At 36.2% G+C, this 57671-nt stretch carries 52 protein-coding genes and 1 pseudogene (1 of these 53 running past the window's edge); 23 read left to right on the forward strand and 30 right to left on the reverse strand.

All coding sequences use genetic code 11. From position 1 onward, the window contains the following. Nucleotides 1-103: 103 nt before the first annotated feature. The gene (locus C9J40_RS15820; protein ID WP_107247391.1) at nt 104-1339 is read right to left on the reverse strand and encodes a recombinase family protein; all 1236 of its coding nucleotides are present in this window, start codon (nt 1337-1339) and stop codon (nt 104-106) included. A gap of 443 nt (nt 1340-1782) precedes the next feature. Here C9J40_RS15820 and vxrA point away from each other — a divergent pair, with 443 nt between their 5' ends. From vxrA to C9J40_RS15850, 6 genes are all read left to right on the forward strand, one after another. Further along, nucleotides 1783-3222 carry a sensor histidine kinase VxrA gene (gene vxrA / locus C9J40_RS15825; protein ID WP_107207165.1) on the forward strand — a complete coding sequence of 480 codons (1440 nt, stop codon included), beginning with the start codon at nt 1783-1785 and terminating at the stop codon, nt 3220-3222. Continuing rightward, nucleotides 3197-3856 (forward strand): response regulator transcription factor, encoded by a 660-nt coding sequence (locus tag C9J40_RS15830; protein ID WP_005365159.1) that lies wholly within the window; start codon nt 3197-3199, stop codon nt 3854-3856. The genes vxrA and C9J40_RS15830 overlap by 26 nt, the downstream gene beginning before the upstream one ends. Before the next feature lie 14 nt (nt 3857-3870). Next, nucleotides 3871-4743 carry a DUF2861 family protein gene (locus tag C9J40_RS15835; RefSeq protein ID WP_233217638.1) on the forward strand — a complete coding sequence of 291 codons (873 nt, stop codon included), beginning with the start codon at nt 3871-3873 and terminating at the stop codon, nt 4741-4743. A 79-nt stretch (nt 4744-4822) separates the two neighbouring features. Continuing rightward, on the forward strand, nt 4823-6022 hold the full coding sequence (locus C9J40_RS15840; RefSeq protein WP_107247392.1) for an NnrS family protein: 1200 nt from the start codon (nt 4823-4825) through the stop codon (nt 6020-6022). 100 nt (nt 6023-6122) lie between these two features. Then, nucleotides 6123-6308, forward strand: coding sequence for a YoaH family protein (locus C9J40_RS15845; RefSeq protein WP_005365166.1), 186 nt, complete (start codon nt 6123-6125; stop codon nt 6306-6308). Nucleotides 6309-6431: 123 nt separating this feature from the next. Next, on the forward strand, nt 6432-6956 hold the full coding sequence (locus C9J40_RS15850) for an HD domain-containing protein (protein ID WP_107207162.1): 525 nt from the start codon (nt 6432-6434) through the stop codon (nt 6954-6956). A 100-nt stretch (nt 6957-7056) separates the two neighbouring features. On the opposite strand, the gene nadE is transcribed toward C9J40_RS15850, so the two are convergent. Next, nucleotides 7057-7893: an ammonia-dependent NAD(+) synthetase gene (gene nadE, locus C9J40_RS15855; RefSeq protein ID WP_107207161.1), complete on the reverse strand. Its 837-nt coding sequence runs from the start codon at nt 7891-7893 to the stop codon at nt 7057-7059. Between the two features lie 246 nt (nt 7894-8139). Between nadE and C9J40_RS15860 the strand changes: the two genes are divergently transcribed. Both C9J40_RS15860 and C9J40_RS15865 read left to right on the forward strand, forming a co-directional pair. Beyond that, the gene (locus C9J40_RS15860) at nt 8140-8661 is read left to right on the forward strand and encodes a nicotinate-nicotinamide nucleotide adenylyltransferase (RefSeq protein ID WP_107247393.1); all 522 of its coding nucleotides are present in this window, start codon (nt 8140-8142) and stop codon (nt 8659-8661) included. A gap of 19 nt (nt 8662-8680) precedes the next feature. Continuing rightward, complete coding sequence (locus C9J40_RS15865) at nt 8681-9232, forward strand: hypothetical protein (protein WP_107207159.1); 552 nt, start codon at nt 8681-8683, stop codon at nt 9230-9232. Nucleotides 9233-9261: 29 nt separating this feature from the next. On the opposite strand, the gene C9J40_RS15870 is transcribed toward C9J40_RS15865, so the two are convergent. Continuing rightward, complete coding sequence (locus C9J40_RS15870) at nt 9262-9942, reverse strand: AraC family ligand binding domain-containing protein (RefSeq protein ID WP_107207158.1); 681 nt, start codon at nt 9940-9942, stop codon at nt 9262-9264. Nucleotides 9943-10202: 260 nt separating this feature from the next. Here C9J40_RS15870 and C9J40_RS15875 point away from each other — a divergent pair, with 260 nt between their 5' ends. Next, nucleotides 10203-11324 carry a 1-acyl-sn-glycerol-3-phosphate acyltransferase gene (locus C9J40_RS15875; protein WP_107247394.1) on the forward strand — a complete coding sequence of 374 codons (1122 nt, stop codon included), beginning with the start codon at nt 10203-10205 and terminating at the stop codon, nt 11322-11324. Nucleotides 11325-11376: 52 nt separating this feature from the next. On the opposite strand, the gene C9J40_RS15880 is transcribed toward C9J40_RS15875, so the two are convergent. Both C9J40_RS15880 and C9J40_RS15885 read right to left on the reverse strand, forming a co-directional pair. Continuing rightward, nucleotides 11377-11922: a hypothetical protein gene (locus tag C9J40_RS15880; protein ID WP_107247395.1), complete on the reverse strand. Its 546-nt coding sequence runs from the start codon at nt 11920-11922 to the stop codon at nt 11377-11379. A 78-nt stretch (nt 11923-12000) separates the two neighbouring features. After that, entirely contained in the window at nt 12001-12936 is a 936-nt protein-coding gene (locus tag C9J40_RS15885) for a LysR family transcriptional regulator (protein ID WP_107247396.1), read from the reverse strand. A 197-nt stretch (nt 12937-13133) separates the two neighbouring features. On the opposite strand from C9J40_RS15885, the gene chrA reads away from it, so the two are divergent. After that, the gene (gene chrA, locus C9J40_RS15890) at nt 13134-14285 is read left to right on the forward strand and encodes a chromate efflux transporter (protein WP_107207154.1); all 1152 of its coding nucleotides are present in this window, start codon (nt 13134-13136) and stop codon (nt 14283-14285) included. 141 nt (nt 14286-14426) lie between these two features. Here the strand turns inward: chrA and C9J40_RS15895 are convergent, their stop codons facing one another. Next, nucleotides 14427-14972 carry a DUF1439 domain-containing protein gene (locus tag C9J40_RS15895; protein WP_107207153.1) on the reverse strand — a complete coding sequence of 182 codons (546 nt, stop codon included), beginning with the start codon at nt 14970-14972 and terminating at the stop codon, nt 14427-14429. Nucleotides 14973-15067: 95 nt separating this feature from the next. Then, nucleotides 15068-15940 (reverse strand): RNA polymerase sigma factor RpoS, encoded by an 873-nt coding sequence (rpoS, locus tag C9J40_RS15900; protein ID WP_107207152.1) that lies wholly within the window; start codon nt 15938-15940, stop codon nt 15068-15070. 319 nt (nt 15941-16259) lie between these two features. Between rpoS and C9J40_RS15905 the strand changes: the two genes are divergently transcribed. Continuing rightward, nucleotides 16260-17501 (forward strand): Nramp family divalent metal transporter, encoded by a 1242-nt coding sequence (locus tag C9J40_RS15905; RefSeq protein WP_304589087.1) that lies wholly within the window; start codon nt 16260-16262, stop codon nt 17499-17501. Nucleotides 17502-17555: 54 nt separating this feature from the next. Here the strand turns inward: C9J40_RS15905 and C9J40_RS15910 are convergent, their stop codons facing one another. Next, nucleotides 17556-17807 carry a hypothetical protein gene (locus C9J40_RS15910; RefSeq protein ID WP_107207151.1) on the reverse strand — a complete coding sequence of 84 codons (252 nt, stop codon included), beginning with the start codon at nt 17805-17807 and terminating at the stop codon, nt 17556-17558. Between the two features lie 119 nt (nt 17808-17926). Continuing rightward, entirely contained in the window at nt 17927-19369 is a 1443-nt protein-coding gene (locus tag C9J40_RS15915) for a tyrosine-type recombinase/integrase (protein ID WP_107247397.1), read from the reverse strand. Between the two features lie 286 nt (nt 19370-19655). On the opposite strand from C9J40_RS15915, the gene C9J40_RS15920 reads away from it, so the two are divergent. Further along, complete coding sequence (locus C9J40_RS15920; RefSeq protein ID WP_107247398.1) at nt 19656-20396, forward strand: GIN domain-containing protein; 741 nt, start codon at nt 19656-19658, stop codon at nt 20394-20396. Between the two features lie 50 nt (nt 20397-20446). After that, on the forward strand, nt 20447-20797 hold the full coding sequence (locus tag C9J40_RS15925) for a hypothetical protein (protein WP_107247399.1): 351 nt from the start codon (nt 20447-20449) through the stop codon (nt 20795-20797). Between the two features lie 46 nt (nt 20798-20843). Here the strand turns inward: C9J40_RS15925 and C9J40_RS15930 are convergent, their stop codons facing one another. Both C9J40_RS15930 and C9J40_RS15935 read right to left on the reverse strand, forming a co-directional pair. Continuing rightward, the gene (locus C9J40_RS15930; protein WP_107207147.1) at nt 20844-21221 is read right to left on the reverse strand and encodes a cupin domain-containing protein; all 378 of its coding nucleotides are present in this window, start codon (nt 21219-21221) and stop codon (nt 20844-20846) included. Nucleotides 21222-21353: 132 nt separating this feature from the next. Further along, entirely contained in the window at nt 21354-21602 is a 249-nt protein-coding gene (locus tag C9J40_RS15935) for a DinI-like family protein (RefSeq protein WP_107207146.1), read from the reverse strand. A gap of 362 nt (nt 21603-21964) precedes the next feature. On the opposite strand from C9J40_RS15935, the gene C9J40_RS15940 reads away from it, so the two are divergent. Both C9J40_RS15940 and C9J40_RS15945 read left to right on the forward strand, forming a co-directional pair. Beyond that, on the forward strand, nt 21965-22444 hold the full coding sequence (locus C9J40_RS15940; protein WP_107207145.1) for a YbhB/YbcL family Raf kinase inhibitor-like protein: 480 nt from the start codon (nt 21965-21967) through the stop codon (nt 22442-22444). Nucleotides 22445-22536: 92 nt separating this feature from the next. Next, nucleotides 22537-23319 carry a helix-turn-helix transcriptional regulator gene (locus C9J40_RS15945; protein ID WP_107207144.1) on the forward strand — a complete coding sequence of 261 codons (783 nt, stop codon included), beginning with the start codon at nt 22537-22539 and terminating at the stop codon, nt 23317-23319. A gap of 66 nt (nt 23320-23385) precedes the next feature. Here the strand turns inward: C9J40_RS15945 and C9J40_RS15950 are convergent, their stop codons facing one another. Beyond that, nucleotides 23386-24318 carry a Gfo/Idh/MocA family protein gene (locus tag C9J40_RS15950; RefSeq protein WP_107247400.1) on the reverse strand — a complete coding sequence of 311 codons (933 nt, stop codon included), beginning with the start codon at nt 24316-24318 and terminating at the stop codon, nt 23386-23388. A 982-nt stretch (nt 24319-25300) separates the two neighbouring features. On the opposite strand from C9J40_RS15950, the gene lepB reads away from it, so the two are divergent. Then, a complete protein-coding gene (gene lepB / locus C9J40_RS15955) occupies nt 25301-26179 on the forward strand; it encodes a signal peptidase I (protein ID WP_107207142.1) in 879 nt (292 codons plus the stop codon). A 66-nt stretch (nt 26180-26245) separates the two neighbouring features. Here the strand turns inward: lepB and C9J40_RS15960 are convergent, their stop codons facing one another. Further along, nucleotides 26246-27358, reverse strand: coding sequence for an alpha/beta hydrolase (locus tag C9J40_RS15960; protein WP_107247401.1), 1113 nt, complete (start codon nt 27356-27358; stop codon nt 26246-26248). Between the two features lie 388 nt (nt 27359-27746). Beyond that, nucleotides 27747-28106, reverse strand: coding sequence for a hypothetical protein (locus C9J40_RS15965; protein WP_107247461.1), 360 nt, complete (start codon nt 28104-28106; stop codon nt 27747-27749). A gap of 333 nt (nt 28107-28439) precedes the next feature. On the opposite strand from C9J40_RS15965, the gene C9J40_RS15970 reads away from it, so the two are divergent. The 4 genes from C9J40_RS15970 to C9J40_RS15985 all read left to right on the forward strand — a co-directional run bounded on the left by C9J40_RS15970 (nt 28440) and on the right by C9J40_RS15985 (nt 31980). After that, nucleotides 28440-28766, forward strand: coding sequence for a hypothetical protein (locus C9J40_RS15970; RefSeq protein ID WP_107247402.1), 327 nt, complete (start codon nt 28440-28442; stop codon nt 28764-28766). Nucleotides 28767-29038: 272 nt separating this feature from the next. After that, on the forward strand, nt 29039-30022 hold the full coding sequence (locus C9J40_RS15975; protein ID WP_107247403.1) for a rhodanese-related sulfurtransferase: 984 nt from the start codon (nt 29039-29041) through the stop codon (nt 30020-30022). Nucleotides 30023-30418: 396 nt separating this feature from the next. Next, nucleotides 30419-30679 carry a helix-turn-helix domain-containing protein gene (locus C9J40_RS15980; protein WP_045151640.1) on the forward strand — a complete coding sequence of 87 codons (261 nt, stop codon included), beginning with the start codon at nt 30419-30421 and terminating at the stop codon, nt 30677-30679. A 2-nt stretch (nt 30680-30681) separates the two neighbouring features. Further along, nucleotides 30682-31980, forward strand: coding sequence for a type II toxin-antitoxin system HipA family toxin (locus tag C9J40_RS15985; protein ID WP_107247404.1), 1299 nt, complete (start codon nt 30682-30684; stop codon nt 31978-31980). A 102-nt stretch (nt 31981-32082) separates the two neighbouring features. On the opposite strand, the gene C9J40_RS15990 is transcribed toward C9J40_RS15985, so the two are convergent. Together C9J40_RS15990 and C9J40_RS15995 are read right to left on the reverse strand one after the other, a co-directional pair. Continuing rightward, nucleotides 32083-33174: an alkene reductase gene (locus tag C9J40_RS15990; RefSeq protein ID WP_107247405.1), complete on the reverse strand. Its 1092-nt coding sequence runs from the start codon at nt 33172-33174 to the stop codon at nt 32083-32085. Between the two features lie 10 nt (nt 33175-33184). Continuing rightward, nucleotides 33185-33814, reverse strand: coding sequence for a GrxB family glutaredoxin (locus C9J40_RS15995; RefSeq protein ID WP_107247406.1), 630 nt, complete (start codon nt 33812-33814; stop codon nt 33185-33187). A 126-nt stretch (nt 33815-33940) separates the two neighbouring features. On the opposite strand from C9J40_RS15995, the gene C9J40_RS16000 reads away from it, so the two are divergent. Next, on the forward strand, nt 33941-34861 hold the full coding sequence (locus C9J40_RS16000) for a LysR family transcriptional regulator (protein WP_107247407.1): 921 nt from the start codon (nt 33941-33943) through the stop codon (nt 34859-34861). 171 nt (nt 34862-35032) lie between these two features. Here the strand turns inward: C9J40_RS16000 and C9J40_RS16005 are convergent, their stop codons facing one another. The 14 genes from C9J40_RS16005 to C9J40_RS16070 all read right to left on the reverse strand — a co-directional run bounded on the left by C9J40_RS16005 (nt 35033) and on the right by C9J40_RS16070 (nt 55899). Further along, on the reverse strand, nt 35033-35704 hold the full coding sequence (locus C9J40_RS16005) for an MAE_28990/MAE_18760 family HEPN-like nuclease (protein WP_107247408.1): 672 nt from the start codon (nt 35702-35704) through the stop codon (nt 35033-35035). A gap of 6 nt (nt 35705-35710) precedes the next feature. Continuing rightward, the gene (locus C9J40_RS16010) at nt 35711-36745 is read right to left on the reverse strand and encodes a DUF262 domain-containing protein (protein WP_107247409.1); all 1035 of its coding nucleotides are present in this window, start codon (nt 36743-36745) and stop codon (nt 35711-35713) included. After that, nucleotides 36738-37742, reverse strand: coding sequence for a DNA cytosine methyltransferase (locus tag C9J40_RS16015; protein ID WP_158259559.1), 1005 nt, complete (start codon nt 37740-37742; stop codon nt 36738-36740). Before C9J40_RS16015 ends, C9J40_RS16010 begins: the two co-directional genes overlap by 8 nt. A 750-nt stretch (nt 37743-38492) precedes the next feature. Next, on the reverse strand, nt 38493-38633 hold the full coding sequence (locus tag C9J40_RS22170) for a hypothetical protein (protein WP_199188105.1): 141 nt from the start codon (nt 38631-38633) through the stop codon (nt 38493-38495). Nucleotides 38634-39362: 729 nt separating this feature from the next. Continuing rightward, nucleotides 39363-40286: a DUF4434 domain-containing protein gene (locus C9J40_RS16025; RefSeq protein WP_107247412.1), complete on the reverse strand. Its 924-nt coding sequence runs from the start codon at nt 40284-40286 to the stop codon at nt 39363-39365. Continuing rightward, on the reverse strand, nt 40208-43180 hold the full coding sequence (locus tag C9J40_RS16030) for a lipopolysaccharide assembly protein LapB (RefSeq protein ID WP_158259560.1): 2973 nt from the start codon (nt 43178-43180) through the stop codon (nt 40208-40210). The genes C9J40_RS16025 and C9J40_RS16030 overlap by 79 nt, the downstream gene beginning before the upstream one ends. A gap of 41 nt (nt 43181-43221) precedes the next feature. Next, nucleotides 43222-45420 carry a glycosyl transferase family protein gene (locus tag C9J40_RS16035; RefSeq protein ID WP_107247414.1) on the reverse strand — a complete coding sequence of 733 codons (2199 nt, stop codon included), beginning with the start codon at nt 45418-45420 and terminating at the stop codon, nt 43222-43224. Nucleotides 45421-45422: 2 nt separating this feature from the next. Continuing rightward, on the reverse strand, nt 45423-46484 hold the full coding sequence (gene wecB, locus C9J40_RS16040) for a non-hydrolyzing UDP-N-acetylglucosamine 2-epimerase (protein ID WP_107247415.1): 1062 nt from the start codon (nt 46482-46484) through the stop codon (nt 45423-45425). Between the two features lie 416 nt (nt 46485-46900). Further along, nucleotides 46901-47824, reverse strand: a complete 924-nt coding sequence (locus C9J40_RS16045; RefSeq protein ID WP_107247416.1) for a DUF4434 domain-containing protein — start codon at nt 47822-47824, stop codon at nt 46901-46903. After that, nucleotides 47746-50766 carry a hypothetical protein gene (locus C9J40_RS16050; RefSeq protein ID WP_107247417.1) on the reverse strand — a complete coding sequence of 1007 codons (3021 nt, stop codon included), beginning with the start codon at nt 50764-50766 and terminating at the stop codon, nt 47746-47748. Before C9J40_RS16050 ends, C9J40_RS16045 begins: the two co-directional genes overlap by 79 nt. Then, a complete protein-coding gene (locus tag C9J40_RS16055; RefSeq protein ID WP_107247418.1) occupies nt 50766-52961 on the reverse strand; it encodes a glycosyl transferase family protein in 2196 nt (731 codons plus the stop codon). The genes C9J40_RS16050 and C9J40_RS16055 overlap by 1 nt, the downstream gene beginning before the upstream one ends. A gap of 2 nt (nt 52962-52963) precedes the next feature. Next, nucleotides 52964-54031: a non-hydrolyzing UDP-N-acetylglucosamine 2-epimerase gene (wecB, locus tag C9J40_RS16060; RefSeq protein ID WP_107247419.1), complete on the reverse strand. Its 1068-nt coding sequence runs from the start codon at nt 54029-54031 to the stop codon at nt 52964-52966. 359 nt (nt 54032-54390) lie between these two features. Further along, a complete protein-coding gene (locus C9J40_RS16065) occupies nt 54391-55212 on the reverse strand; it encodes a C40 family peptidase (protein ID WP_107247420.1) in 822 nt (273 codons plus the stop codon). Between the two features lie 381 nt (nt 55213-55593). Beyond that, complete coding sequence (locus C9J40_RS16070) at nt 55594-55899, reverse strand: DUF6482 family protein (RefSeq protein ID WP_107247462.1); 306 nt, start codon at nt 55897-55899, stop codon at nt 55594-55596. 306 nt (nt 55900-56205) lie between these two features. On the opposite strand from C9J40_RS16070, the pseudogene C9J40_RS16075 reads away from it, so the two are divergent. Beyond that, a pseudogene (locus tag C9J40_RS16075) lies at nt 56206-56772 on the forward strand (FAD-binding domain-containing protein); the annotation flags it as partial. Between the two features lie 113 nt (nt 56773-56885). Continuing rightward, on the forward strand, nt 56886-57671 hold the 5' portion of the coding sequence (locus C9J40_RS16080) for a fructose bisphosphate aldolase (protein ID WP_107247421.1). It continues 105 nt past the right edge of the window; the window shows 786 of its 891 coding nt (coding positions 1-786); the start codon lies at nt 56886-56888; the stop codon falls past the right edge of the window.

The following is a 57671-nucleotide window of genomic DNA, read 5'->3' on the forward strand; positions in this document are numbered from 1 at the left end:
TATATTATTGGTTATTACAGCCAATTACGACCACATCAATATAATGGCGGATTAACACCGAATGAATCAGAACGATTATATTGGTTAACCTCTAAAACCGTGGCTAGTATTTGTTGACCACTACATTAGCAGATAAAAGGCTTTTCATTGTATCGTCGAACAGGTCTAGATTATCAAATAAAAACGTTTGTTGTTTTTGGTATTCCATGACCTTTGTTTCTAGTTCTAATTCAATCCCTTGTAACGTTTTGTCATGTCCGTTATCCATCAATTGACTAGATAGTACTTTTTCACCAATTGCGGTCAGTACAATACGATCTAGATATTCCTGTTTGATGTACGGGTAGCATTTAACTAGACGGTTAGCGCATCGGTAGTACTCAGTTTTTTGAGTGACGTTCCGAGCGATGCACATAACTGAACCACAACAGCCACAGTACAGTTTTTGAATCCCAGATAGGATAGAAACCTGTTTACGCTGGTTGTTTGATACCTTTGTTTGTGCGTCCTTTATAGCTCTTATCTGGTAATACTCAGATTCAGTACATAAAGTAGGGTAGTAATCTGTTAATACATGATCCTCGCCTTGGTGATTAACTTCTAGAACACCGTAGACGCTTTTTGTATTAAACATCTTTGTACATGCGGAATAGGACAATTCTAGACCTACAGAGTGAGCATAGCGCATGACCGTAGATACACCGTATCCGTCAAGGGCAAGAGTGATCATGTGTTTAGCGTGATCCCAGTTTACTGGATGTGGTCTAACGGTTTTAGTTGGTTTATCTATAGTGATCCAGAATGGATGACGACCGATACCAACATCAAAACTATGACCATCGAGTTTTTGACCGTCTTTAGCTTGTTGGATACGGTGCGATGCATAACGGTTTGTTAAGTGACTTTTCTTTGCTGATTCTTCATTAGCTGTTTTTAGTGCCAACGTAGCAAGGATTGAAGACATAGGATCATCCATCTTGTATAGATGGTTGTCTATTGTGGTGTGTATCATTACACCTGCTGAGATAATGCGATTGTATAGCACTTCACTTGCTGTTAGGTTCTGTCTAGATAGACGGTCTAACGCTCGCATAACGATGATGTCACCGCTAGAGATTAGACCACTCTTAATGTCGGCTAATAGCCGTGACAATTCACCTACAGAAGCGTTTTTACCTTTGTATGATGATACACCAGCATCCTGATAGAATAGATGTGAAACGGTCGTGCTGTACTGTAGGGCAAGCTGTTCGAGTAATGCATTATCGTTTTGAAGCGATAGACTCAACCCGTCTATCTGCTTTCCACTAGATACACGAGCATAGGGTATAAGAGCCATAAAAACCCACCGTTTTTAAAAGATGCGTGAGTATACATTGGTTTCGGTGATGCTAAAGACTCATGTTTGAAAATACTTGAGCACCTGTAAATCGTTAATAGTAAAGTAAACAATGCCACTCACATGAGTGGCATTTTTATTTCTAATCACTATTTAATAAATAACGCCAAAGCAATGTTTCGCTCGAATCGGGCAAATAACGTAGAGAGATCCGTCAACACAACATGCATAAAATTAATACTCTTTTGATTGAGTAAAAGAAGCCGAAGCAACGAAGGCTTCACATGTCACTTCTCTGGTGAGTATCTAATATAGATAATTTTTATCCTTTTTAAGTATAAAGTGTTTGCCTTATGGCATGAATTGACCGATATTTAATGTTTGCATTTTTTTACATGACATAACTTTGACAATTTAGTGAGAAATAATGTTAAAGTATATGAATGAAAACGTATGTACTTTTATTCTCACTCTTATTTACTACTGCTAGCCATGCTGAAGGTGTTTCATTACCTGAAAGATTGGCGGCTGTTCGAACAGATTTATTGGAAAGTGAACCTGTATCTACATACGACTTTCGTAAACTACAAAGTACCTATCCAGCACCTTTACTGTTGCCTTCTAGCTTATTACCTCAAACTAAAAAGTATCCTCTTTCAGCACTGAGGCAGCTATATCAAAACTCGTTAACATGTAAGGGCCCGTGGCCTTATTCACCATTGGTAACACAGCCTGTAGTTTTTACTCGAGCTATTTGTAATAAGACAACGTTACCAAAAGGGTGGTTTGTTCGTTCAGGATATATTCATCCCGGCGGTGGTAGTTATGCATATCGTTATTTAGCTGAACACCCAGGAAAGGTGTCAGAACTCAGTAAGTTTTTGCATATTAAAGAACACCCATTAGCGTCATCGACAACCTTACTTGGTCGTTTACAACGAATGAATAGCGATGAAATTAAAGTATTAATTTCTGGTGCTCGTTTCTTCATTGCGAACGGTGAACTATGGGTACGAAATGGTAATGTCTATAACCTTTATAACCAGTCAACATGGTTAAAGGTCTTAGCCCGTCATGGTTTGCATTTAAAACGCTTAAATCGTCATGATTTTTGTTTAGCTCAGAATGGAAATATATGTTGGCGTGAAGAGAATAAGTCACACTTAACGTATTACTTACTGGTATGTTTGTTGGTAAGTAATGCATTATTACTGGTAAGTTGGGGAGTTTATCGTTTCCGTATTCGTCGCCGAGATATGCAAGAACGCATGTTAGTTCTACAAATTTTGACGCATGAATTAAGAACGCCTATAGCAAGTTTAGCGATGACTGTTGAAGGATTTAGACGCCACTTTGATGAATTACCAGAAGGTCTGTATGATGAGTTTAGGCGTTTGACTGATGATTCAAGACGATTACGACAGTTAGCTGAAGCAAGTAAAGATTACTTACAAGCTAACCAACAACAATTAAGTACGCAAGAAGTTGAATCCGTCAATGAATGGTTAGGCTATCTTGCTGAAGAGTATGATGTAACTTTACATCTTGCTGAAGATAGAAGTGTTCACGTAAATATTTATTGGCTTGGTACATGTTTAGATAACTTATTTTCTAATGCTCATAAATATGGCGTAGCACCAATTACATTAACAACTTCATACTATGATGGAAAACTTAAAATTGTGGTTCAAGACCAAGGCCCATTAACTGCCAAAGATTGGTCTAAACTGCGTAAACCTTTTGTTAGTGAACAAGGTTTAGGTTTAGGTTTGACGATTGTAGAATCAATGATTAATAGAATGGGGGGGAAATTGAAATTAATAGGCCCACCAACCACCTTTATATTGGAGATACCGTGTGAATCAAACTCTGCTACTGGTTGAAGATGACCGCAACCTTGCTGATGGTTTACTCGATTGCTTAAAGCAAGCTGGTTATAACTGTTTATATGCAGATTGCGCTAGTAAGGTAGACGCTTTATGGAAAGAGGCCGATCTTGTTGTTCTAGATCGTCAATTGCCTGAAGGTGACTCATTAAATTATTTAGGCTCATGGCTTAAAAAGAAGCACGTTCCTGTTATTTTATTAACTGCAATGGTATCGATTAACGATAAAGTTGTTGGTTTAGATTCTGGTGCAAAAGACTATCTAACGAAGCCTTTTGCTGAAGAAGAATTACTTGCACGAGTACGCGTACATCTTCGTGGTGACGATGAAGATACTGCAGCAGCTAATATCATTAAAGTCGGCGATATCATTATCAATCAAGAAAGCCGTGAAGTCATTTTTGATAATGAAAATATTACGTTAACGCGTACTGAATTTGAACTTCTTGTATTCTTATCAAAAAATGCAGGTCGTGTATTTACACGTGACGAATTACTTGATCAAGTTTGGGGTTATAACCACTACCCAACTACACGTACGGTTGATACTCATATTCTGCAATTACGTCAAAAATTACCAGGTATTGATATCGAAACATTACGTGGTGTCGGCTACCGTATGAAGCCATAAGTACTGGTTATTAAATGAGAAGAATAACCTTTTTCTTGTGTCAGTTAGGTATTATTAACGCTTTGTTCTTAATACCTAACGCCAACGCAGCTTGGTTTGTAGATCAAAGCTCTTATGCGGCTGCCCATCGACATTTACTTGAAGGTCAAACTGATAAATCATTTGAATCGATTATAGAGGCTTGGCAGCAATCTCCGACAACAGATCAGAAAGCGAATCTTAATGGTTTGCTTGATCTTGCGATTACAGAGGACTGTGGCCATAGCCTTGATAATACAGTTTTACCTTCTTGGTTATCCAAGTTATCGATTGAGCGTTCTGTGGTTCAAAACATTAATCAGCAGTTACTTAAGTTATCGATTGTTGGTTCAACACGAGTTAACATTACGAAGATCAGTTTTTCTAAGTGGCCTAATGATAATTTAATTGATGCCAAACCTGTGGTTGATGATGGTGGTTACTTTACGGTTGATGCGAAAAAGCTCGATCATAAAGTAGAAGCAGGATTATATAAGTTGACGATTATCGCTGATGGTGAACCCGCTTGGAATAAATGGATTGTGCTTAATGAGCCGCCAGCCAAACAGAACTTAGGTTGGAAAGACAGCAATTCATGGCGTATTGATCATGTGGCTAAATTGAATTCATCATGTCCTGCACCGAGTTTGTCGATAAAACTGTATGACTTAAATGATACAGATTGGCGACCATTATGGAGCGAACAAACGGACATTTATCTGCCGACTAAGTTACCCAAACTTAATATCCCTGAAGGGCGATATTGGCTTGATGTTGGCTTAATTAAAAGTCGATGGCAAGGTGAGATATCTATTTTAGACATTCAAAGTATCACTCGACCCATTGATTACTCTGATGATACTCATTAAGTTTAAAACCACTTTATACGAGTGGTTTTTTATACTCTTAAACATGTATAATTAATGCATGTTTAAAGTGGTGAAAATTATGCAAATTATCGACAAAGCAAAAGAAGATAAAATACCTGCAATTTTACGATTAGGCTTTCGACCGTTTTTTCTTGGAGCAAGTGCTTTTTCAGTTATCGCAATGATAATGTGGGCATTGTTCTGGTCAGGTGAGTTTCAATTATCTAGTTTTATGTATTCAAATCCTATTTGGTGGCATAGCCATGAAATGCTATTTGGATTTTCAGGCGCAGTCATTATTGGTTTTTTATTGACGGCTGTACAAAACTGGACAGGGCAAACAAGTATTAAAGGCACTAAACTACTTCTGGTTTTCAGCCTTTGGTTGATTGCTCGTATCGGTTTAATGATGGGCTCAGTTAGCAGTCTTTGGCTGTTTATTGATACATTATGGATTGTCGTGGCTATCTACTATCTTGCAATACCAATCATAAAAGTTAAACAGTGGCGTAATCTTTTCTTTGTACCCGTTTTACTACTGTTTGCTTTTACCAATATTCAATTTCATTTCATTGCATTAGGCAAGAGTCATCAATCTATTGCTGATATTGCTTTACCTGTCGTGCTTGTTGTTACTGTGATTACCTTAGTTGTTGGTGGTCGGGTTATCCCATTTTTTACTTCACGCGGAACAAATACTGAAGTTATTAAACGAATTAAAACGATTGAATATCTTGCACTTATACCTGCTTGGTTGTTGCTGCTGGCGACATTCTTTATAAATAACGCAACAATAAATGGGGTTATTGCTCCGTTGTCGATCGTTGCGGCTACAACTAACTTTGTTCGTCTTTATCGCTGGCGCACAATCTCAACACTCCGTATTCCACTGTTGTGGTCTTTGCATCTTGCTTACTTGTCTTTAATTATTGGTTTATTTTTGCTTGGTTGCAGCTTTTACACAACAGCGATCAGTGAGTCTATTGCTATTCATATTATTACCATCGGCGGACTAGGGGGAATGATACTAGCAATGATCTCGCGTGTATCTTTAGGACACACTGGTCGTAAATTGCAAGTTGGGCGTTTTATGCAGGTTGCGTTTATTGCGTTATTTTTGTCATTACTAGCACGAGTATTACTGACTACTGTCGCGCCTGCTTTGTTACTTGATGGCTATGTGATTTCTGCAAGTTTGTGGGCTGTTGCTTTTGGGATTTTCACCATCGTCTATTTTCCAGTACTCACAAAGCCGCGTGTTGACGGTCATCCAGGGTAAGTGACTAAAGTGAGAGTCTGTATTGATAAGCTTGATAATCAGTGACATTATCGGCTATTCACTCTAAAATAATGCTTCGTTCATCAACAAGAAGATAGTTATGTACAATCACACTCCAACGCTCAATCATGAACAACAACAAGAAGCTGCTGAGCGTATCCATGAGCTGATGGCGCAAGGTATTAGTAGTGGTGAAGCGATAATGATTGTTGCTCACCAGATCCGAGAAGCGGATATAAAGCGTCGTGAAGCGGCTGGTGAAACCTTCAGTGATGAAGAAGAGTAATAAAAATAAGAGCTTAACGGCTCTTTTTTTATAATTGGATACTTTTATTTCAAATAAAAGCTTGTTCAATTGTATGCTTTTATTATACAAATAATAAAAACATAATTTTATTAGGGTAATTATATGAATGACCGATATTTACAGGCTCAAGCTTTTGCTAAAAGTCGACATGGCGAGCAAAAATACGGAGATTATCCTTACTACGTACATTTAGATACAGTTGCTGAATTTGCACGACCATATGGTATTGATGCAATGATTGTAGCTCAACTACATGATGTGATTGAAGATACTGATACCAGCTTTGACGAGTTGGCAGACTTATTTGGTTTTACCATTGCTGATGCAGTGAATTACGTCACTGATGTGAAGTTAGAAGATCGAGCGAAACGAAAATTAGAGATAAATCAACGGTTACTATCACTTGATCCAGCTGAAGATGCAGCACGCTTAGCATTAATTGTTAAAACCTGCGATCGCTTAGCTAACGTTCAATCAAGCAGTAATAATTCACGCCGCCATTTCTTAATGTATCAAGCTGAGCATGACGCTTTTAAGCATGCTGTTTATCGTGCTGGTCTCTGTGATCCTTTATGGCAACAATTAGACGCGCTTATTCATTCAAAAGATTGTGTTAACTGTGCTTAATGCATGAAATTTTGTGGTTAGTTAATAAAAAAGCCCGTGTATTTGATAAATACACGGGCTTTTTTATAAGTTGTTTATGACGACATATAGCTGTCAGTCATTATTCCTCATCGTAAATCGTCGGAATAGGTTGGCGCTTATGTTGGGTTGCTTTATAAATAGAGATTAAGCGATCGCGGACAAAATCGGTAACGGGTTTGCCTTCTAAGAAGTCATCAATCTGATCGTAAGAAACTTGTAAAGCATCCTCGTCAGCTTTTTGTGGCGCTAATTCTTCTAGGTCAGCTGTAGGTACTTTATAAACTAATTGTTCTGGCGCACCAAGTTTTGCTGCTAGAGCACGAACTTGACGTTTATTTAAACCAAATAGAGGTGCCAAATCACAAGCACCATCACCAAACTTTGTATAAAAACCGGTAATGTTTTCAGCTGAATGATCGGTACCAATAACTAAACCGCCGACAAGCCCTGCAATCTCGTATTGAGCAATCATACGTGTGCGAGCTTTTACATTGCCTTTCACGAAATCGACTTTTGCGTTGTCGCTAGGAATAAGCCCAGTATTTTCTAATGCAAAAAGGGTGCTTGCATGAGTGCCATCAACACCATTTTTAATATTAACGCTGACAGAGTGACTAGGCTGGATGAAGCTTAATGCGAGTTGTGCTTCGTCTTCATCTTGTTGTTCACCATAGGGGAGACGAACGGCAATAAACTGGTACTCGTTGCTGTTAGACACTTGGTTTAAACCATCAACAGCAAGTTGAGCAAGGCGACCACATGTTGTTGAATCCACGCCACCACTAATGCCTAGTACAAGTGATTTACAGCCTGATTGTTTAAGTTTTTTTTGAATAAATTCAACTCGGCGTTGGATTTCAAAATCAACGTCAATGACTGGTAGCACGCGCATTTCAGTGCGGATAAGCTGTTCCATGGTATATGAATCCTTAAGAGAGTTAGCCCAAATATTAATCATTTGAAGCGATATAATGGATAAATGAGAGATAAACCATTACACCTTTGGCAAAATCATGCGATAACTCGTTATTATGATCAATGCTAAAGATAGATATTACTAAAATTAAGGGGCATTTTCCTATTAAATGCTTAAATAATAGTTACATCATTAGAAATCTCTAGTGTGAATATAAGTAAATTGATAGAACAAAAGGTTTGATGGATGAAACAAACACTTGCTATATTCGGTAGCGCTTTTAATCCGCCTAGTTTAGGGCATCGTTCGGTTTTAGAACGATTAACGCATTATGACGAAGTGCTTTTACTTCCAAGTTACAATCATGCTTGGGGTAAGAATATGTTGGATTATTCATTACGTTGTGAGTTAGTTTCTGCTTTTATCGATGACATTTCCCAAGATAATCTCGTGCTGTCCACGTTAGAGCAAGATATCGCAGTAGGTGATGAGGCGATAACAACCTATGCGGTACTTGTTGAATTACAAAAGCGTTACCCAAACCATCAAATTACATTTGTTATTGGCCCTGATAATTTCTTGAATTTTGGAAAATTTTTCATGTCAAATGAAATACTTAGTCAATGGCAAGTGCTTGCATGTCCTGAAACGGTGCCGATTAGAAGTACGCTAATTCGAGAAGCATTAGCTAAAAATCAAAATATCAGTGATTTAACAACGGCAAGTGTTAGCCAGTTATTAATGACAGACGAGCGTTATCATTTTTAACTTTAGGGGATATGGCGAAGTGTTTAAACAAATCTCATTTGGTGTTTTTTGTTGCTTATTATTTATGTTTTCTTCGTCAACTTACGCTTTCAAATGCAAAAATTATTATTCTTTAGATACTGTTTCTCAGCCTTTTAGTATCGATTATCTAAATAATACCAAAGACTGCTCAGCACCTATTTATAGCATTGATCGCAACAATAATATAAACCATTCGCTAATGTTTTCACGCCACGATAACGCTATACCATGGAAAATTGATTCTAATAGTTATGGTGATAAATTCTGGCTACACTGGGATGATAAATTTGCAGACTCACCTGTTTTAATGGATCACAATTCATCGACGTTTTATGGTTTAGGTTTTTGGATGCCGACTAACGATGATGATGAAGCATTCACAAGTGCAGCGGGGGCTGAAGATTGGATATTAAACCATGGACTGCAAATGAGTTTAGGCTTTGGTGATATTAGTGGTCAAAAACCACGCGTGAGGTTTGATTATCGTTGGCATAATAATAGCCATGTTGAAGATGGCGTATCTATGCAAGTTCATATCCCTCTGAATTAAAAAACGCCCATGTTAAGGGCGTATTTCATTTAGCGTAAGCTTTCACCTAAAATTGGCAAAGAAAGTGCGTCTACCATTTGTTCTGTCGTATTCAATTGAGCCGCAATTTGTGGGAGCTTTCGTCCTGAACGACTTAGCTTAAGTACTTCTCGCATTAGAATGCAGGCTTCACACTCTTTTACTGTCATATTCATTACAGATTCAAGGCTTGATATGGCTGTTTTTTCAGTTATTTTATTGCCTTTTAGCATTAATGCTAATGAATTATGATGCTGCTTATTGATCGCTGGACAAAGTGATTGAGTCGACACAGAAAGTTTTTCAACTTTATCTGCAATGACTTTTAATAAACGACCTTCTGCGCCATCCCATTTATGATCTTGAACGGGAGATTTTGCCAATTCATCAAGCACAGCTCTTACGAGCGATGACACAACAAAAAAGCCTGCATCAGTGCATAGTGGCTGTGTCATACGAACCGAAAAGGCCACTTGGTAAAATGTTGCACCAGGTAGCACTGTGATGGCATGTAAACAATCAAATGGGATCCAGAAACCATGACCCTTAGTGATCATGTGCTCTTGTTTACCTAATCGGATTAACACACAACCATTCGTTACAACAATAAAGTAAGAAGATTGGCTCTTTTTGCGTGAACCAACAAAAAGAAAAGGGTGTTCGTTATTTGAAAACTCAATAGCTTGTTTCATACTGACTCTCTTACACATAAGCATGCACATCTTCGTGTTTTTTTCTATTAGCGTCAACAAAGAGGGTTATGTATTAACTAAATACTGTAGATATCATTTCTTAACATGATCAAATTGGTGCAAAAAATAGCAGCTACGATGAAAAAGTAGACAATTATATGAGGTATGACCTCCAACCATCACGGTTATTGACAGAGGTTGTTTGGTTAATCATTATTTATTAGTAAAATAACTCAGTTTTTTCAACATGAAGCATTACTGTGCATATAGATAACGATATTTATAAAGAAATTCGCCCGTATAATGATGATGAAGTCAGTGGTGCGATTCAACGACTCATTGATGATAAAGATTTTATCAACGCTATTTTAAAGTACCGTTTCCCACATGCGTCGGGCATGTTTGGTTGGTTGCTTATTCCCCTTATTAAACGTTTCCTTGTGAAGAAATGGTCAGGCATTAAATCGGTCAAAGATATTCAAAATCAAGTTGCCAAATATATGCAAGGAACTATTGAACATTCATGTGACGGTGTAACGTGCACAGGCCTAGATAAATTAGACCCAAATAAGGCTTACTTATTCGTTTCTAATCATCGTGATATCGCGATGGATCCTGCAATGGTTAACTGGTGTTTATTTAAAGAGAACTTCAACACAGTACGTATTGCCATTGGTGATAACTTACTGAAGAAGCCTTGTGCAACAGAATTAATGCGTTTGAATAAAAGCTTTATTGTAAAACGATCCGCAAAAGGGCCACGTGAATTGATGAAATCACTTGGACTGCTTTCAAGTTATATCTCTCACTCTTTAGAAACAGGAAACAATATTTGGATTGCTCAAAAAGAAGGGCGTGCCAAAGACGGTAACGATAAGACAGATCCTGCTATTTTAAAAATGTTCTTTATGGAAGGACGTAAGCAGAAAATTCCTTTTTCCGAGTTTATGAGTAACTTAAACATTGTCCCTGTCGCGATTTCTTATGAAAACGATCCTTGTGATGTGGCTAAAGCTGAAGAACTTTATCAAAAAGCATCAACCGGTAGCTATGAAAAAGGTGAGTTTGAAGACATCGAAAGCATAGTACAAGGTATTGTAGGGCAAAAGCGTCGTATCCATATTAGCTTTGGTGACGTCATCAACAATGCACCAGAGACGCCTGAAGAATTAGCTGAAGAAATTGATCGTCAAATTACTGAAAATTACCATTTATTCCCAGCCAATTTCATTGCTGCGAATATTGATTCAGACATAGTGACAGACGAAGAAAGAAACAAGTTTGCCCAAAAACTTGAAAATCATAGTGACAGTGTTAATGATATCTTAAAGCAGATGTACGCGTTGCCTGCACTCAAAAAACAGCAACAACACTCTATGTAATAGCTATAAAACGATGTCGTTTTTTTCGATTAATAAGGAACGGCATCGTTTTTTAGTACACACCGAAGTATGGATCATAAGTAACAATAATTGCTTTAGGTATGATTATTTCAGCGCCATTTTTCCAATTATCATCGATATGTTGATATAGATTAGACTCTTCCTCAGATACCAATAACAGTTGAATCCTTTCTTCTTCAATATCGAATTGAAGTGCAATATAAGACGCTATATTAAATAGCCGCTCGTAACCTAAATCCGTCGTTATATGTTGAATAATAACAATATAGGTTTGATGATAATTTTTAAGAGCGTAACCAAAGTTATTCAATACTCTTTTAGTATCAACGGTTAATTTGTTGCTGTTATCACTAAAATAGACAACATTGTACTGATCTTGGATTTCAACTAATAATGCTTGCTTTGGTATATAAGCTTTAATTTGTGTTGTGCTCTGATTTATAGGACTAGCGTCGCTAAAATTATGTATCGCATAAGCTGGAAATGTGGTGAATGCGACAGCCACTAAAATTGTAATTATAGTTACTGAATAGTTAAATAATCTATTAGTTATGAAGTTAGAAAAAAATGACGGCATAACATGCTCATTGTACTTGTATGATTATCAGTTTAGTACAATGAACATTGTTATAGCCTAAAATTAAGGTTATTCGTCTTATTTGTGATTATCTATGATTGGATTGATATTTTTATAGGGTGGTAGAGACATCCGATCAGCCATATAATCAATAAAACAACGTACTTTGGGTGCAAGATATTTACGTCTAGGGTAAACAGCATAAATAGGTAATTCTACTGTCGTTTTCCAATCATTAAGTAAAGTGATTAACTTATTTGTTTTAATCTCGTCCGTTAGCAGATAGGTTGAGAGATAAGCAATACCTAAACCACTGACGGCAGCATCAAGCACTGCAGGTGCATTATCAATACGATAATTACCATTAACTCGAATGGATTGCTTTAATCCATCTCGTCCAAATTCCCAGTTTACATATTTACGCTCGCGGCTTTGGTAAGTAATACAATTGTGTTGACGTAAATCACCAGGGATAATGGGCTCACCATGTTGTGCTATGTAATCAGGAGAAGCGACAACGACGAATTCACATTTAGCGAGCTTTCGGGCTACCATTCCTTCAGGTGGATGTTCATGAATAGCAATCCAGCAATCAAAGCCTTCTTCTAAAAGGTTTGGGCGGTGATCAAATAAACTAATTTCAAGCTCTAGTTCAGGATTTTGCTTTTGAAACTCAGCTAATGCGGAAGTGATATGAATATTACCGAAAGATTGAGCGATGCCAATTCGTAATAGACCTGTAATTTCATTTCGATATCCCGCCACCATGGCTTCCGCTTCATTAACTGTATCAATTAATTGTTGGCCATAGTCTGCGTATTGCACGCCAATTTCAGTTAATACAACGGTACGTGTACTGCGTTGAACAAGCTGACAGCCTAACCTTTCTTCTAAACATTTTATTTGCTTACTTACCTGAGACTTTGATATTCCCAAACGATCAGCAGCTTTCGTGAAATTTTGTTCATGACCAATAGCAGCCAGTATTACCATCTGTTGCAAATTATCAAGCATTTGGTATTCCAAGTTACGCTGTCACGATGATATGGCGTAACAAAATAATCGATTAACACTATCTATGCATTATGATTTTTTGCCTCATAAACATCAATCTATATGTATGAATATAAATAATAACTTACATCATTTTAAACGATTTAAATAATTAGAACGGAAACGTTATGATAGCGCTATTGCTAATGGAGGAATGCATGTTTACCGTTTTTACCACCTTTTTATTATTGGGTCTATATAGCTTTGGCGGCCCAGCAGCACATATTGGTTTCTTTCAACGTTCTTTTGTACAAGAAAAAAAATGGATTTCTGATGATGATTTCACTCATGCTGTAGCGTTATGTCAATTTTTACCGGGCCCTGCCAGTAGTCAACTTGGTATGTATATTGGTTATAAGAAAGCGGGATATTTAGGCGCCGTTGCTGCCTTTATGGGTTTTACTTTACCTTCTTTTGCATTATTAACAGGACTTGCCATTGTTAGTAGCAGTGTAACGTCTAACTCTGTTGTTGATAGTTTAATCATCGCGGCAAAACTACTTGCCGTTATCGTCGTTGCTGATGCGCTATGGGGAATGGCTAAAAAGAACTTAACGACAGCCCTAACAATTACCGTGGCAGTGGTGACAGCTATTTGGGTCTATTTTAGTTCCGGTCTACTTGGTCAAGTGTTGCCTATCTGTGTCGCGGCAGCTGTTGGCTACGCATTGTCATTTAAAACGCAGATTACACCAACAAATAAACTAACGACTAGCATAAAACCACACCTTGGTATTTTAGTTACATTTGGCGTGTTGTTAGTGGGGTTACCCTTATTAGCACCTTACAATAGCGGTATTAATTTATTTAATATCTTCTACCAAGCAGGGAGTTTTGTTTTTGGCGGTGGGCATGTTGTATTACCACTCCTACAACCAATGATGGAAGGGTTAGTAGGGGAGTCTACCTTTATTAATGCTTACGCATCTGCACAGCTTGTACCTGGTCCAATGTTCACTATGGCTAGTTATTTAGGTGCTTCGATAGACGGTATACACCCAGTGTTAGGTAGCTTGATAGCAACCATTGCTGTGTTTTTACCTGGCAGTTTATTACTATTTGCATTTATTCCAGCATGGAAAGCGTTGTTTGAGCATCAACGATTAAAACAATCAATCACTTTAGTCAATGCTTGTGTTGTTGGACTATTAGCCAGTGCTTTTGTTAGTCCAATTATTACCAGTGGCGTTAAAACCGGATTTGATGTTGTAGCAGTTGTGGTTGGATTTATTGCGTTTAAATATTTCAAATGGCCGGTATGGGTGTTAGCTTTGATGCTTTTCACAACCAAATATTTGATCTTAACTTAATAACATCAATTAGTTAAAAAGAAGGGCTGCTTTATGCAAGCCCTTCTTTTATAGAATAATCAAAACAGCTTATAGGCTTGGATGTGGTATAAACATTAACTCCTAATGCACTATAACTTTATAACCTATAATGAAAACAACTTACCAATCGAGAACTAATTGATGATTTTTAATAATTAATTCAGGCTTAGTAGATTTAAGCAACGCTTGTTTCATTTCGTTTTCATCTAGCTTATAGACAGGTTTGGTTGATAGCACCTGTCCAATAAGTGAAACAAATGGAGTGATAACCGGTTTAGTCAGTATGTTATTAAACTTCTCCGGTTTTATTGTCAATGATTCAATATTTAAACCACGTAAATATATCGCCCCTTCATTTTGATTATAATAGGGGATGGCACTGAAATTTGCTTTAACAACAATATCTTGAGGTGGTTGGCCAGCAAGCTCTAGTTGAGCGCTAGCTGTAGTATCAACACTAACACGATTGTCCGCGACACGGCCAATGCCTACTTTTACTTTTTCAAACTTACCTGTTGCGTAGGCGATACCTTGAATACCAACAGAGCGTTCAACATTCGTTTCTTTGTTTATGTAGTTTTGCATCTCACTTTCAGTGATACCGTAACTACTACAGCCAGCAAAGAAGAAGGCAGAACTCACAATAATCAGAGCTTTTAAGCGCATAAAAAACCTTAAGAAAAATATATATGCTTTATTTATAGCTCATATTAATAAAAAAAAGCACGTAAACCTACGTGCTTAATACTCTCAAACAAATATTAACTGTTAGCAAACAAAACAGAGATATCATAGTTATCACGGCTAAGTGAGCTTTTAAGTTTTGCTAATGAGGTAACTTGTAATTGGCGAATACGTTCTCTTGTCAGTCCCACTTCTTCTGCAACTTCTTGCAAAGTCTGTGCTTCATAACCTTGTAAACCAAATCTTCTACATATGATTTCTTTATCTCGGTTATTTAAACAATTGAGTACGTTGGATGTTATTTTTTGGATTGCTAAATCATCAACATGTTCATCAGGTTTTGCACTGTTTTCATCTGCAATTAATACCGCTATTGACTGATTACTTGCTTCATTTGAGAATGATTGATCGTACGATACAATAGGAGTGTCATAAGAAAGGGTTGTCGATACATCATCAAGGGTTTTATTTAAAACTTCAGCAACTAACTCTGTACTTGGTTCCTGATTGTTTTTCTTTACTAATTGTTTATGCGTCCGAACAATGGTGTTAATTTCTTTTGATACATGAACAGGTAAACGTATCGTTCTTCCTTGATTATGTATTGCACGTTCTATTGTTTGTTTTATCCACCATGTAGCGTATGTTGAAAATCTAAACCCTTTTTCTGGATCAAATTTTTCAACAGCTGTCATTAATCCGATATTACCTTCATCAATTAAATCACTGATATGTATGTTACTGCCTCGGTATTTTTTTGCGATACTTACGACTAATCGTAAATTACTCTCAATCAATACATTTTTACTATTAGCATCACCGCACAAGCTTTTTCGGCTATATAAAATTTCTTCTTCTTTCGTTAAAAGTGGCTTTTCTGATATTTCTTTTAGGTATAAATGAACGATATCCCCGCCATGTGGAAATTGTTCTTCTTTGTTTATATCCATTTCAGATCCCTTTATGATATTTATATTTAAAGTTTATAAGCCAACTATCAATAAGCAACGAGGCTCACACTATCATAAAGATTTATTCTATTCACCCATTTTATTAATCAGTTAATAAAAAATTAATACTACTTCACATTATAAATTCAATAAAAAATACCTACAAAGCATCCACTAGTCACTATAGAAATAAGATCTCACGTTTTAATAATAAAAACTATAAATTTTATGAAATCTTACCAACCACTAATAGTACTTAAATGATATTGATTCTCATTTGTATCGATGTATGATGAAGTTATTGTTTAAGGAGTTAGCTATGGTCTCTACCACAATTTCTGTTAAGCCCGAAATGGCTATCTTCAGTTTAAAACTAAAGAAAAAACTACTACTTCTAGGTCCAGCATTCATTGCGGCTATTGGTTATATTGATCCCGGTAATTTTGCTACAAACATAGAAGCGGGCTCTTCTTTTGGCTATCAGTTATTATGGGTTGTTCTTTGGGCAAACCTAATGGCTATGTTGATCCAATACCTATCTGCAAAGTTAGGTATAGTGACGGGGAAAAATCTCGCGGAACATTTACGAGAACATCTACCCAAATGGGCGATAGCTCCATATTGGATTCAGGCCGAAATTATAGCTATGGCGACGGATTTAGCTGAATTTATTGGTGCTGCTGTTGGTTTCCAATTATTGTTTGGTATTAGTTTAATGGAAGGAGCAATAATAACAGCCATAGTAACAATGGCTATTTTATTATTAAGTAATAAAAGCCAGAAACCATTAGAAGTTGTCATTGCAACATTATTATTAGTCGTAGCTGTTGTATATGTTATTGAACTTTTCTTTGCTCATCCTGCTGCAAGCGAGATGATAAAAGGTCTTGCTATTCCAACGTTAAATAGTTCACATCAAATTTATTTAGCTGCAGGTATTTTAGGTGCAACAGTAATGCCGCATGTTATTTATTTACACTCGGCGCTATTTAAAAATACTTACGGTGAAACAAAAGCAAAAAGATTAAAATCAACACGTTTAGATGTACTCATTGCAATGGTTATTGCAGGTTTTGTGAATATTGCAATTGTGGCAATGGCAGCAGCCGTTTTCCATTATTCAGGTAATCAAGATATTGCTGGGATTGAAACGGCGTACAAAACATTAACGCCACTTGTTGGACAAGCGGCATCTACATTGTTTGCTATTTCTCTTATCGCATCAGGCTTATCATCGACTGTTGTTGGCACGATGGCTGGAGATGTCGTAATGCAAGGTTTCGTAAAATTTAAGATCCCTTTGTTATTACGCCGTCTTGTTACAATGATCCCATCATTTATCGTTATCGGGCTTGCTATTAATACCACTGAAATTTTAGTGATGAGTCAAGTCGTTCTTAGTTTTGGTATTGCATTAGCTATTATACCGTTACTCATTTTCACTAATAATGAAAAACTAATGGGTGAGTTTAAAAACAATAAATACGTTAGTTATGCAGGTATTGTTATCATTGCTCTTGTTGTTGCCTTGAACATATACCTAATGGTGACACTTTCTTAAATAATACATCCAATCAATTAGATGAATAAAAGCCAAACGTCACTTGTTTGTTATTTATTGGCAGTTTTTTTGTTTCATCAATAAACGTAGTGCTTTATTTTTATATTTAAATTCTTTTTTAGCTTTCTCTGATGCAACGTTTAAGATCATTTTAGAACGCTTTTCTAAGCTTTCTAGTTTCGTTTTTAAGCCTTCACAAGGTATAACACTGTATTGATTCTTATACTGTTTCACACTTTGAGCCTCAGAAGGGAAAGAGATAAGTAAAAAAATCGAAATTAATGAGCTAATGACACACATTTTCATGATAAATACTCCTTTCTATGGCGTATTATATTTCATAAGTGTTAATTACTAGTATTAAGTTTTACAATAAATGTGAGGTAAGCAGTTATTTTATAAAATACATAAGGTTATCAATTACATTACCGACTCGGAACTACACCTTTTAAATCATCATCAGTACGTCTATCGTAGCGTTGGGTTGTCGTAATACTACTATGTCCCATAAATTTACTGACTAATAATAAGTCGTAACCTGAACGCAAAAGATTAGTTGCCACTGAATGTCGAAAATCATGGGGTGAAACAATACGAGAAAAACCTAACATATTGAGTTTTTTACACAAATCATTAAGTGTTTGTGTTGTTAAACGCATATAAGTCAATGTTTGGTAACGATTAATAGTGCAAAATAATGCAGGTAAATTCGGGTTAAAATCTTGCAAACGAATGGCTAGCCATTTTTCCATCGCGTTATATAAATCACTATTTCGAGAGAAAGGAACATAGCGCTCCTTATTACCTTTACCAACAACACGTAGCTGGCACCGATCCATATCAATATCAAAGGTATTTATATTGACCACTTCTGCTCGACGTAAACCTGCCTCATACATTAACCAAAAAATAGCATTATCTCTCAATGCCTTAGTTTCATTCTTTTGATTAAGCGTAATAGCTGAAATATGATCTAATTCATTATAGCTAAGGTATCTGCCACTGGATTGACGAGATCCCCTCGGTAATTTAATTGCTTTTATACGTTCTAAATTTTCAACTGAGATCAACTCAGCGAGCCAGGCATGTTGAGCTACACCGCGTAACATGCGAAGTAAATTATCAGCAGTTGCTGGCGCATAGGCTTTTTTTTGATCGCTGATTTGGTTATCTATTCGATCACTTAAAAACGATTGCATCGTTGATTGAAGAATAGGGGCATATAAAATACCAGTCCAATCAAAACGCTCAATACAACTTCGAATACAAAAACAACTAAAGGCCTCTAACATCACTTTTGATTGTTTTGATAATTCAAACGCATAGTGCTGAGGTAAAATCGGTTGAAGCCAACCACTTTCTATCGTTGAGTTTTTAAAACTTCCAAGATCAAAAACTGCGACACGATCTTTAAATTCAACAACACGAGAGGCAGGTAAGTTTTGATTATCTCTAAGAAATTTAGCTACATTCAATAAAGCGTTAAGTAATGGCTTTACTTGTAAGTTCTTTATTGGCTCATTCGCACTGAAGTAATGATTTTTCATTTTAGCTTTTTGTTTAGCGCGAGCAATCAGAAATGACTTAACTGCATCAATCAGCTTTTCTTGATTATTAAATAGTTCAATCCAATCAATGAGTTGGAAGCTATCTCCCAATACATAGCGTGCAAGCCTTTCAAGTGAATAACGCGCATTAGCTTGACCGCCGGTGGTGTCAGTCGCTGATAATGAATACACATAAGATAACGCAGGATTAGTCGAAGCATAATTTATATGATTAATGCGTTCTGCTAATTGTGTTTGCTGACGTAACGATGTGGTTCTTAAACTCGCGGCTCTTGGATCGATAGGGAATTTGTTCTGCATTACATAAGTTATTTTAGATCTGCTATAAGAGATATTATATAAGACTGATATTTAATTACTATATAAATCTGTTAGTTAGTCGAAAGATCTGGATCATCAACAAAGATATACTGACCGTTATTAACCCTGTTTTTTTTGTTGGTATTTTAAATAAATTAAGAGATTAACCTACGAATTAGTGATTCATAAAAGTGTTACCCTGTCACATACGGGTTGTAAACTTAATACGCTGAATTAGAAAGTTATTACTTATAATTAAAGTTAATGGAGATAAAAGGATGTAGGTATGAACTTGTTAAAGAGAGCTATTTGGCTTTGTTGCCTTTTTTCTACTTCAGTCAGTGCAACGAATATCTATCTCAAGCAATTTAATGAAATAGATATGAGCCTTAAAAATTTAGTGTTAGATATAAGTTGCGGAAAGTTACCATCAATATCGTTTACGGGTGATGAACTCGAAATGGTGATGTTACAAGTGAATGATGCGACACTTAAATTATATTCTACAGATAAAGATAACCCTAAGGTTAACATTACGGCTCGTGTTATTGTTTCTAAACCTTTGAATAAAATTGATATCGCTAATCACGCAAAGGTAAATATTGATGGCTGTGCCCTAGATGAAACTACATTCACCGCTAATGTATCGAATAAAAGTTATGCCGAACTTCACGGTTCAACAACGAATCTCGATATAACTGCAACAGACAATTCGCATGTGAAGGTCGGTATTGTTGCTGAAAAAGTTATCGTTAATGCCTTTCAATCATCATCTATTGAGATCAATAAACCCATTGGAGTTTTAAAATTATCACTCGCCACTGATTCTTTATTTTCTTTAACATCAGGCGTTAACCTTGTTGAATTAAACATGAAAGAGGAGTCAATTGCCACTATGTGCAATACGGCGAACAGTACAATAAATGGTTCTATGGAAGATGATTCATCAATCACAATAAATAAAGCTGCTGATTCAACAATTGTCGCTAGTGACAATAGTAAAATAACGTATTGTTATCAGAACTGACGTTTTATAGTAAATATGTAATGGTAGTCTTAATTTGATAGGGGTCGATCATGACAATACAAACAGTCACATTTTCAATTAATAACAAGCTTTCCATCGCGGAAAATATAATCGAATATGTACAAAGCCATGAAGATAAATTTTCACCTGCTTTGTTCACTAAACATGATCAACAAGATCTTCGATATCAATTTGCAACAGCTAGCTTAAATGTTGATATGGTAGAAATGGCACAAGATTCAAATAGTGGTGTGATCAGTGTAAGTTACGGTATTCATTTCTTCTGGCCCTGTAATAACCAAGATGAAATTGATCACTATAAAGAAACACTAAACTTTGTAATAAGAGAGGAGAAAGTAACGATTGAACTCGTTGAGCATGAACCATGGATTGTGCTGTAAACAAAAACAGCCACTCAGAAGAATGGCTGCTTTAGATAGCATCTAATTATTCGTCACTCTCAAAACCAAATACACGATCTTGGATATACACCATATCGCAATCAGTTTTGTATAAAACACTATGTATTCTGTTTGCTTGAATATAACCCGTTTGGCCTGCAGTTAGCGTCATTTCATCACCATCTTTAGCGAGTTCACCATCTTTCTTGACGTAAAATTGAATAACAATTTCACCTTTAACAATGATCGACATGTCATCATTAGGATGATGATGGGGTGCTTCAAACGTACCAGCTTCCCATCGTTCAAGTAAAGCTGTTACACAGTTTTCATTCTTTTCATCTGTATCTCGGAAACTAAAACCTGGCATATCAGGTTCTTTTGTAAAATCAGACCAGATGTTTTTAGAAACAAAATCACTCATAATAAAACCATATAACTATTTGAAGATATAGTTATTATAGGTGAAGAAAGTTATTTTATAGATAGCCAAAAAAGAAAGATAAAAAACCAAATTGACGTGCTACAAAATCAGGTTAAGAATCTTATATCTTAATTAATACATATCGTGATCGTTGTATAACCAATCGTCTGCTTCATCAAACATGTCCTGTAGCAGTGCTTCAACGCGTTCTTTATCATCGGCAAAACCACCAAGCACTGTGAGATTATTTCCACCACCAAGACGAACACGAATATTTGCATCCGGCCAGTTCATTAATACTCTTCTGTTAAATTCATCATCAATCTTTGAAAAATGAGCATCAGATAGGTTGAGTTTATTAAGCATTAATTCAATACGCATATAGTAATTACATCCAACTGTATATAACAACACTGATTTTATAAACAGTAGTAACTAACATCAATTCAAGATTTAAATCGTTGTAATTAGTTGTATTCATTAATACTGTTGCCCAATAACAACAGAGATCTTTGTCACATCTTTAATGATAGTTAATCAAAATAACGTTCATTTGATACTGTCATAACGCCATTCATTAACCCACACTGAAAAAGCGATTAGCATTTCAATAAAAATAATTTACAGCTTAAACAATAAGTATCAAAAATAAATATTTTAAACGAAATTTGGAACTTATTGTTATTCCTTTTTGTCAAAATAGTTCTATCATTATTCCAACAGCAAATAATAGGATATAAAAAATGACAACTTTCACATTACATAGCCAAGACATTGTAGAAGGCCAATTAAAAGACAAGCGCTTTTCATTTAACAGCTTCGGACACGACGGTGATAACGTTTCTCCGCAGCTATCATGGGAAAACGCACCTGAAGGAACAAAAAGTTTTGCAATAACTTGTTTTGATCCAGACGCACCAACAGAAAGCGGATTCTGGCACTGGCAAGTGATCAATATCCCAGCATCGACTACATCACTTGAGCAGGGCGCATCAGGTAAACTTGCGGCTGGTTTAGAGATGCGTAATGACTATGGGTTTAACGGTTACGGCGGCGCTTGTCCTCCTGAAGGTCACGGTATGCATCGTTACCAATTCACAGTATGGGCACTGCCAGTAGAAAAACTTGAAGTGCCAGATGATGCATCATGTGCATTAGTTAGCTTTATGCTAAACGCAACAGCATTGGGCAAATCAACGATTACCCCAACATATGTTCGATAAATAACGCTTATATTAATAATCATTGAGATAAACCTTGTGTCTATTTATTGTGTATCATCAATAACCAGTCACAAGGTTTATATAATAAAAACATGTCAGGCATAATCAAACTTAATTATTATAATGGTAATCGACCGCAGCACCTGCGTAATGTACCGATTATTTACCCTTCCATTTTCTGGATTCAACAGGGTAATAAACAATTGCATTGGCAAAATGACTGGATCACCTTCAATAGCAATAACTGGTTATTGGCACATGGCAATACATCATTGACCTTTATCAATACCCCTAACCAAACCCAATTTTTCTCAACCCAACTGAGTTTTTTGATCCGACCAACGGATGAGCAAATTCAACGGTCGCAAGAAAATCAGAAAGACGGTTTAACACCTGAATATAGCCTAGATGGAACGGCGAAATACTTATGGCAAAGTATAATAACAATGCCGAAGGATATTCAGCCCAACGTGCAAACACATATCGTTAATGCATTATTTGAGCATCTTGCTAACAATGGTTATCTTCATCAGTTATTTTCAATGCGAAATTTAAGCTGGCGAGACAAGTTAACCCAATATTTTAATGATGATCCCAAAGCCAATCATTCAATTGAATCGGTCTGTGATCATTTCGGATTAAGTAAATCGACATTAATTAGGCGCTTAAAAGACGAGAATACCCAATTTAGGGATGTATTAGCAGAACTGAGAATGGGTTATGCATTAAGCTTATTGCAAACTAAGCCATATTCACAAATAGAGCTTGCGCATTTATGTGGTTACAAATCAGAAGCCCGATTTGCACAACGTTTTCAACATCAGTTTGGTCTGAGCCTAAAACAATATCAAAAAACATTTGAATACCACCATTAAGATAAATACCATTCTTTTATTTTAGCGATAATGGTATTTATCTTTATATTCAATAATATCAATCCATTAACGGATAAATAATGCCTCTAATTGAAGGGCAATGGCATCCGCTAATTGGTGCGTTGAAATGTTACGTTCTATAGTATGCAGTGGCATATTGCCAGACTCTACCACACTTAACCAATCAGAAATCATCGCATCAAACCCTTTGGTTGCTAACATTGGCATCCAATCTTCTGATGTTAAAATTCTTTCTTCATTATTTAGCCAGCGTTGACCACGCATAAAAGAAGTAAATTGGTAAGATTGGTTATGATAAGTGGCAGAAACACATTCATTGGTAATGCCGTTTAAACGATTCATCGAAGCATGTAGCAGACATTGTCCTGCTTGCCATTGCACATCAACACGTGAAAGCTGATCACCAAACATTTGATGAGTAACATAAACATCATCGAGTGTCGATTTAGTATTTAAGTTAACGCTATCAAGTGCATGAATAAAATCATCAAAGATAAAGGTGTGAATATCACCAACCAGATTATGGCGATTTTTTTCCCAACGCAGTGAATGTAATTCACCAATATTTCCGGAAGCTAACTCTGGTAGATGTTTGTTAAATAGAGGGATATGACGACGGTTAAAACCAACATAAAGTGGGGTGTTATGTTGTTCTGCAAGCTCGTAAAGACGTTCAACGTGCTCTGCATTATCAACTAACGGTTTATCAACAAACGTAGGAATACCTTGCTTTATACACCAATGCGCTATGTCATAGTGACTACGTGTTGCAGCATGGATCATCACCGCATCTATATTCTTTTTATTTAATTGGCGGTAATCATCAAAACAGCAAGTGACATTATGCTTATCAGCTAATGCATTTAAAACGGTAGGGTTGCGTGTACAAAAAATTAACTCTACATTTTTCAGTTGCGTCATAATTGGGAGATACGCTTTCTGTGCAATATCACCTAGCCCAACAATTCCTATTCGCATTTTTAACCCTTAACGTATTGGTTTTATGAACCGAAATGCTTTATATCTCAAAGAAGCTGAAGCTAGGCTTAAGACATTCACTTTAACGGTGTTTATTTTCCGAACTCTCTTGGCTTAAAGTAGGATCATCATACTTTTTCATTTTCTCATTAAATTTATCTTCTCGTTTATGATAGATAGATTGTAATGAAATTAAACAGATAACGCAGCTTGCCACACATTTTAAAAGGGAAATAATAATGCAATGGGGCAGTGTGGTTGTCCGATGTAATGTTAAGTAAAATAACTCACAAGTATAAACAATAGTAGATACTAACGACGCGTAAAAAAAGATTTTGTTTGTTGCTATGGGCATCTTCACAATAATAACTCTGTTTAATATGCTTCTATCTATAAAACGTAACATAATACCCCTTAAGAATAACAGCGATTGAGAAAATATTTTATAAATTAATTACATAAAGTGATGATTTTATACATTAAGGCCATTTTTTGAACTAAAATTAATCCGAACAACATTCAAATGCTAAACAACCGTTAGTAATATTTTGAATTACTAGACCAATATAGAATGTAAGCTTATGTTTATATAAATAGCCTAATTGCCAATGGCTGAACGATATACCTAATGAAGCTAATCAGAAAAGGGATGAAATTGAACACAAATGCGTTAACATGGTTATGAAACATCTTACAGCATGGGGCACTCACCAAGCGATTAAGCCCTAGCATCATTAAAATACTCACAGAGCTCAATCTTGGTGTAGGCTTTACTCTATATCCTATTATTCTATTAGAATGAGGGGATTATCAATAAAATGAGCAACATAAAACATTAGTAAAAGCGATGAGATCAAATAGATTGATAAATTGAGATCATAGTTTCCGAAATATAACCGTTTTATTTAGCACATTAATCATGTTCAATACGCAATAATATTATTTATAGATTATTCTATTTACACAGTTTTTGGGATAGCACATGCTTTCAATATTCAACGCTGCAGAAATGTTCGCACTTATTCTTACTCTCGCGACCTTAATAACAGGTGTTATTTTCGCGTTAGATAAGTTCGTGTGGCAACCTAAACGAGAAGGGGTTAAACAGGAGAACACAGGTTGGGTTGCTCAAGCACGCTCAATGTTTCCGGTGTTATTTGCTATTTTAATTATTCGATCATTTATTATCGAACCTTTTCAAATTCCAAGTGGCTCTATGCAGCCGACATTAGTACCTGGTGATTTTATTGGGGTAGAAAAGTTCGCCTACGGCCTACGCGATCCTATTTTCCACAAAACATTAATCCCAACAGGTAAGCCACAACGTGGTGACATAGCAGTATTTATTGATCCATCAAATCCGAAAATTGATTTAATCAAACGCGTGGTTGGTTTACCGGGTGATACTATTATTTACCAAAACAAAACCCTTTATATCAAACCAGCTTGTAACGGACAGAAAGTATGTCCAGTAGCAAAAGAAGTACCAAAACAATATGTTGGCTTAACTAATTTCACTGAATTAGGTACACAGCTAAACGAGTATAAAGAAGAACTGGGTAAGGTGACTCACCACATTCTGCGTGATCCAACTTTACCAGAGCAAATTAATCGTTATTACCAACAGCCAGGTCAACCAATGGGTGTATGGGTAGTGCCAAAGGGTCATTACTTTGCAATGGGTGACAACCGAGATAATAGCTTAGATAGCCGTTACTGGGGCTTTATGCCAGAGCAGAACTTAGTAGGTAAAGCGACCTTCATTTGGATTAGCTTTACTTTCAACCATAACCCAGACTCAATGTGGCCACATTGGTTACCTAATGGTGTTCGCTTCAACCGTATCGGTAGCATTCATTAGAACGATAACCAAACAATAAGATAAAACCAGAAAAACCGACATGCTAACAACATGTCGGTTTTTTTATTAGTCTGTAATATTTTGAATCAGATTATACTTATCTGACTCTTTCTTCGTTACCCAGTGCTCGCCACTTGCTGGTGCAGAATCTAGCGTGTACATGTAGAAATCGACACCTTTATCACCAAGCATAGTCTTAAAATACGTTGCTTGTTTGCGGTGACTCACATCCGAATACGGGATCTCTTTCGCTGTCTTTTCACCATCAGACCAACTATGCACGCCGACTTGTTTATTAAGCTCAATAGCATTGGTTGCTGCTTTTCGTTCAAGGGTTCGTTCAACACCAGCACTAAATAGATCCGTACCACCAGAGAATACTGAACCATTTTTAGTTACCATAGTGTCAATCTCATGGTTACGGATCATCAGGCCTGTATACATATTTACATCATCGTCAACACTACCATTAATGATATTATCGAACTTCAACATCATCGAACGGTCTTGATATATTTGAACAATATTGGCTAATTGAATAAATGTAGAAATACCTAATGTTGAGCTATTTTGATTGCGTTCTGATACAACTTGGCCAAAGTTATCACGTAAAAAGTTTTTAAATGCCGCAGATGTTTCAATATCAACTTGATCATATTCATTTATGGCTGTTAAAACTGTAGAGCCAATATGCGATAAATACTCAAAGTCTTCATTCTTATATTCTAGTAATATTGGGGTATAATCATTAACTGATTTAGATTGAATAACCGTTGTCTCTTCACCAACTGATTGTACTTCTTTCCCACAGTCAAATTTATCTGAATATTGATTATCACTATAAATAATACATTCAGCTTCTTCATTACGGTTGATCATAAGATCAATCGTTTCGGCATATTTATCCATTAATCGGATAACGGTAATATCGTCATCAAGCTCTTCACCAAACAATACACGATCATATACTTGGCCGTTATAGTAAAAATTTACTGAATTAAGAACTTGATCACGGTCGTTATAAAGCTCAGTGATCTCTTCATTATTAAAATTATAATCTGCCGCTGGTTTAGTTACTTGTTTAGTAATTGTTGTCTTACTATCTGAAACTGAACCCGAGTTGCAACCGGCAAGTACCATAAGCGATGATGCGAGTAATAGTTTTCTATAAGAAGTCATTTAAACCCTCTATATTTGTTCGGTGTTTTCTGGAATGTGCTCAGGTTATGGAAATCCGTGTTTTTCGTCTAAACCATAACCACATAAAAACCAAACCAAAACCAAACCTTCAACTAACAAATTGATATTATTAAAAAATAACTGAAGATTAAAAAGATGGTAAATTTATATAAACAACAAGTGATTATAACCATCAACCATACCTATCATAGTTACAACGTCACTTATAGGGCTGGTTTTATACTGCCGCATATAGCAGTGAGCCATATTAAGGATATAAAAAAAACCTGTACTGATAGCTTCAGTACAGGCAAACGGAAATAGAGTAAATTATAAAAAAGATTATCAAAGAAAGGGGTTAATAAACTTCTACGTCATATTGTTTTAATTACTCAATGTCTTCAACTTTAATTGCTGTGCCGCCGGTATAAGGAGCTCCCCAAGAAAAAGCAGTAACAGTATGACCACCATATAAATCAATAACGGCATTGGCACCAATTTTTCTCGCTTCATCTGCTAATAGTGGGTATAACGTCACAACACTGTCATAACCATATCTAGCATTAGCTTTTACTTTACCTACTTCAGTATATTTTACGTTTGCTGGCAAATAATGCTTAGCAATATAAATTGCTCCTTTAGTTTGCTGACTAATAGGTAAATCAGGCACATTAGATGAAGAAAAATTACTGCAACCATTTATAATTGTACTTAATAATAATACAGAGAAAATACGTTTTATATTCATAAGAAACACGAGTTTAAAATTAGACATTCACGAATATAATTTCAAAATGGAGAAAATAATAAACCTAAACCAAATGTTTTTAAAATATATCAATTGTTCATGATAATAATTACCACATAGCCCAATTATCGAAAGATAAACGACCGTGAATAAAGCAGGGGACAAGCGTTAATTCATGCACTAATTTGCTATATGCGTTGTGTGACACTCACGATCTTCAAATTAACTACAAGCAAATATTTTTATCGTGAAAATAAAAAACATTGATTTATTAAGGGTTAACAGATACCATAATAAAACACCGTTCATATATAGAAGTGAAGTTAGTCGTTTATGAAAAAGTTAATCATTCCATCTTTATTCCTTGCTCTTACAGGTTGTGCTGCACAGACAGGTATTGTTACACCGAAAGAGAATTCTTATACAGTAGAAGCGACTGGCAGCAGTGCGCAAGAAGCAAAACAAATTGCAAATGCGACGGCAAAAAAGACATGTAAAGATTTAGGTAAATCCTTCTATGTGATTTCTGAACAGAGTAATTTCGATCATGCCGTTGATGAGAAAACCACTGAGCTTGCAAACACGGCGAGCAAGTTTTTCTTAGGTGGTGATGTATTAAACTCTGAACATAAAGTTATGATGGAATTTAACTGTAAGTAACTAGCTTCTATAAAATATGGTTCCAATAGGGCATATACCTCTGCGTGTATGTCCTTTTTTATGTTTTAAGCACTAGTACAATTAGCGTTGTAAATCACTTAGTATCAACGCTTTCCTTTAAAGCCCTACAATAATTGCCGATATATATCCCTGATTTTAGTTGGTTTTTGTCATACACCGACTTAGCTATACTGCGCAAGTTTTAAACTCACTATTATAAATAGAATACATAAAGCACTGGATTTACGCTCCAGCTCGCAGAAGGAAAATACATGTCTCAATACGTTGTATGTGCGCTGTATAAATTTGTCGCATTAGATAACTACCAAGAAATTCGCCAACCATTAACTGAATTGCTCGAAGTCAATCACATTCGTGGCACACTGCTTCTTGCTAGTGAAGGGATAAACGGCACCGTAGCAGGTAAACGAGAATCTATTGATGCCTTACTAGCTTGGTTTAAACAAGATCCGCGCTTAGCCGACGTTGTTTATAAAGAATCATTTAATGCAGAGCAGCCATTTAACCGCACCAAAGTAAAACTTAAGAAAGAAATCGTTACTATGGGTGTGGAGGGGATCGATCCTCGTCACGTGGTGGGAACCTACGTAAAACCTAACGAATGGAACGCATTAATTTCAGATCCTGATGTTGTTCTGGTTGATACCCGTAACGATTACGAAGTCGATATTGGTACATTCAAAAACGCCGTAAATCCAAATACAGAAACCTTCCGTGAATTCCCGCAATACGTAAAAGACAACCTCGATCCTAACAAACACAAAAAGGTTGCGATGTTCTGTACTGGCGGTATTCGTTGTGAAAAATCAACTGCATACATGAAAGAGCAAGGGTTTGAAGAAGTTTATCACCTTGAAGGTGGCATTCTTAAATACCTTGAAGAAGTCCCACAAGAAGAAAGCATGTGGGAAGGCGACTGCTATGTGTTTGATGGGCGAGTTGCTGTTAACCACCAACTAGAAAAAAGTGATTACGATGTGTGTAATGCCTGTCGATTGCCAATCACACAAGAAGAGCAATTATCAGAGCATTTTGAAAAAGGCGTAAGTTGTCCAAAATGTATTGATAAACACAGTGATGAGCAAAAAGCCCGTTTCCGTGAACGTGAAAAACAAGTGCAATTAGCGAATGCGCGTGGTGAAACCCATGTCGGCGGTGATGCAGCTCAACTAATAGAGCAACGTAAAAAAGCCAAACTTGCCCATAAAGAGCAGCAACGAGCGGCTAAAAAGTAAGATAAAACAATATCTGCTTTCAAATGATAAAACACAAAAGGAATAGACATTTTTAACTAGAAAGAGTTATTTGTGTTTATTCCCTTTTTATTAATGCAGTTTATGTGTTGATATTTCACCTAATGTTATATGCATACAGTCAATCAATAGTCAGCTAGATACTCTTAATATAACTACAAATAATGCAGTATTCAGTTTCCATCCCGAATCTATTCATATACTTGCCGATCTACAAGTGGGTTGGGAAAAACGCTTCCACAACGGAATGGGTATCAACGTATTATCCGCTATAGGGGATAACACAATAATATCCTCTATAGCGGATAAATTGTAAATATCCGCTATAAGGGATATACTTTAAATATCCTTTATAGCGGATAATTTAAAGTGGGAACCATGCAAATCACATCAGCTAAAATGCTCGCCAATGCAGTGCGAGATCAACGTAAAGCCCAAAGCAGAACCCAAAGTGATACAGCTAAACTGGTCGGTATTAAACAAACCACCGTATCTGCGTTCGAAAATAACCCAGAAAGTACCAAGCTAGAAACGCTTTTTAAATTACTCGCCGCATTAGATCTAGAGCTGCATGTTCAACCGCGTAACACAAACAGCGAACCACACACCACACAACAGAAATGGAATGAGGAGTGGTAAACATGGATGTGTTAACGGTTGCAATGAATGGGATCTTAGTCGGCAGCTTAACCAAAGCAAGCTCTGGTGCGATATCGTTTCAATATGATCCAACATGGTTATCACGAGCAGGAGCTCGTGCGATCTCACTTTCTATGCCGTTACGCCACGATGCTTATCATGGTGATATTCCTTACAACTTCTTCGATAACTTATTGCCTGATAACGAAGAAATTCGCAGCCGTATTCAATCCCGCTTTCAAGCTGCTACCAAACGCCCCTTTGATCTACTAAGTAAAATAGGCGGCGATTGTGTTGGCGCTATTCAGCTTTATTCACCACAACATAGCCTACAAGATGTAAGGCAAATACAAGCAGAGCCATTAACCGAATCTCGAATGGCACAGGTATTACGAGGTTATCAAAGTGATGCGCCACTCGGCATGCTAGATGATATGGACGACTTTCGTATATCTATAGCTGGCGCACAGGAAAAAACGGGCTTGTTATGGTATCAAAATCAGTGGCATTTACCGTTAGGTTCGACCCCAACCAGCCATATTCTAAAGTTGCCAATCGGGATCTTACCGCACAAAAACATAGACTTAAGCGATAGCTGTGAAAACGAATGGTTATGTTTAAAAATCGCGGCAGCATTTGGCTTTGAAGTGAACGATGCCAGCATCATCAATGTTGAAGATGTAAAAGCATTAGCGTTAACGCGCTTTGATCGTCGATGGTCACAAGACGGCAGTTGGCTAATGCGTTTGCCCCAAGAAGACATGTGCCAAGCGTTAGGTGTTGCACCCGCATTAAAATATGAATCAGACGGTGGGCCAAACATTGCCAGTATTATGCAATTTCTATTAGGTTCACGAACATCAACCCAAGATCGAGAAGTGTTTTTCAAAGCACAGATCTTATTTTGGTTGTTAGCAGCCATTGATGGACACGGTAAAAACTTCAGCTTATTTCTAGAGTCTGAAAGCCGTTACAGTATGACACCGCTATACGACATCATTTCTGCTTATCCTTTAATGGATTCAAACAGCATACCGAAACAGAAAGCAAAAATGGCAATGGCATTAACGGGCACCAAGAAATATTACAAATGGCAAACCATTCAGCCTCGGCATTTTTTAAGTACGGCTAAAGCGGTTGGATTTTCTACCCAGCGTGCTAATGAATTAATGACTGAAATGAAAAACCAAGCGCCAAGTGCGATAGAAAAAGTCCGACAGCAATTGCCCAACGATTTTCCTACTGATATTAGTGAATCGATATTTAACGGGGTATTAAAGCAAGCAGGGCGATTGGCATAAAAACAAGTATAAACAAAGGCATAAGCAAACAACCCATGCCTTAAATATGCTTGCTTTAAATACTCTGGCCTTAATACTTATGCCTTCAGAATTAGGGCTTAATTAGCCAAGAGTAGGATAGTCGGTATAACCGTGGTCATTACCGCCAAATAGCGTCGAACCATCCAGATCGGCTAAAGGTTGTTGGTGCTGTAGACGTGAGACAAAATCAGGATTAGCCACAAACGGACGACCAAACGCCACCAAATCTGCATAGCCTTTATTAAGCACTTCATCCGCACGCGCTTGTGTGTAACTGCCAGCAACAATGATCGTATTAGTGAAATACTCACGCAGATCAATTCTAAATTGTTCTGGGATCACTGGCGCATCATCCCAATCCGCTTCTGATAAATGCAGGTAACCAATGTCACGGGCTTGAAGTTGTTTTGCCGCCTCTAAAATAGTCGGGACAATATCAGGGCAATTCATATCTTTAAAAGTGATAAAGGGCGCAAGTCGAACACCCACTTTATTAGCACCAATGATATTACTAACAGCATCAACAACTTCTAGTAAGAAACGAATACGATTTTCTCTAGTGACACCGTAACTATCTGTACGGTGATTAGAGTTAGTCCGTAAGAACTGATCGATAAGATAGCCATTACCGCCGTGAATTTCGACACCATCAAAACCTGCATCAATAGCGCGTTTTGCAGCATAAGCAAAATCTGCGATAACCCGATCAATATCTGCTTGTGTCATTGCTCTTGGTTCAACACATTCGACCATGTTGCCATTGCCTTGTTCATCTGCAATCCACACCTTGGTTTCAACAGGTTTAAGTGCCGATGGCGCAATCGGCTTCTCTCCATTTTGGAATACAGGGTGAGACACACGACCTACATGCCATAGCTGACAAAACATCGCCGCGCCGTTCTTATGTACCGCTTGCGTTACCGAATTCCAACCCGATACTTGCTCATCGGTATAAACACCAGGCGTAAACGAATAACCTTGCGAATCATCAGAAATCTGCGTCGCTTCAGAGATAATTAATCCAGCACTGGCACGTTGTTGGTAATAACTCGCCATCATCGCGTTTGGAACATTACCCGGCTGACTACTACGCGCACGTGTCATCGGTGCCATAACAATACGGTTTTGTAGATTCAATTCGTTAAGCTGTGTTGATTCAAAAAGCTTGCTCATTATCGACACCTTATTTAAGAAGTGGTACGTGGGTTTTAACGCTGAATGATTCCATCCAATCCTTTACTGTGTTGTCCCACTTGATCTCAGGCGCACTAAAGAACCCACGTAAAATAGAGAACATAATCGCGCCATCAATCAAACGAACAGGTTGGCTAGTCTCATTCTTCAAAATCGTTTTTACTTGCTTAATAAGTGATTCAACGTCATTGGCGATATTCGCGGTATCTTGCAATAACGCATCAAAATTTAACTCGTCTGATTCTTTCTTTGCTCGCCAAGCTTGTCGGGCAGAAACCGTTTCAAACTCAGGTAACGCCATGTTTGACCAACGTGGATAGCCGATTTTTTGTAATGGAAGAAACGCGTTTTTTTGCCAATCAAACACAGCCTTAGAAATCTCAATTGTCTCGCTAGACTGAGCTAACTCAATGAAATACTGAATAATATCTAAGCTTTCTGCTAAAGCTTCGCCATCATCTTTAATCAAAAGAGGCACTTGCTTAGTACCGATGAGCGCATTCGTGGTTTTGTCATCATCATAAGCAATACAAGTTACCGTCAGTGGGATATTCAACATTCCAGCCACATAACGGACGCGAGCACTAAAAGGGCAATGTTCATAAATATAAAGCTTCATCGTTATTTCCTATTTAGACATTTTTGTTTTGATGGCGTCAGTATATTCATTGGATAGAATTTGATAATTGGGGTAAATTTAAAAAGATTATTCGGCTGAGCTGAACAATAAACAAAAGGAAAGTGCATGGATAAGTTTTCTGATATGACGTTATTTATCAGTATCGTTAAAAATCAAGGCATGGCAGCAGCAGGCAGAGAGTTAGGTTTATCACCTGCAACAGTAACAGCTAGGCTGCAAGCATTAGAAGATCGCTACGGTGTTAAGCTGCTTAATCGCAGTACTAGGCATATTTCTTTAACTGAATCTGGTGCGCTGTACCATCAAGCCTGTTTAGAGATAATAGATAGCGTAAAAGAGACAGAAAACTTACTTCAAACCGGTAGCCAAGAAGTACGAGGGACGCTAAAGATCTCGGCGCCACGAGACATAGGCAAACAATACATCTCACCCATCATATCGGCATTTTGCGAACGATACCCAGACGTTGTGCCGTACTTGTATTTAGACGATAAGCTCACCAACTTAGCAGAATCGGGGATTGATATTGTGATCCGTTACGGTGAACTGGCAGACAGTAACCTTATCTCTCGCAAACTGGCAGCCAGCAGGCGAGTGTTATGTGCAACGCCTGAATACTTAGCAAACAAAGGCACGCCCGTAACACCGCAAGATCTCGCCGATCATCATTGTTTAGCCATGATCCGCAGTAATGAAGAACTGAAAACATGGCACTTTACAGACGACAACCAACAAACAGTGATAACCCTAGTACCGAAACGTTTTTCAGATGATGGCGAAGTGATCCGACAGTGGGCATTAGATGGAGCAGGCATTGCGTTAAAATCGATATTAGATATTCAGCACGACATACAAGAGCAACGATTAGTGACGGTGCTTGATGGTTACATGAAGAACTTCAACGCATCGACATCTTCAGCCAGTGCCGACTTAAACGTGATTTACCAAAGCCGCCAGTATCAACCCAAACGGCTTCGATTGTTTATTGAGTTTTTGTTGGAGCGATTTGGTGAAACGTTGGGGTAGAGATTAAATTTAAAGATGAATAATAAATATTATGCTCAAGAATACCTAAGAGGTATACACTTAAACTTCTAGAGTTAGTAATCAGCATTGGCATTCTAATTTCAAATAAGTTTACTCTAAATAGAGATATCTTAATGTAAATAATAAATGCCGAAATAATCGGCATTTATTTCACAATTCTTTATATGAATTACTTTCTAAATAAGAATTCACATTAACAACATATTGATCAAGAAAAATAAAAACACGTTCTTTTATCTCGACAAGTTGGGGGGTTGTTAAATCTTGGCCTATATCTGAAAAAGACTTATTACCATGTGCGAGGTTATTTCTATTAATTTTAATAGACTCTAAATCTCTACCATCACTAACAGGCTGTATACCATATTTATGACAAACTCTCCTTACACCGTCAGCAGATAAGTTTCCAGAAACACCAGAAACAAAACGGCCAAATTCAATTTCACTTGTATTTATAGCATCAACGAAATGACTGTAAACAGTTTCAGTTACTTCACTCTTTGGACATGAAATAATACTTTCTGATTTTGAATGCCACCATACTTTACGTAAATCTTCTTTTATATCATTAAATTTTAAACGCTCATCTTTAATGCGGTCATAAATACTTGTTATCCCATTCATGACTGTTGCTTCAATTAAATTATATAAAAGTAAATAAAAAGAAGCTTTACATACTTTTGATTGAACAGCACTTATAAAAAAATTATTACCATCAATATCAGATAATTGTGCTCCATCATTATCTAAAATTGTAATTAACTGAATATAACTATCAATTTCAGCTTTTCTCTTATCATATTCAGCAGTAAATGCTTCCATTTTACATTACTCCTGAAGTAGCCAATCACGAACATACTCAACTCTCCCTTTTAGTTTAGGGCCAGAATTACTAGCATGAGACGTAACATGTTTGATAAATTCTTTTGAAGTTAAGAAGTCGCTACCTTTATTTTCAAGGTTTGATTTCACCTCTTGTGCTAAGGTTACACCAATAGCAATTGCTTCAAAGCGGACTCGAGGCGTTGAATTTGCTTTGATGGTTTTTTTAAAACCAAATGGGAAATTGATTTCTACATAATCAAGCATTTTTGTAAATTTTTGTGAATACTCATCTCGATCAAAATCAACATCATTCATTTTTATCAGGAAATCATCTAAAAACTGAAAAACAGAATGTTTAAATTTTAAATAATCTTCTGAATAAGCGAAGAAACGAAGAATTAATTCCTCTCTTTCACCACGTTTAATATTCTTGGCTGAAACTGGACAGAGTTTATTAAACTTCTCGTGTTTGGCTAATTCACCAATAAAATCATAAAATGGCCCACTGAAACTACCTTTACGTATTTCTGAGTTCTTAAGAGCTTCACTTCCTGTATTTATACGTTCAAACATATCCAATCTTGATTGTTTGGATACTGTTTCAGGAAGAATAACCATCCGCGTAGAACGGTCTAAAAACTTTCTTTGTTGGGATGTAGGTAACATATCAAAAGTAAAATTATTTATCAGATCTAATCTTTCTAACTTTGTTAATGTCAATTTATTATTACAGAAATCATAAAGCGTGTTTATACGCTGTGCACCATCTAAAATTTCAGTTCTACCATCTGAGTTCTGAACACCAAAAAGAAAAGGGATTGGTAACCCCATAATTACGGATTCGATAAATTTACTTTGTTTAGCCTTATCCCATACAAACTCACGTTGATATTCTGGTATGAAGAAAAACTCTTTTTCAAAACGGTTAACCATTACCTCTACAACGTATTCTTTTGTATCATAAGCAATGCTTGTTTGGGATTCTCTAAGTTGAGTATCAATTAATTCTAATGTATCTGCTGTGATATGCTCATTCATTATTATAGTTTTCCATAAATATTATAAGTTCTTTTGATAAAATCGGAGGTACAGCATTTCCAATCATTTGTTGTAAAGCACCTCGTGAACTAACAATTGAAAAATCGTACCAATCAGGAATTCCTTGAATTCTAGCTGCTTCATGTGGTGTTATAACTCGAGCTTTACTTGGATGCAAAAATCTACCTTGCCCCATAGATCCGAAACCACCCGTTATTGTTTGAGATGGCTTGTCCCAGTTTAATCTTCCGTACATCGATTTATAAGAATGATTACCTTGATGACACTTAGGTCTATATTCATTTGGTAAATCATACAAATTATTATCTAAAAGATACTTAACTCTTTCTTTGTTTATTTTTGTCATTCTTGATGGAGTATTATAAATATCAATTTCACTACAGTTAACTAGGTCTGAAATAACATCACGTAAAGTCTTTTTTTGAAACTTCAAATAAATGTTATTAAAAATATCATCAGGTATAAGCTTTTTAGAGCCAAGTAGTATATGACGTTTTCTAGTTTGAGCAATTCCTAGACTTTCAAAATCCACAACGTATTCACGAATATTATATTTATTACTTAAGATATTGGATACAGTTTTTACAACACCTTGTGATGAATGAATAACATTAGGAACATTTTCAATTAAAAAATGCTCAGGTTGAAAATGATCAATTACTTTCAAGGTTTCCAAATATAAGTTATTACGAGGATCAATTCTTCTAGATTTATTGTTTAAGTCAGAGTTACCTTGACATGGAGGACCTGCAAATAAATAATCAATTTTTTCTTTTTTAATTTTTTTTAGGTCAAGATCTACTATATTATCTGCATGAAAGTTTTTAACCTCAAAATTATGATTATATACATCATTACAGAATGAATTCATATCACTTGCAAGAACAATCTCAAATTGACAATCCAGATGTTGAGCTGCCTCATAGGCACCGATCGTTAAACCTCCTAATCCAGAAAACAAATCAATAACTTTCACTAAAAAATCTCTCAAAATATTACACTTTTCTGATTCTATTACTTTTCTAATCATTTAGGAATTACAATACAACAGAGTTAATAGAAAACATCTGAATTGGTCAGAGAATGAACAGATAAGAAAAAGAGATATAAGAGTAGTTAAGTACTCTAGTCTCAAGAAGCTAATCTCGTATTACTAGATAAAGTAACAAAACGTACTGTAATCATAACAGATATCGTTTTTTGCTCGATTTAAAGAGAGAATAAGCATACTCAAATAAAGATGTGATCTTACAAAAATCCAACGGAAAATATTCTATTTTCAGTGTGTTATTACTTCTCACTATTCTCATCAACCAATTCAACTTGATTTGGAACCAGCCAAAGGATTGAGAAAAACACAATAAACACCACTAAAGTTGTTAAAAACAAATTTTGGACATGGCTATTAATCAATGAGTATAAAAATGAAGAAAAGAATACCAGTGTTAATCCAGTAATTTTTCTACGACGGTTTGATACCATAAGTGCCGAACATTTCACGCAGCGATATTGAGTTGTGTATTTGCTACAGAACAAATAACTAAGGGAAATAGGAGAGTGACAGTTAGGGCATTGATGCTTAGCCATAAAGATTCCTAAGTGTTGTGTTTGTCGAATAATCCAACTTGAACTTTACCAAGTTAGCTCATCTCTTTACAAACATCTGCACCAAGCAAGATTAACGTTTGGCGACCATCTCACATAATGATGAATCGCCATGTATCGATTAAAACTTGTTTTCACTGTTGTATTTGTTAGTGATTTTGAAGTCATTAAGGTCTAAGTCTTCTAAAAACTCAAAACCGTGATGCTCATGGTAATACCAAGCAGCAAAGCCAATGATCGCAAGTATAATTAATTTTTTCATACAATCCTTTGTTTTGTTAACGGTTAAACCAACAACGGCAATCCATGCCGTGTACCCAAGGAAAATAATATACAAAACAATAACGCTGTGATTGCAGTATCAAATGGCCAATCTGTGTATTAAGCAAATGAATAACACTGAAACAGATTCAAATACCAATACAAGTTGTGATGATCGTTATGGTTAAGACGAGAAGCGTGATAATGATTTCGCATACAGCAAGGTGATAAACTTTGGCAATTAAAATGGTTGAGATTCAAATCGTTAAAATTTAAACATCAGTAACAGCATGATTTAAGTTCGTCTAAGAACATCTGTGATTTGAATCTTTAAACGAAGATATGATGAGCGTTAAACACGCCATTTAAAATAGGTTCAGACTAAACATAGCCGTTTTTAAGGCAAATACCATTACTTTGGGATCTACACCTTTGGTGCGCATTATGTACCTTATGTTAAATAGGATATCTAGCTTATTATCGGTCATAGACAGCAAACTAAAGTGTCACATGTATTCATCTACTCTGCTGATTTATTGATAGTTTTGGTTTGTTACAGGGTTATTTAACAGTATTGCGTATTTACCATAAAATAGGTAATTACCATTAATAATTCTTGTTCTGCGAACGCTATGCATTCTTGAACAAGGATTATTTGGAATTACCAAAAAAGAACAGCCTCAAACGCTATTAGAGTTTGAGGCTGCTTTAATGTTACTTGATACTTAACTTACTTTTCGCCAACCAATTTCAATGGATTGGAATTGCTCGGTAAGTAACGTAACGAAAACATAGCGTCTGGATGGCATGTTTTTTCGTTCAAAATGCTGTCGAATTTTTCTTTACTCACACGATCGGCTTTGAAACTTTTAGCCGCTTTATCTTGCACGAAGATTTCGCGGATAATGCCGACATTACAGCCTAAGTCATCTAAGTAAGCATGGCGTTCATCTGTCGATAATGCTTGTGTTCCCGCACCATCTTGTACATAAACAATTAAACCTAAGTTGGTAAGTTGATCTGTCCATTGTTTTATCTGGCTTTGAGTTAATTGGCCTGATAAGTAAAGACTGATCATTAATGGCTCATCATACCGTTTTACTTGCTGCTTTAGGATTTGTGCCAGTTGCTCTCTTTGTGCCGGTGTTTTGAAATCGTAATCTGATAACTCTAACGGTAAATATAAACCTTGTACTTTGTTTGAGTGTATTCTTAACCACGTTTTCCACTGCATGTATGATTTATGCAGTTTGTTAAAGTACTCTGTTAAATACACTTTTTGCTCAGTAGCATTGGTATGTATCTCACGGAAATAATTAGGATCGGAATATAATCCGACCCATAATTTTATATTATCATCTTGCAATGCTTCCATACGCTGCGCTAACCAGCCGTGAGACTCTCCAAAGGTTTGATTGCCGTATTGTGTCCATTGAATGACGATGTTTTTTATACCTATACCCCTGATTTCTCTACCAAACTCTTTCCATTGCTGTTGTGAGATATCACGATCTTGATTAAGCGGTTGATAGAAAATACTAAGATTTTGACTATCTGCCTTTTGCTGACAGCTAGTTAAAAAGATAAGGAAAAACGCAGTAAGACAGCATCGTCTGATTTGTTTCCCTGTGAACTTTGTAGTGTATGTTGCCATTCAAGACCTACTTCTGAATCTACGTCTAAGCCATTGTATTTGGTGTAATGTGAATTCCAGTTCCAACTTGCTCCTAAACCTGCCACAGTAGATGTGTTGTCACTGTCGTCGGCCCATTGTATAAATGTGTATGGCGTAAGTCTTTGTTGGTAATCATTTTTCATCTTGAATGTTTGACCAATTTCGTAACGACCAAACAAAATATAGTCATTTGTATTATCTAGATATAATAATCCGTCAGCATAAACGCTCTGATATAACCAATGATTGAGATCAGGCTTCCATGCTTTTGACCATTTATCGTTTGAAAGTACGTTTGAACTAACACGTACATAAGGTCGTAATTTATGGTCATCGCCTATTACTTGTTGGCGAACACCGGCTTTTAAATAAGTATCATGGCTTGCTATGGGTTGGACTTGATACGATAAATCCAAGTCAGTGGTATTGTCTGATGATGTATTAGCAAATCCCCCATTACTTAATGCTGCAATAGAAAATGCACTGCGTGGGAGCCACGGATGTTCAAAATAGTATTTAGCATCACTGTATAAGAAGTAGTTTCCTGCTCGACTAGATACCCCTGGCATTGCTTGTTGTTGATCAGTCCCAATCCAACCCGCGATATTATATTTCCAGCCTAAATTGATGTTTTTATGTGAGCTTTGTAAGTAATTTATCAGTTTCTTGTTTGGTGCTGGGCTAGTTAGCTCCTGATCAATAGCGGCTTTATATAGCTGTGATGAAAGTGCTGTATCACCGTTTTTATTTGCGATATCGGCATATTCTGCAGTCATATTGACATCTTTTTTATACTTCAGATGTTGATATGCATTAGCAAACGCCTGCTGCGCTAACTCTGGGTCTTTTTGATAAGTTTGGTAACCTAATAGCGCACTCGCGTTACCGGTTTTGTCGCTTTCAAACAATTTTTTTGCTAATTCGGTATCGTTATTTTCTGCTATGTATTTAGCAAGATCTTTGATTAATTCCGATGACTGGGTGTGATTAATACCTTGCTCTATACGTGATATTACAGTGGCTTTATCATCCATTTTTTTAGCAATATCAATGCCTAGCTGCCACCACTGTTCATTCTGTTTATCAAAGTTTGATTCCAACCAGTCCTGATTTGCACGCTTTGTTTGCCCTACTTCATTCATCGTTTCTATATCTAAATAACGTGAGTATGGTGGTAGGTTTTTAAAATCTGACGTATTACGCACAGCTTTATGCCAGTATGATTCACTGACCTTATACGCTTTTGCTTTAGCGAACCATTGCGCTAACACTAATGATTGTTGAGCTGTCGGAGCGTTTTTTATTGTTGCCTGATACTGCTCTGCTGCTTTCAATGGATCATGATTAACCACACAATATGCGATCGCTTGGTTTAAATAGTCATTATTTGTTACTAAGCCATCAACCATCTTACATTGCTGCTGTAACTGCCAAACCTGAGGTGACAATGTCACTTTATTTCTGTTTGCGTCCGCAATGATTTGCGGGGTAAACAATGTAATATTACGTTGAGCAATATCTAAGATGTTATTAACAATTTTACGATCGGCCAATAGCTTTTGTTTATGTGTTTGTAAGCCGTATTTAATCATTGATGCTGCGAGTTTATCCCCATTGGAAGATTGTAACGCATTAAACACCGCATGAACTAAATCGGAGTTATGGTGATCATTTTTGTAAATCTGAAAAGATACTCTGGCTGCTTTACTGTATTGTTTTACTTTTGAATAGGCATACGCAAGTTCTCTGCCAAATGACTCCTGATGATCGTTATCTTTTAATAAGTTGATTATCTTCGACCATGCGCGTTGATTCTTGTAGTGCGTTAATAGCACGCTTGTTTTCAATTTCTTTGCACTACTCTGCTTAAAGTCAATTTGTTCTAGTTGGCCATACAACCCTAATTTATCATCAAGTTCGATCCACATTGTTGAGTCTTTCTGCGGATCACATTGCTTCAATTTCATTTTGGCCTGTGTGATATTATCTTCCGATATACTATTCATTGTTTGTTTCAAACAAGGCGTCATTTCGGCAAATTCATTAATGACTTGTTCGTCTAATGAATTTAAGTAATCTCGTTGTTTAATAAACACATCAGAAAGCGCATTATTGTCATATAAGCGATTTAGTTCTTTTCGTGCTTTTTTGTATTGGTATGTCGCCAATAAATGTTCAATATATTGGTTGTAAAACTCTTGCTGATCAGGAAGTGAAATAAGTTTAGACGCATAACTCAGCGCCTTTATCTCATTACCATTCATTAATGTAGTAAGAGCAAGATATTTTAAATCCGTCTGATTACTCGAGTGTGATTGATAAATTGAATCAAGTATTGGTTGTGCTTCAGTATACTTCTTGTCTGAATATAAATGATAAGCTTCATAGCGAAGCGTTATTAACGACTTATATTTATCTGGCTTATTATATGACCATTGTAATGCTTTGGTTGAGCCATACTGTTTATCTATATTGTACAGATTATTAGCAAAGAAACTCTGCATTTGTGTTGCTGTTAGTGTGTCAGCAATTTTTTTCAACTGTTCCTGCGTGTAAAACTTGCCATTTTTTGCGTTATTCAACCAGACATTGAGAACCTCATTACCCCTCTCATTCTTTGGTATTTTGGTTAAATATTTTAATTGCGTTTCAATCGGCTTACCGGCACTTACAGCTAACTGATAAGCGAATTTTAAAAAAGGAACATGGTTCGGAACAATAATGAGTGCGTGATCCACTTCTTTCAATGCTGCATTGTATTGTTTGTTTTTTTGTTCCTGATACGCCTTATCAATATACGGATAAGTGCGAAAATGCTCTGAATCTGTAAGATGCGCATAAATATTAGCTGACGCATGTACATTAACACTCATAAATGCACAAGCCATAGCGATTGATGTTCTTTTGAAGTTATTCATAAGTACTGTTTGCATTCATTAATAAGTTGATTAACATTCATTTGCTGTGAAGCTTGAAGCTCCAATGCTTTGTCTATGGCTTCTTTTGTCACGTAATGGTGCTGTATTAAAAATGCACCAAAACTTTGCTCATATTCTTTTTCATAAGCAAGGATAGCCTGATTCAGCACCGCTGACTCTATTTGTTTACTCATTAATAAACACTGACCTAGTTGACTCTGTGTTGCAAAGTACTGATCAATCAGAGTGTTGTAAGCCTCTTGAGAAAGATTTTTCTTACCAACGGTTTCTTCAATCACTTTATGGGGATTAATCTCTTTTTGCTCTAAATACCAGTAGCGTAAACCTAATGTCACAGCACCATTAGTCGTAATCACTGATTTTACAGGGCACTTTAATCGTCTTTTTATCGTTGCTAACGCTACAGGGCTTAATGGCATTTCTTTACCTAGCACGAGCATTTCACCGTCTTTTCGTAGTGGCAGTACCGAGTACTTCAATGCCAGTTTTTTAGGTAACAATTCAATAAGTGCTGGATCTAAATCAAAGGGATCACAGTGTTCAAATTCAGATTCAAATTGCTCAGCAATTGCTTTACTTAAATCGTCATTGCTCACAATACCTTGCTCAACTAAGTACGAGCCGAGTAAACGGTCTTTCGGCATATTAATTAATACACTATTCAGCATTTCTTCCGTTATTTTATTGTTTTCTTTTAAGATCTCTCCAATTGGCTTTTTCCGTATTTCATCTTGAATGCTTGGAAAATCATGGGTAGTTTTATCCCAAGCAACACGCCTTGCATCACCTTGTTGAATAACTTGTGTAATAGCACGAACGTTAGCAGCAAAGTTAATAACAGTGCCCCAACATAAACGTAGTAGTGATAGCACGCCTTCTAAATAACCATAGTATTGGCTCACAAAGAAAAAACGTTGGAATAAGCGGTTAATAAACAATAAGGTATTAATCACTAAAAGAATATGAGTGGTCTTATCGTTAGCAATTATAGATAGGAAATGGAAGCCATCTTTCACAAAGTAGGAATAGATTGTTAGTCCCACTAATTGTAAAAAGATAAGCATAGATAGAAAGCCTATCGTATTGTTAATAAAACCTCTTCTGTCACGCCATAAAAAGTAATTTAACTTCCAATCGCTCGTCCATTTGGTATTTTTAAAACCTTGGAAAACGATACCAATAATCCAGCGGCTTTTTTGACGGACAGCTGTACTAAATGTTGTAGGGAAATATTCACGCACACAGACAACGTTACCGTCATGCAGGGATACCCCAATTGAGTCTTCTTTGAGTGTTGATTGGTCTTTATCAATAATAGGGAAACGTACAAAGATTTCGTTCATTCCCCATTGCTTCAGCCGTAAACCAATATCGTAGTCTTCCGTTAATGATTGAACATCAAATGGTAAACCATCACCTGCCACTAATAGTTTTAAAATCGCTTTACGGCTAAAACATGTCCCCACACCAGCACTAGGTACTTGTCCTGCTATCGCTTCTCGAACAACAACATCTTTACCATGTAATTCAGCAAATTCATCAGCGTAGTGGCCCGGTGTCATTTGATACCATTTACGGGTATAAGGATAAACAGGCAACTGAATCAGATCTTTTTCAGGCAATAAGTAGTTGTAAAGGCGCAGTTCCATTGGTGAAACAATGTCTTCTGAATCATGGAGAATAAAACCTGAAAATTCGATTTTTGCTTTTTTCTCAAACTCTATAATTGATGAAATAATATTGTTTAAGCAATCTGCTTTACTGGTTGGCCCTGGGCGAGCACACACCACTTTATGTACGTTAGGAAAACGAGCACAAACACGATCAACATCAGCTTGTGTTTCAGGGTCGTTAGGATAAGTACCAACAAAAATTTGATAGTTTTCATAATCTAAGCGAGATGCTGCCAGCTCAGCCATTTTATCGATTACGCCAAACTCTTGCCATGCTGGTACCATGATCGCTAATGGCTGCTCTTCTTTTTGATAAAGATCATTTACATTTTTACGTGAAAATCTTTTATAAACGGTGCCCTTTCGCCAAAAATGGCGTATCCAGTAGTAGAGATCGATGAACAAGTCATCGATACCACAAATACATAAAATCACCATGGTCACGAACAGTACAACGCGTAAGCCATATAAGTAGTAGAGAAAATAATCGAACATATCCATGATTAGAACTCGTGCACTCGCTTACAAATAAGGGCTGATGCATCGCCTTTACCGTATGGGTTTAGACAATCTTCAGATTTCCCTTGCAGCAACAGTGTCAACGCTGCATCGACAATACGATTACTATCATCGGCTCCCGCTAATATAGATAATCCTAAATTTAGCGCTTCTGGGCGCTCTGTCGTTTCTCGTAAAATTACAACTGGTGTTCCATAAGTCGGTGCTTCTTCTTGGATACCACCAGAGTCTGTCATAGTCAGCACAGATGAAGCAAGAGTCTGCTGCAAGGCCAAATAGTCCAGCGGCTCGACAATTGATAGGTTTTCCACCCCACTTAAATTATCCATCACAGCTTGCTTAACTGTTGGATTTGGATGCACCGCCAAAACAAAGCGCAACTCAGGCTTTAAGTTAATAAGTTTCTTAATTGCTTCGCTAATGGTAGGAATAGACAGCCAATTTTCACGACGATGAGCAGTAACAAGTACTGTATTAGTCGCTTCAAGGTTAATGATACCTTTGTCTAATAATAATTTTTGCGCATCAATTGCTGTATTACCTGTCACTATCACAGATTCAGGTTTTATACCTTCTGCAAGTAGTGCTTCCTTTGCCATTTCTGTTGGAGAAAAATGCAAATTTGCAATACGAGCGACTAAGGTTCGATTCGATTCTTCTGGAAAAGGATGTTGCAAGTTACCTGAACGCAAACCAGCTTCAACATGGCCAATGCAGGGTATTTGAGCATAAAACGCAGCCATAGCACCGGCTAATGTAGAGCTTGTATCACCATGAACGAGGACACAGTCGTATTCGTTCTTTTGTAATACCGATTGAATATTTACCATTAAACCAGAGACTAAATCCGTTAATGTATTTCCTTCTGGACGTTGAAAGAAATAATCTGGTTTGATGTCAAAAACTCGAAAAGTTTGCTCTGCAAGCGTGTCATGTTGCCCTGTATGGCACCATTCAACCCACTTTTTTTGTTTTTTAAATTCAGCATATACTGGTGCCATTTTTATTATTTCTGGTCTAGTCCCTGTAATAATAAGTGTTTTCATAGATATTTACTCAAACTATTTATAACTCAAAACCCATCTGAAATTTTAATATTAAATATTAATATAAAACTCCCCTATAATATCCAAAAAGCTATTAACCAATGATTGTTAATATTTATTAATGAATATGTAGTAAAAATAAATAAAATTAATGACTTTTACGTAACTTTCAATCAACCTATAATTCGGACTGAATTTACGCTAATAAAACAATATATTCAATTATAAAAAGAAAAAAATAATACACCGTTTAAAATGATTGTAAGGAAAAGGTACTTATATTCTCTCCAACATCAGGAATTACATATACTTAAAACTAAAAAAGAGCGACATATCGCTCTATTATTTAATTGAAATATAATTTACTGCAAATTTATATTTCAATTTTAAATATAAAAAATATACCCACAATGAAATTACTTTTCGCCAACTAATTTCAATGGATTGGAATTGATGGGTAAGTAACGTAAAGAAAACATAGCGTCTGGATGGCAAGTTTTTTCGTTCAAAATGCCGTCAAGTTTTCCTTTACTTATACGATCAGCTTTGAAACTTTTAGATGCTTTGTCTTGCACGAAGATTTCGCGGATAATGCCGACATTACAGTCTAAATCATTTAAGTATGCATGCCGTTCATCTGCCGATAATGCTTGAGTTCCCGCACCATTTTGTACGTAGACAATTAAACCCAAGTTCGTAAGTTGCTCTGTCCATAGCTTTATCTGTTTTTGAGGTAATTCACCCGATAGATAAAGGCTTATCATTAATGGCTGATCGTATAACTTCACTTGTTGCGCTAAGATCTCTGCCAACTGTTCTCTTTGAGCAGGTGTTTTGAAGTCATAATCGCTTAATTCCAATGGTAAATATAACCCTTGGACTTTATTAGCATATACCTTTAACCATACTCGCCATTGTAAATAGGATTCATGTAACTTATCGAAATATTGCTTTAAATATACTTTTTGTGCGGTTTGATCTGTATGTATTTGTCGAAAATAATTGGGATCTGAATATAAGCCAACCCATAGCTTTATATTGTTGTCTTGAAGTACTTCCATCCGCTTAGCAAGCCAACCATGTGATTCACCAAAAGTTTCATTGCCATATTGCGTCCATTGGATAACAACATTTTGAACGCCTAGCTTTTTTATTTCAGTTCCAAAATGCTGCCATTGCTTTATTGAAATATCGTAGTCTTGATTGAGTGGTTGGTAAAAGATGCTGAGATCGTTTTTCTGGGCTGTGTTCTGGCAACCGATTAAAAGGAAAAGGAATACCGTACTAATGCAGCATCGTCTGATTTGTTGCGTTGTGAACTTTCTACTGTATGTTGCCATTCAAGACCTACTTCTGAATCTAGGTTCAAGCCATTGTATTTTGTGTTAAACAATTTAAAGTTCCAACTTACTCCCAAGCCAACAACAGTCGATATGTCTTCACTGTCGTCGGCCCATTGTACAAATGTATATGGAGTAAGCCTTTGCTGATATTTCTCTTTAATTTTAAATGTGTTACCTATTTCGTAGCGAGCAAACAAAATATAATCATGTAAATTATCAACGTAAATTAGACCATCAGCATAAAGACTTTGATATAGCCACTGGTCAGGCTCTGGCTTCCAATCTTTTGACCATTTATCATTTGATAATACGTTGGAACTAATACGAAGGTAAGGTCGTGTTTTACGATCTTTTCCAATAACTCGCTGACGTATGCCTGCTTTTAAGTAGCTGTTATGTTTAGCAAAGGGCTGAATTTGATATGATAAGTCTATATCGGTGATATTGTCCGATAACTTATCTTCAAATCCCCCATTACTTAACGCCGCAATCGAAAAAGCAGAACGTGGTAACCAAGGTTTTTCAAAATAGTATTTGGCTTCTTCGTATAAAAAGTAATTGCCTGTGCTGTTAGTTAGTCCAGGTATCGCATTTTGTTGATCTGTTCCTACCCAACCAGAAACATTGTATTTCCAGCCTAGATCAATATTCTTATGTGAGCTTTGTAAGTACGCTAATAATTTCGGATTAGCTTCTTTTTGTTCAAGTAATTGATCAATCGCAGACTTATAAAGCTGTTGTGCATTGCTAAGATTGCCATTTTTATATTCAAGATCAGCATATTGAGAGATCATATCTACATTTTTTTTGTGCTTCGGATAACGATATGCACTTTCAAATGCACGTAGTGCTAACTGTGGATCTTTTTTATAGGTTTGATAGCCCAGTAATGCACTCGCATTGCCCGTTTTATCATTTTCAAATAGTTTGTTAGCTAATCTACTATCGCCAGTTGTCACTATGTGTTCGGCTAGATACTGTGTTAATACTGCTGATTGTGTGTGATCAACTCCCTGCTCTATACGTGCAATCAATATTTCTTGGTCTTCTAACCTTTTAGCAATATCAATGCCTAACTCCCACCATTGCACATTTTTCTTATCAAAGTCTGATTCTAACCAAGACTGATTAGCCAGTTTTGGTTCACCTACCTTAGTAAGTGTATGAATAAACAGATAACGTGAATATGGCGTGAGTCTTTTTAGGTCAGTACTGTTACGCACCGCTTTAAGCCAATATGTCGAACTGGCTTGATATTCGTTTGCTTTTGCAAACCATTCTGCTAATAGTAATGCTTGTTCTTTGGTGGGTTGTTGCTTAAGCGAGGATTGGTAATGCTTAGCTGCCTTCAGCGGATCCTTATCAGCAACACAATATGCGATTGCTTGTTTTAAAAAGTCATCATTAGTAGATAAGCCTTCTATCAAATGACATTGATGCTGTATCCCCCAAACTTTAGGTGACAATGTCACTATTTTCCGGTTGGCGGCTGCAATACTCTGTGGTGAAAATAATCTTACGTTACGTTGCATCATATTTAGAATGTTATTAACAAACTTTGGGTCAGCGAGTAATTTTCTTTTCTGTATTTTAAATCCATAGTTAACCATCGATGCTGCAATTTCATCACCATTTGGCGACTGTAATGCATTAAAAATAGCATGGTTTAAATCGCTATTCTGATGGTTGTTTTTATAGATGAGAAAAAAGATCTGAGCAGATTTATTATATTGATTTACCTGTGAATAGGCATAAGCCAAATCGCGTGATAATGATTGTGATTTATAGCCATCATCTTTTAATTCGTTTATGATTTTTAACCATTTTTGTTGTTGTTTATAATGTGTTAACAACACCTCTTTTTTCATCTTCTTAGCGCTTGGTTGATTAAATTGAGTGTTTTCAATTTGTGTATATAAATTCAATTCACTTGCCAGTTTAATCCACATTACTGAGTCAGTTTCCGGCTCACAGTTTTTAAACTGAAATTGCGCTAGTGCTGCTTTATTTGTACTGATCTTGGTTACTGTCTTTTTTAAACAATCTGACATTACCGAAAATTCTTTGAGCGTTTGTTGATCCAATGAATTAAGGTAATCACGCTGTTTAGTGAAAGATTCTGGTAGCTCATTATTATCGTATAATTTATTGAGCTCAACTTTGGCTTTACGGTATTGATAAGTTGATAATAGGTGCTCTATATACTGGTTGTAAAAGTCTTTATGATTACTGTCTGATATTATCTTTTCCGCATATTTTAATGCTTGAGTTTCATCACCATTTGCGAGTGTATTCAAGGCTAAAAATTTTAAATATGTTTGGTTGCTGTGTGATGACTCATAAAGCTTTTCTAGCAATGGCTGTGCTTTTTCATAATTTTTTATTGCATAAAGGTTATATGCTTCAAAATGCAAAGTTGCTAATGATTTATATTTTTGAGGCTTACTGTACGACCACTCAACTGCAGTTTCTGCATTATATTTTTTTAAGAGTTTATAAACATTATAAATAAAGAAGTTTTTCATCTGTTTAGTTGTTAACGTACCAGCAATACGTTGTAGTTGTGTATCCGTATAGATCTTGCCGGTCTTGGCATCCTCAAGCCAAACATTAAGAATGTCATCCCCCCTTTTACTCTTCGGAATTTTAGTTAGATACTTGAGTTGAACGTTGATCGGTTTCTCGGCTTTGACTGCTAGCTGATAACCAAATTTTAAAAAAGGAATATGGGTTGGAACAATCGCTAATGCGTTATTAAGCTCTTCTAATGCTACATTGTATTGTTGATTGTTTTGCTTTTTATATGCTTTATCAATATACGGGTATGTACGAAAATGCTCAAGGTCCGACAAATTAGTGTAAATATTGTCATCAGCATCTACTCTGATACTTAATAATGTACAAGCGGTAGCGATTAAGGCTTTATCGATATAATTCATTAGTACTGTTTACACTCATTAATAAGGTTATCAACATTCATTTGTTGGTCGACTTGTAATTCAAGTGCTTTATCAATTACTTCTTTGGTTACATAACGATGATTAATCAAAAACTTTCCGAAGCTTTTTTCATGCTCGTTTTCATAAGCAAGAATTGCTTGATGTAATACAGCAGGTTCAATTGCCCTACTCATTAACAAACACTGACCCAACTGACTTTGTGTTGCATAGTATTTATCAATCAAAGGCTTATATTTGGCTTTTGAGTATTTATGGTGACCGACCATGGTCTTAATTATGTGATAAGGGTTGATCCCTTTTTGTTCTAGATACCAGTATCTTAACCCTAGTGTCACTGCACCATTGGTAGTAATCACTGATTTTACTGGGCACTTTAAACGTCTCGAAATTGTTGCTGTTGCAACAGGGCTTAATGGCATTTCTTTTCCTAAAATCAGAGTATTACCATCTTTCCGTAAAGGTAGTACCGAGTATTTTAAGGCCAGTTTTTTAGGTAAAAAATGTATTAATGAAGAATCTAATTCAAAGGGATCACAGTGTTCAAATTCTTCCCCAAATTGTTCTGCAATCGCCTGACTTAAATCATCATTGCTGACGATACCTTGCTCAACTAAAAACGAGCCTATCAAGCGATTTTTAGGCATATCAAGAAGTACACTTGTTAGCATCTCTTCTGAAATTTTCATGTTACGTTTTAAGATCTCACCAATTGGTTGCTTTCGTGAATCATTAGCAAGCGTTGGAAAATCATGGGTCGTTTTATCCCAAGCAACACGATGAACATCGCCTTGTTGAATTACTTGACGAATAGCACGTACATTAGCTGCAAAGTTAATCACTGTGCCCCAACATATACGTAGCAATGATAGGAAACCTTCTAAGTAACCATAATATTGGCTAACAAAATAAAATCGTTGTAATAAGCGGTTGATTAGTAAGAAAGTATTAATCACTAATAGTACTTGAGTAACTTTATTATCAGTAATAATTGACAAAAAATGGTAGCCATCTTTGACAAAGTAAGAATAAATACTGATCGCCACTAGTTGAAGGAAGATAACCATAGACAAAAAGCCTATCGTATTATTAATAAAGCCTCTTCTATCACGCCACAAAAAATAATTTAACTTCCAGTCATTGGTCCATTTTTGTTTATTAAAGCCCTGAAACACGATACCCACTATCCAACGGCTTTTTTGACGTACTGCGGCGGTAAAGGTTGTCGGAAAATGTTCACGAACACAAACTACACTACCATCATGCAGGGATACGCCTAATGACGATTCTTTTAGTGTTGGTTGTTCTTTATCGATAATAGGAAAACGTACAAATATCTCGCTCATGCCCCACTGTTTTAAGCGTAAACCTATCTCATAATCTTCAGTTAATGATTGAACATCGAACGCTAAACCATCACCGGTAACCAATAGTTTTAAAATAGCTCTGCGACTAAAACAGGTACCAACACCTGCACTAGGTACTTGCCCTGCTATGGCTTCACGGACCACAACATCTTTGCCATGTAATTCTGCAAATTCATCCGCATAATGCCCAGGCGTCATTTGATACCATTTGCGAGTATAGGGATAAACAGGTAACTGAATGAGATCTTTTTCAGGCAATAAGTAGTTGTAAAGACGTAATTCCATTGGCGATACAATGTCTTCAGCGTCATGCAAAATAAAACCTGAAAATTCAATTTTCGCCTTTTTCTCAAATTCAATAATTGATGAGATAACATTATTTAAGCAGTCGGCCTTGCTGGTCGGCCCTGGCCTTGCACACACAATTTTATGCACGTTAGGAAATCGCATACAAACACGATCAACATCAGCTTGGGTTTCAGGATCGTTCGGGTAAGTGCCTACAAATATTTGATAATTTTCATAATCCAAACTTGATGCGGTAAGCTCAGCCATTTTGTCAATAACACCAAATTCCTGCCAGGCTGGTACCATGATAGCCAGTGGTTGTTCATGTTTTTGATAAAGATCATCCACGTTTTTACGTGTGAATTTTTTATAAACAGTCCCTTTACGCCATAAGTGACGCACCCAGTAATAAATATCAACAAATAGATCATCGATACCGCAAATACATAAGATCACCATAGTCACAAATAAAACGAGACGTAATCCATATAGGTAATAAATGAAAATATCAAACATATCCATAATTAGAACTCTTGAACTCGTTGGAGGATGATTTTGGATGCATTTCCTTTACCAAATGGATTAAAGCAATCATCTGATTTACCAAGAGATAATAGTTTTAAGGCCGCATCTACAATACATTTATAATCTTTTGCTCCCGCAAGCTTTGATAAACCTAAATGTAATGCTTCTGGTCGCTCTGTCGTTTCTCGTAAAATCACAACAGGCGTGCCATAAGTCGGCGCCTCTTCTTGAATACCACCAGAATCGGTCATAATTAAAACAGCAGAAGCTAATAGTTGCTGAAGCGCTAGGTAATCTAACGGCTCAACAATGGTAATATTTTCAATGCCACTTAAGTTATCTAATACAGCTTGCTTTACTGTTGGGTTGGGATGCACGACAAAGACAAAATCTAATTCGGGCTTAATTGAGGAGAGATGTTTAATTGCTTGGCTGATTGTGGGAATGGATTGCCAATTTTCACGTCGATGAGTCGTAACTAATACTGTATTGCTCACCGTAGGGTTCACTAACCCTTTATTTATTAATAACTTTTGCGCATCAATTATAGTATTGCCCGTTACAACGATTGTATCTATATTAATCCCCTCTGCTAATAATGCTTTTTGTGCAATTTCAGTCGGGGAAAAATGTAAATTCGCAATACGAGCGACTAATGTTCTATTAGATTCTTCCGGAAATGGATGTTGTAAGCTGCCAGATCGAAGCCCTGCTTCAACGTGTCCAATACAAGGTACTTTTGCGTAATACGCTGCCAAAGCCCCAGCAAGAGTTGAGCTGGTATCACCATGAACCAAAACGCAATCGTAGCTATTTTTTTGCAGCAACGGTTGAATATTTGTCATTAAGCCAGATAAAAGATCAACTAATGTAGTGCCAGTTGGACGTTGAAATATATAATCAGGTTTAATATCAAAGACTTCAAATGTTTGCTCTGCAAGAGAATCATGTTGACCAGTGTGACACCATTCAATAGCTTTATCTTGGTTTTTAAATTCAGTATACACCGGAGCCATTTTTATTATTTCAGGTCTTGTCCCTGTAATAAGTAATGTTTTTTTATCCATAATACTCACCCATTAATAAAATAAAGCGTAATATTCTATCCATGTAAAAACAGTGTTTACTAATTGAAATAATTACATTTACTTTCTTTAACTTGTATAAACCGTAAACCTTTAATTTAATTAAATGTAATAAAATCTTAATATAAAATTCATATAACTTTACTATAGGTATCAGTTAAAAAATGAGTTGATTTAATCGGACTTCTAAAATAACACGAGATAAACTTTATAAATTATTAGTATATTTATAGTTTCTAAATGAATAATTTCAAATCTATATTTCAATTTTTTATTCATATACATATAAAAAAAGTGCCACTATATCAGCAGCACTTAGTTCACTTTATTTCATTAATCGTCTAATCAACTAATCGACGTATTTGCCATAGACGTTTACGCCAATAGGGATGATTAATATTGGATATAGCCACACCGCGTGAACTTGTTGCATTCACAAAACGTCCGTGATCTAAGTAGATTCCAACATGGTGATGCCAGCCACTGGTTTTAAAGAAGACTAAATCACCATAGTGAAGGTTTTCTTTTCTAACTTTATAACCTAATTTTACTTGCTGTAATGTGGTTCTTGGTAAATGTACATGATAGACCTCATTAAACACTCGACGAACAAATGCTGAGCAATCAATACCATGATGTGAGTTACCACCATAAAGGTATGGCGTATGCGCCCAATGTGAATAAGCATGCCAGATCTTAGAACGCCATTTTTGAGACAGCCTCAAATTCCTGACATCAGACCAAAATGATCTGTGATGTACGTAATGCCCTTTCAAGGTGTAGTAATCGACAGGAATTCTATGCCTCCTAGTACTAAAATGATGCCTTGAGTGACTAACATGGTACCTTGAGTGACTATCATGGTGTGAGTAATGCGATTTATGCGCTACATGATGATTTGTGCTGTGGTGTGTTGAATGTGCATGATGCGTTTCATGCTTCTCACTATGTTTTGGTGTTTTGCTATGTTTATGTTCAATATTATGACTGTAATGGTGAGTAACTACATGATGATGAATATTTGAATAATGTTTTTTATCAAGTTCAACATGATGTTCAGAATGCGTATGTGCGAATGCTGTTATCGGTAAAGCTATTAAGGACAATAATAACGTCTTTCTTAATTTAGCTTTTAATACGTTTTTAAGGCGATATGAAGACATGAGTGATGCTGCTATGTTTTTATCGTCTACTAATATAATCGCTTATTATTGCAACTTAATAAGCAAGATATTGCTTTTTTCGATAGTTAGTATTATGACTTTGATTCTATAGAGAATAGACAGTTATAAAAACAGATATTAGATATTACTAACTTTTTATTTTTGAAAAATAAGCTATTAGTCATCACTATGAATAGTATACATTGATTATTTAGCAATAATTCGATTTTATTTACAGAAATATGCAGCTATTTATCACACAATCATTCACCTTATGAATGGCTCTGTTTATATTTAAATATATTGATTATCGTTTTGTTGTCATTTATTGATAGTGATTAAAATGACAAGAAAACCACCTCATTTATTATACTCAGTAATTTAATAAAGTTTATTATTGCTTAATGGAACTTCTAACGTATTATCTTGTTTGCCATTTGGCATACCTATCATTTCATCGTAAGCACTTTGTTGCCTAAGCACCCAGGTTTTTACTTTTAATTTCCTGCATATTTTTTGTATTTCTAATATAGAAATCGCTTTGATGTAATCACCTTTTTCATTAGTAATGTAATGCTCTTGTTCATCTATAACCACTGATACTTGATACAATGATAAATCTAACGAATGAACAACCAATTTATCAATGTAAAAGAATTTTTCTAGTTTACTTAGTGGCATCGTCATCATGTGTCTCTTCTCTTTGTTTTAAACATTAAGTGTAATGACTGTTACGTACCAAGTAAGAAAAAAGATTATTTACTTCGTAATGTTATATACCCAAGCAACCTCAAGATGCAGTGTTCAGCGAGACGACCTTAGTTCTGAATCAGGCATATTAAAGTCGCTTGGGTATACATTGTTTTAATCATACAAGTACTCTAGATTGATGAAAAAAGTAAATGTGTGTGGCTTATTGCGATTTATCGGCCAATCATTGGAAAATATGAACCATCAGTTTGCTGTGTAAATAGCCAAGTCTTTATCTTTCACGGCAATACTGGGATCCTTCTTATAGATGCTTGCAGGCGATGTTTGTATCACACCGGCTATATCAATTTCAGAATGCGTTCAATGCTTGTTAACTTTCTTACCCACCACTTAAATATTGACTGGCATGACGATGTCACTCACCTTGCCCAATTGTTTTTATATTTCTACCCCGCTATTCATTACAGCCAATTCCAAATGCAAGCTGGTGTCACAGGTATTAACACTATTCGTATTTATAACCCGACTAAACAGGCACAAGAACATGATCCTGATGGTGAGTTTATCCATAAATGGATACCTGAATTAGCAAATATCCCCGTTCCTTTGTTATTTGAACCTTGGACGCTTACAGAATTAGAAGTTGTGATGTACCAACTAGATAACAACAGCCGTTATCTTTCCCCCATTATTGATCTGGCTCGCAGTTCCATAAAAGCGAGAGAACGTTTATGGGGATGGCGAGCCCGTTATGATGTTAAATCAGAGGTAAATGCGATACTTAACCGACATGTAAGAACTAAAAACACGCAGTGGCTGTTTTTAGCTTTTAATTGTCATAAGTTATAAATTCAGCAATAGAATTATTCGTTATAGTTTGTAACAAGTTAGAAAGATAATAAATCTGTAGAAACGCTGAAGCATGTGGCACTGAATCACAAGTAGTCCCAGGGGGAATTATGATGACATTTTCAAAACAACTAGAAAAAATGCGTACTCAAGATGGTTTCATTGCAGCACTTGACCAAAGTGGCGGCAGCACACCTAAAGCATTAAAAGCTTATGGTATTAATGAATCAGACTACAATAATGACGAACAGATGTATGATCTTGTTCATGCCATGCGCTCTCGTATTATTACAAGCCCAGTCTTCACTAGTGATCGTATTATCGGTGCTATTTTATTTGAAAATACGTTAGACCGTGAAATTGAAGGCAAACCAACTTCACAATATTTATGGGAAGAAAAAGGTGTTGTTCCCTTTTTAAAAGTCGATAAAGGCTTAGAAGATAAAGCTAATGGCGTACAATTAATGAAACCAATGCCTGAGCTAGATCAACTCTTAGCTAAAGCAAAAGCTAAAGATGTATTCGGCACTAAAATGCGCTCTGTGATTTGGGAAGCCAATGAACAAGGTATTAGAGATGTGGTTGCACAGCAAATTCTATTTGCTCAACAAATTATCAATGCTGGTTTAGTGCCTATTATTGAGCCTGAAGTGAGTATTGATAGCCCAGAAAAAGCGCAGGCTGAAATTATCTTAAATCGTGAGTTAATGTCTCAATTAGATAATTTACACCCTAGCCATTACGTTATGCTAAAACTCACACTTCCAGAGCAACCTAATTTATACGCTGATACGATCTCACACCCTAATGTAATTAGAGTGGTTGCTTTATCAGGTGGTTTTCCACTTATGAAAGCGTGTGAAAAGTTATCTGAAAACAACGGTATTATTGCAAGTTTC

It is taken from the genome of Photobacterium sp. GB-72 (assembly GCF_003026095.1).
Classification (GTDB): Bacteria; Pseudomonadota; Gammaproteobacteria; order Enterobacterales; family Vibrionaceae; genus Photobacterium.

What these genes read in the sequence shown, in the direction of transcription:
- C9J40_RS15820 (WP_107247391.1), bottom strand. Translation starts at nt 1,339, where the DNA reads ATGGCTCTTATACCCTATGCTCGTGTATCTAGTGGAAAGCAGATAGAC.
- vxrA (WP_107207165.1), top strand. Translation starts at nt 1,783, where the DNA reads ATGAAAACGTATGTACTTTTATTCTCACTCTTATTTACTACTGCTAGC.
- C9J40_RS15835 (WP_233217638.1), top strand. Translation starts at nt 3,871, where the DNA reads ATGAGAAGAATAACCTTTTTCTTGTGTCAGTTAGGTATTATTAACGCT.
- C9J40_RS15840 (WP_107247392.1), top strand. Translation starts at nt 4,823, where the DNA reads ATGCAAATTATCGACAAAGCAAAAGAAGATAAAATACCTGCAATTTTA.
- C9J40_RS15845 (WP_005365166.1), top strand. Translation starts at nt 6,123, where the DNA reads ATGTACAATCACACTCCAACGCTCAATCATGAACAACAACAAGAAGCT.
- C9J40_RS15850 (WP_107207162.1), top strand. Translation starts at nt 6,432, where the DNA reads ATGAATGACCGATATTTACAGGCTCAAGCTTTTGCTAAAAGTCGACAT.
- nadE (WP_107207161.1), bottom strand. Translation starts at nt 7,893, where the DNA reads ATGGAACAGCTTATCCGCACTGAAATGCGCGTGCTACCAGTCATTGAC.
- C9J40_RS15860 (WP_107247393.1), top strand. Translation starts at nt 8,140, where the DNA reads ATGAAACAAACACTTGCTATATTCGGTAGCGCTTTTAATCCGCCTAGT.
- C9J40_RS15870 (WP_107207158.1), bottom strand. Translation starts at nt 9,942, where the DNA reads ATGAAACAAGCTATTGAGTTTTCAAATAACGAACACCCTTTTCTTTTT.
- C9J40_RS15880 (WP_107247395.1), bottom strand. Translation starts at nt 11,922, where the DNA reads ATGCCGTCATTTTTTTCTAACTTCATAACTAATAGATTATTTAACTAT.
- C9J40_RS15885 (WP_107247396.1), bottom strand. Translation starts at nt 12,936, where the DNA reads ATGCTTGATAATTTGCAACAGATGGTAATACTGGCTGCTATTGGTCAT.
- chrA (WP_107207154.1), top strand. Translation starts at nt 13,134, where the DNA reads ATGTTTACCGTTTTTACCACCTTTTTATTATTGGGTCTATATAGCTTT.
- C9J40_RS15895 (WP_107207153.1), bottom strand. Translation starts at nt 14,972, where the DNA reads ATGCGCTTAAAAGCTCTGATTATTGTGAGTTCTGCCTTCTTCTTTGCT.
- rpoS (WP_107207152.1), bottom strand. Translation starts at nt 15,940, where the DNA reads ATGGATATAAACAAAGAAGAACAATTTCCACATGGCGGGGATATCGTT.
- C9J40_RS15905 (WP_304589087.1), top strand. Translation starts at nt 16,260, where the DNA reads ATGGTCTCTACCACAATTTCTGTTAAGCCCGAAATGGCTATCTTCAGT.
- C9J40_RS15910 (WP_107207151.1), bottom strand. Translation starts at nt 17,807, where the DNA reads ATGAAAATGTGTGTCATTAGCTCATTAATTTCGATTTTTTTACTTATC.
- C9J40_RS15915 (WP_107247397.1), bottom strand. Translation starts at nt 19,369, where the DNA reads ATGCAGAACAAATTCCCTATCGATCCAAGAGCCGCGAGTTTAAGAACC.
- C9J40_RS15920 (WP_107247398.1), top strand. Translation starts at nt 19,656, where the DNA reads ATGAACTTGTTAAAGAGAGCTATTTGGCTTTGTTGCCTTTTTTCTACT.
- C9J40_RS15925 (WP_107247399.1), top strand. Translation starts at nt 20,447, where the DNA reads ATGACAATACAAACAGTCACATTTTCAATTAATAACAAGCTTTCCATC.
- C9J40_RS15930 (WP_107207147.1), bottom strand. Translation starts at nt 21,221, where the DNA reads ATGAGTGATTTTGTTTCTAAAAACATCTGGTCTGATTTTACAAAAGAA.
- C9J40_RS15935 (WP_107207146.1), bottom strand. Translation starts at nt 21,602, where the DNA reads ATGCGTATTGAATTAATGCTTAATAAACTCAACCTATCTGATGCTCAT.
- C9J40_RS15940 (WP_107207145.1), top strand. Translation starts at nt 21,965, where the DNA reads ATGACAACTTTCACATTACATAGCCAAGACATTGTAGAAGGCCAATTA.
- C9J40_RS15945 (WP_107207144.1), top strand. Translation starts at nt 22,537, where the DNA reads ATGTCAGGCATAATCAAACTTAATTATTATAATGGTAATCGACCGCAG.
- C9J40_RS15950 (WP_107247400.1), bottom strand. Translation starts at nt 24,318, where the DNA reads ATGCGAATAGGAATTGTTGGGCTAGGTGATATTGCACAGAAAGCGTAT.
- lepB (WP_107207142.1), top strand. Translation starts at nt 25,301, where the DNA reads ATGCTTTCAATATTCAACGCTGCAGAAATGTTCGCACTTATTCTTACT.
- C9J40_RS15960 (WP_107247401.1), bottom strand. Translation starts at nt 27,358, where the DNA reads ATGACTTCTTATAGAAAACTATTACTCGCATCATCGCTTATGGTACTT.
- C9J40_RS15965 (WP_107247461.1), bottom strand. Translation starts at nt 28,106, where the DNA reads ATGAATATAAAACGTATTTTCTCTGTATTATTATTAAGTACAATTATA.
- C9J40_RS15970 (WP_107247402.1), top strand. Translation starts at nt 28,440, where the DNA reads ATGAAAAAGTTAATCATTCCATCTTTATTCCTTGCTCTTACAGGTTGT.
- C9J40_RS15975 (WP_107247403.1), top strand. Translation starts at nt 29,039, where the DNA reads ATGTCTCAATACGTTGTATGTGCGCTGTATAAATTTGTCGCATTAGAT.
- C9J40_RS15980 (WP_045151640.1), top strand. Translation starts at nt 30,419, where the DNA reads ATGCAAATCACATCAGCTAAAATGCTCGCCAATGCAGTGCGAGATCAA.
- C9J40_RS15985 (WP_107247404.1), top strand. Translation starts at nt 30,682, where the DNA reads ATGGATGTGTTAACGGTTGCAATGAATGGGATCTTAGTCGGCAGCTTA.
- C9J40_RS15990 (WP_107247405.1), bottom strand. Translation starts at nt 33,174, where the DNA reads ATGAGCAAGCTTTTTGAATCAACACAGCTTAACGAATTGAATCTACAA.
- C9J40_RS15995 (WP_107247406.1), bottom strand. Translation starts at nt 33,814, where the DNA reads ATGAAGCTTTATATTTATGAACATTGCCCTTTTAGTGCTCGCGTCCGT.
- C9J40_RS16000 (WP_107247407.1), top strand. Translation starts at nt 33,941, where the DNA reads ATGGATAAGTTTTCTGATATGACGTTATTTATCAGTATCGTTAAAAAT.
- C9J40_RS16005 (WP_107247408.1), bottom strand. Translation starts at nt 35,704, where the DNA reads ATGGAAGCATTTACTGCTGAATATGATAAGAGAAAAGCTGAAATTGAT.
- C9J40_RS16010 (WP_107247409.1), bottom strand. Translation starts at nt 36,745, where the DNA reads ATGAATGAGCATATCACAGCAGATACATTAGAATTAATTGATACTCAA.
- C9J40_RS22170 (WP_199188105.1), bottom strand. Translation starts at nt 38,633, where the DNA reads ATGAAAAAATTAATTATACTTGCGATCATTGGCTTTGCTGCTTGGTAT.
- C9J40_RS16025 (WP_107247412.1), bottom strand. Translation starts at nt 40,286, where the DNA reads ATGGCAACATACACTACAAAGTTCACAGGGAAACAAATCAGACGATGC.
- C9J40_RS16030 (WP_158259560.1), bottom strand. Translation starts at nt 43,180, where the DNA reads ATGAGTGTTAATGTACATGCGTCAGCTAATATTTATGCGCATCTTACA.
- C9J40_RS16035 (WP_107247414.1), bottom strand. Translation starts at nt 45,420, where the DNA reads ATGGATATGTTCGATTATTTTCTCTACTACTTATATGGCTTACGCGTT.
- wecB (WP_107247415.1), bottom strand. Translation starts at nt 46,484, where the DNA reads ATGAAAACACTTATTATTACAGGGACTAGACCAGAAATAATAAAAATG.
- C9J40_RS16045 (WP_107247416.1), bottom strand. Translation starts at nt 47,824, where the DNA reads ATGGCAACATACAGTAGAAAGTTCACAACGCAACAAATCAGACGATGC.
- C9J40_RS16050 (WP_107247417.1), bottom strand. Translation starts at nt 50,766, where the DNA reads ATGAATTATATCGATAAAGCCTTAATCGCTACCGCTTGTACATTATTA.
- C9J40_RS16055 (WP_107247418.1), bottom strand. Translation starts at nt 52,961, where the DNA reads ATGGATATGTTTGATATTTTCATTTATTACCTATATGGATTACGTCTC.
- wecB (WP_107247419.1), bottom strand. Translation starts at nt 54,031, where the DNA reads ATGGATAAAAAAACATTACTTATTACAGGGACAAGACCTGAAATAATA.
- C9J40_RS16065 (WP_107247420.1), bottom strand. Translation starts at nt 55,212, where the DNA reads ATGTCTTCATATCGCCTTAAAAACGTATTAAAAGCTAAATTAAGAAAG.
- C9J40_RS16070 (WP_107247462.1), bottom strand. Translation starts at nt 55,899, where the DNA reads ATGACGATGCCACTAAGTAAACTAGAAAAATTCTTTTACATTGATAAA.